We start from the raw sequence: 53,794 nt of genomic DNA on the forward strand, positions 1-53,794 counted from the left end.
AAAAGGTCACCCACCGCGCTCTGGGACCGCCTGACACCCCGCTGCCAACCCCCGAAACCGGAAAAGGCAGCGTACCCGTTAAGGCCAGGGCCAGAGGCGCAAAAAAAACAGAAAAGGGGACCACAACATTGACCGCGTCATAAACAAAGACGCATAACTGAAGGTGGGTCAAATCCCGGTGAAAATACCGGGTCAGTTCTCAGTGACATTCAACAGTCTACTCTCCGCAAGAGTGCTGGAACAACTTCAAGGTTGCCGGGTGCGTCTCAGGTTAAGGGCGGGACTGAATGGCAGGACATCCAAGCCGCCTTGAAGCTCTGAAAGCCGCTCCGCCAAAGTCACGGATCCTGGACCTTGGTGAACCGTCCAAACGGCGCGGGGCGCCCATCGCTGAAGCTGGCCAGGGGGTTTTGCGGGCCAACGGGTCCGTCCGCTGGCCGTTCGTGGATTGATTGCTGTAGGGCGGGATTTATCCCGCCTCCCGCTCAAGCAACACGCGCCAGCCCGCGACATCTCGGGCAATGGCTTACCGCGTCAGCTCGCGCATGCCTTTTTCCAAACCGGCCAATGTCATCGGCACCATGCGATTCTCGAAGATCTCCTGGATCATCCCGATCGAATGGGTATAGCCCCAGTACTTCTCTGGCACCGGATTGATCCACAGGGTCGACGACCATTGCTCGCGTGCGCGTGCGAGCCAGACCTGACCGGCCTCCTGGTTCCAGTGCTCATTGGCGCCGCCGGGATAGGCGATCTCATAGGGTGACATCGATGCATCGCCCACAAAGATGCACTTGTAATCCGGCCCATAGGTGCGCAGCACCTCGTGGGTCGGCGTCTGGGCGTCCCAGCGACGGCGGTTGTCGCGCCATACGCCCTCATAGAGGCAATTGTGGAAGTAATAGTATTCCAGGTGCTTGAACTCTGTCCGCGCCGCGGAAAACAGCTCTTCGACCACTTTGATATGCGGATCCATCGATCCGCCCACATCCAGAAACAAAAGCACCTTGACCGCGTTGTGGCGCTCGGGGCGCGTCTTGACGTCGAGATAGCCATGCTCGGCGGTGGCACGGATCGTCCCATCGAGGTCCAGTTCCTCCTGTGCGCCTTCACGGGCCCAGCGGCGCAGGCGTTTGAGCGCCACCTTGATGTTGCGTGTGCCCAGCTCGACCGTGTCGTCGAGGTTGCGGAACTCCCGCTTGTCCCAAACCTTGGTCGCGCGCTGGTGGCGGCTTTCCTTTTGACCGATGCGCACCCCTTCGGGGTTATAGCCATAGGCGCCAAAGGGCGAGGTTCCGGCCGTGCCGATCCATTTGTTGCCGCCCTGATGGCGGCCTTGTTGTTCCTTGAGCCGCTCGCGCAGGGTCTCCATCAGCTTGTCGAACCCCCCAAGCGCCTCGATCTCGGCCTTTTCTTCCGCGCTCAGATGCTTTTCGGCCATCTTCTCCAGCCAGTCGCCGGGGATGTCCACGGCCTCCATCACCTGCTCGAAACTGATGTTTTCAAGCCCCTTGAAGGCCGTGGCAAAGGCGCGGTCGAACTTATCGATATTGCGCTCGTCCTTCACCATCGCGGTGCGCGCCAGGTAATAGAACGCCTCCACATCGTAGGTGGCCAGCCCGCGTTTCATCCCTTCCAGAAAGGTCAGGTATTCTCGGAGGGACACCGGAACACCCCCGTTTCGCAGAGCCTCGAAGAAGGGCAGGAACATAGCGGATCAGACCAATGTGCGATGAATGACGATCGTGATGATAAGGCCAATCAGGGCAAAGGCAATCGCGGTTGCCGTGGCATGCTGCGCCATATCCAGACGCGAGCCGCCCCGGCGCTTTGCGTTATACACTCCAAGGAGGGCGCCCAGAATGGCCCCGGCCAAGACTATCATTCACCGCTCCCTCAGCTGCGTGGGGCAGGGGTCAGGCCAGAGATTTCACGCATCTTGGCCCGCACCGCCCAGTCAGAGCCGAAGCCGTATCGCGCCCACCCCAGACTGTCCAGTCTGACGGCGCGTGCGGTCTCATGCTGGCCGGTCAGGGTATAGGCTTCGGCCTGGAGCAGCATAAGCGTTGCCAACAGGGCGGCATTCTCGGCATTGCGCGCGACGGGCAAGGCGGGAGCGATCTTGCGCAGGGCCGTGTCGCCGTCGCCGCGGGTGATCGCATAGGCTGCGGTTTGCGCGGCAAGATAGGCCTGATGCAGCTCAGTGCCCGGGGTTTCGTCGAAATAGCGCTGCGCGATTGCAAAGTGGCGCTGTGCCAGATCGGGATCATAACCCTGGATCAGACGCCCGACGATATAGTGACTAAAGGCGCGGCGATGATCGGACCAGTTCAGGTCTTGCGCGATCCGCATCGCGTCGGTTGCGGCGCTGCGGCGTTGGGCGACTCCGGTGCCCGGGTCCAGCGCGGCTTGAACGGCCGTGATCCAGTTGCGCGGCGTGACGGCTTGGGGACGCTCGCCCAAACCGTCACCGCCGGGGTTCAGCGTCGAGAGGATGCGGGGCAGGCGGGCGGCCACCTCTTCGCGGGTCATTCCGGATCTGAGGGACGGCGCATAGGTCGCGCGCAGGATCAGCATGTCGAAGCCGGTCAGCACATTATGGACATTGTCGTCGTTAAAGACCGATTCGCGCAGCCGGTAGAGATCGTTGAGCGGCCCAAGCGCCTGGGCCAGCTCTTCATGCAGGCAATCGCGCACTTCCTGCGGGCTGGCATCATAGGGCAGGAATATCGCCATTTGCTGGCGTTCGGTCAGTCTTGCCCAGTTGATGCGGTCCGATCTGCGAAAGCGGCGATACTCGGCCAGGCTGGTGACGTTGGGCACCACGAAACAGGCCGCTTGCGGCAGGGCCTGGCGGATATCGGTGCGGCTCACGGCTTCGATGACGATATTGGCCTCTGGGGCATCGGGTCCAACCTGGCGGATATCGACCTGCGCTTCGCTGCGCAGCCGCGACAGCAGCCGCGCCAGATCGGGGCCGAGGCTGTCGGGCGGCTGGCCCGTGACACCGACGGTCACAGGCCCCTCGAACCGGGTAAAGACAGGCAGTGTGCGCCCGCTTTCCAACTGAAAATGCAGCGATAGGAAATCGGCCGCGATATTGCCGTTGGACATCTGCGGGGTCACCGGGCGGGGCGCGCTGAACACCTTCATCGGCGGCAGGGCGCTGTCGGCGACCATTGCGCGGGTGGCGGGTGCATTGGCGACCGGTGCCGCCGCGCAGGCGGCAAGCGCCAGCATGGAAAGCAGGGCGAAATAGTTCATGCGGGTCTTTGATATTTGATAAAGGGGGTCAGAACGCCAATCCGATCATAAAGCAAACGGGCCTGCGTGTTAAAGTCCTGTGTCAGCCAATAGACCGACGGCGCGCCATGGGCATCGGCCGCGTCATAGACCGCCTGGATCAAGCTGCGACCCACGCCGGTGCCCCGCACCGAGGGATCTGCATAGAGGTCCTGAAGATAACAGGTCTCCTCGATCTTCCACGCATGCCGGTGAAACAGGTAATGCACCAACCCCACCGGCGTTCCGTTGCGTACCGCCAAAAGGGCGTTGAAATCGCGCGGATCGTCCCCCAGGAGCCGCATAAAGGTCGTGTCGTAAACTTCTGATTCAACGGATGTTTCATAGAATGCAAGATAGGCTTGCCAAAGCGCCGCCCAGGCGTCGCGGTCAGAGCGGGCGAGCGGGCGGATAACAAGGCTGGGATCTGCTGACATGACGACCTGGGAAACAATGCGTTGGCGCGGATCTGGCCAAGATAATCTGGCAAACAGACGTTGGAAATAGGGCAAAATTGTGGCCAATAGGATGCCGCATTGGAAACAACCTGTTTCGGGCTCGCCGATCAAGGGTCGCTGAGCGTCCGCGGGCGGTTGTCCGCCGATTGTGCATCAGCGCGACGGCGCCCATCCATCCAGCCTCCTTACCCCTTTTTTGACCAACGAAGGAAGAGTCCGGTTCACCATTTTTTAAACAGTGTCGGACACTTTACCGAGTGGGTTTCACTGAGGAGAGCTGGGCCAATGCATCTATCATTTGCGCTCTACCGGAGCGAGGCGCGATCCAAGCTGGATGAAGAGTTGATCCTCGATATCCTAACCGAAAGTGTTCACAGCAATGCACGCGAAGGCATCACGGGGTTTTTGCATGTGGACCGCAACATCTTTCTGCAATATCTTGAAGGGCCACATGGGCCGCTGATGCGTAAGCTGGCGCGAATACGAAAAGACCGGCGGCACAGGAAATTCCTGATCCTTGCGGATGGCACCATTGACGAGCGGTTTTTCCCGGGATGGGATATGGGGCACCTGTCGTCAGATCTGTTGCCGACCGATGGTCTTTTGGGCCGAAAGACGTGGCTGGGCCAGCCGGTCGATATCGATCCGCTGCCCTTGATCCAGGCCTTTGCAAAGCATGCCGGTCAACTGGATAGAACCGATATCACCTCGGTGGCCTGACGGTCCCTTCGAAATCACCGGGGAAGGGTGCCGCCCATCGAACCGCGCCGAGGGGCGCGCCTCTCCCGGATCGGTTCAAGGCGCTGCCTGACCGTGTGGAGCCGATATGGCCCTAGGCTGGGTTCGATCTGTCGCGCGGCTCAGGCCGCCGACAGCGATGCGCCAAATGGCCCTGACGCGCGGGTCCCTTACCGTCCGGACCGCGCCATGAAGGCCAGCCGTTCAAACAGATGCACATCCTGTTCGTTTTTCAGCAAGGCGCCATGCAGTTTCGGCAGCGCATTGGCGCCGTCACGCTTGAGATCGTCGGCAGTCAGATCCTCCGCCAGGAGCAGTTTGAGCCAGTCCAGCACCTCGGAGGTCGATGGCTTTTTCTTGAGCCCGGCTGTCTCGCGCAGTTCATAGAACTGAGTGAGCGCCGTGGTCAGCAACCCTTCCTTGATGCCGGGATGGTGCACCTCGACGATGCGGCGCATGGTGGCCTCGTCGGGAAAGCGGATATAATGAAAGAAACAGCGCCGCAGGAACGCGTCGGGCAGCTCTTTTTCGTTGTTTGATGTGATGATCACGATGGGGCGGGTGGCGGCGCGGATCGTTTCTCCGGTCTCGTAGACGAAGAATTCCATCCGGTCGAGTTCCTGGAGGAGGTCGTTGGGAAATTCGATATCGGCCTTGTCGATCTCATCGATCAGCAGAACGACTTTTTCGTCGGCCTCGAACGCCTCCCAAAGTTTACCTTTCTTTATGTAATTGCCCACATCATGCACGCGTTCCTCGCCCAGTTGGCTGTCGCGCAGTCGGCTGACGGCGTCATACTCGTAAAGGCCTTGCTGCGCGCGTGTGGTCGATTTGATGTTCCATTCGATCATCCGCAGACCCAGGGCACCCGCGACCTGCCGCGCCAGTTCGGTCTTGCCGGTTCCGGGTTCGCCCTTGACCAGCAACGGCCGCTCAAGCGTGACCGCGGCATTGACCGCGACGGTCAGGTCTTCGGTGGCCACATAATCCTTGGTGCCCTCAAATTTCATGTGTTTCCAACCCTTTGCTTTTAATCCACCCCATCATATGGGGTCGCCGCGGTTTTAGACCAAACCTGCCTCTATTGTGTAGTGACAATCCGGATTTCATCCGTTACACGCTGCGTCATTAGGGGGAGCCGATGAGGTGTCAGGCGTAAAATGACAAGCGTTGGCCAAGCCAGGGGAGCCGAAATGAAGCAGGAAACATTTCTGCCGGATGACTACCGCCCGGCTGAAGATGAACCGTTTATGAACGACCGCCAGCTGGAATATTTCCGCCGCAAGCTCTTGAACTGGAGAGCGGACCTGCTGGCAGACAGCCGCGATACAATCGAAGGGTTGCAAGACAGCACACGTAACATTCCCGACGTGGCCGATCGCGCCAGCGAAGAGACGGATCGCGCGCTTGAATTGCGCACTCGCGACCGTCAGCGCAAGCTGGTTTCCAAGATCGACGGCGCGCTGCGCCGCATCGAGGAAGGCGAATATGGGTATTGTTCGGTCACCGGCGAGCCGATTTCGCTGAAACGGCTGGATGCGCGGCCCATCGCCACGATGAGCCTGGAGGCGCAGGAGCGGCATGAGCGGCGTGAAAAGGTCCATCGCGACGATTGAGCGACAGGTTCGATCTGCGCAGAGGATGTGAAAGGCGTCGGGAGGAACCCTGGCGCCTTTGCTGCGTTCTGAGGGGATAACGATGGAATTGAGCGGGCTTTCGGTGGCCGTGATCGGCGGCGGGATCGGTGGCATGGCTGCGGCGGCGGCGCTGGCGCAACGCGGCGCCCAGGTCCGCCTTTACGAGCAAGCCCCAGAGCTGAGCGAGGTTGGCGCCGGCCTCCAGATCAGCGCGAATGGCCAGGTCGTCTTGCGTGCCCTTCAGGCAGTCGGGCAGGACATCCCGACCCAGGCGACCCTGTCGCCCGGAACGCACATGCGCGCGGGTCGCTCAGGGCGCAAAGTGGCGTTTGTACCGCCACCTTCGTCAGGCGCCACCTGGTACATGCACCGCGCCGATCTGCTGACCCTATTGATCAAGTCCGCCGAGCGCGCCGGGGTCGAGATCACCCTGGGCCGTCCGGTGACCCCGGGCACGGTGCGGGCCGATCTGATCGTGGCCGCCGACGGTGGGCAAAGCACCTGGCGCAGCGTGGTGGATGGGCCCGTCGCCCCGGCCTTTACCGGTCAGGTGGCGTGGCGCGCGCTGGTGCCCTGCGATCCGCCCGTCGCCGCCGATCAGCCCGCCACGCTGGCGATGGGAAGCCGGGCGCATGTGGTCAGCTATCCATTGCGCAGCGGTCGGTCGATGAACATCGTGGCCGTCGAAGAGCGCAGCGGCTGGACCCAGGAAGGTTGGCGGCAGTCGGGCGATCCGGCAGACTTTCGGGCCCGATTTGCCGATTTCGGCGGTGCCACGGGCGCGCTGATCGCACGCGCCGAAGCGGTGCATCTCTGGGCGCTGCATCTGCGCCCGGTCGCGCGGCGTTGGGCGGATGGACGTGTGGCGTTATTGGGCGATGCGGCCCATCCAACGGTTCCCTTCATGGCGCAAGGCGCCTGTCTGGCATTGGAGGATGCCTGGGTCTTGTCCAGCGCACTTGCGCATGCGGGTGGGGTTGAGGCCGGGCTTGTCGCCTATCAGCACGCGCGCCGGGCGCGCGCCGAGGCGGTGGTCGCGCTGGCACGTGGCAATGCCTGGCGATTTCATCTGACCCCGCCTTGGTCCTGGGGGGCCCGGGCGGTCCTGGCTTTTGGGGCAGGGGCCTTGGCGCGGCGGCTGGATTGGGTCTATGGCTATGATGCGACAAAGGTTTTCACCTGACCCACGCCTCCTCGCAAGGCGGACGCAGATGGTCGCCGGGATGCGTTCAGGCGCACTCAGGCAAATGTTCAGAGATCAAGCTCAACCCAAACAGGGACGTGGTCTGAAGGTTTGTCATGGCCGCGGATCTCGGCGTCGATGCCGCAATCGGTCATCAGATCCGCAGCCTGGGGGCTGAGCAACAGGTGGTCGATGCGTATGCCATCATTGCGGTTCCAGGCACCGGCCTGATAGTCCCAGAAGCTATAATGCCCGGCAGCCTGGTTGCGGGCGCGGAACGCATCGGTGAAACCGAGGTTCACGATCCTGCGGAAGGCGGCGCGGGTTTCGGGAAGGGCCAGCGCATCCTGCCTCCAGGCGTCGGGGCGTTTGGCGTCCTCGTCTTGGGGGATCACGTTGTAATCGCCTGCCATCATCGCGGGCATCTCATCGGCAAGCAGGTCCCGCGCGCGGCTGTGCAGCCGCTCCATCCAGGCCAGCTTATAGTCGTATTTCGGTCCCGGCGCGGGATTGCCATTGGGCAGGTAAAGCCCGCAGAGCCGCAACGCGGTCTTGCCCACCACGGTCGCTTCGATCCAGCGGGCCTGTTCGTCGCTGTCGTCGCCGGGCAGCCCGCGTGTGACATCCTCCAGCGGGTGTTTTGACAGGATCGCCACGCCGTTGAAGCCTTTCTGACCATGCGTTTCCACCTGGTATCCGCGCTCTTCCAGGATGTCGCGGGGAAAGGCCTCATCGACGGATTTGATCTCCTGCAAAAGCACGATTTCCGGCGTCGCGCTGTCAAGCCAGGCGGGCAGCGCCGCACTGCGCGCTTTGATCCCATTGATGTTGAACGTCGCGATTTTCATGCCCGAACCTTTGCGCTTGGAGAGACCGTATCGATCTATCGCCTATCGGGGCGGCGGGGACAAGGGACGCCACGGCGGGCCCGGTCGCGCGGCTCGGCTGGGCGGCTCCGAGGCGAGTCGGTGCGATGCGATTCGCCGCGCATTTTGTCTGTTTCATGCGAACAATGAGACAAAACACCTTGGAACCCCTTGGATTCACGCAGTGTGGATAAAGTTTTTTTGATCGGTGTGCATCTTTGGGATTGAGCGCGTCGGCAATTTCTTGGGTCTTTCGACTGATGTGGATAAGCTGTGGGTAACTCTCGTGGCAGTAGAAAAAGGTTTCCAAAAATAATCTCCTGGATGCAACCGTGAAAGGGTGACGACCCTCAAACCACGGAGCATTTCCATGACAGCACAACGCAAATTCCAAGAGACCCCAGCCCAGGATACATCGGCCGGTCAAAGCCTGTTTGATGGCGATCAAACGGCCCTTTTTTCCACCTCCATGACGCCCGTTGGGCAGGCCGATGCGATGGTGGGTGAGGCCACCGCCCTTTTTTCCACCTCAATGGGCCCCGAGCTTTCGGCCGATACCGTTGCGGGGGATGGCACTGCGCTTTTCTCGACCTCGATGGCGCCCACGGCGCGGGCCGATGTGGTCAGCGGCGAGGGCACCGCGCTCTATTCGACCTCGATGGCCGCTGAAAGCACAGCAGAGGTGATTTCGGGCGACGGCACGGCCCTTTTTTCGACCTCCATGGCCCCCGAGGGCAAGGCAGATGGGATTGCGGGCGAGGGAACAGCGCTCTTTTCAACGTCGATGGCACCTCAAGGCAAGGCCGAGGTGATCTCAGGCGAGGGCAACGCGCTCTTCTCGACGTCGATGGCGCCGACAGTCGGCTAGGGCCAACGCCCCCTGGATGGGCACATTCTGCGTCTTGATCTGACCTTCTTTCAAAGGACCTCTCATCCCATGTCGAATGTCATTCAGTTGAATGTGCCCGTGTCCCGTCAACCGCTTGCGCGGCGGTTGGCGGGCCTCATCCAGTGTTTCGCCGCCGAGCGACGCTTTGGAGAGGATGTGTTTTGGCTCAAGGAAAATGCCGAGCTCTTGAGCATTTTGGAGTGTACCGGCCAGACGTTGGATGACGCCGCGATTGAGCCATTGCAGGGGTTTTATGCGCAGGTTCTGGAACGAATGACGTTTTTTCCACAATATTACCGGTTCTTGCTGTCGATCACGCTGGATCTGGAAGATCTGGGTCTGCCCGGATCAAAAGGCGAGGCCTTGGTCGATTGGGCCACGCGGGCAGGATTGGCGGAGGCGGAGCTGTCGGATCTTCAGCGGGCCGAAGCGCGTCGGTTGATGCTCCGGCGCGGCTGCGATCCGCTGGCGGCGGATACAGGTCTGGACGATCGGTTGCGCCGGTTCGCGGGCCGGGCGGATACATTTGCGCTGCCCAACAAAAAGGCGGCGTATGAGTTGACGCATATCGTCTTTTACCTCAGCGAATACGGGCGATGTGATCCAGGCCTGGACGCGGCCATTTTGCGCAGTCTCGATTACGCCGGCACGCTGGCCTATCTGGATCAAAATGCCGACCTGTTGGCCGAAATCTGTGTGGCGCTGCGCTATGCCGGGCAGATGCCGCCGGTACTCTGGGAGGAGTGGATCGCGCGGGAGGCGCGCCGGTTCTCGTTGATCGAGGGGGCGCAGGCGCGGGTGCAAGACCACTACCACGACTATTTCGTCTGTAACTGGCTGATGGCGCTGAAAGGCGAGGATGTTTTTGTGGCCGCCCCACAGTTCTGTCGCGTTGAATTCAGCCGCGAAATGCCCTTGCCCGGGCCGTTGCGGACACTTTCTGAGCGGCTGTTCGCCCTGGGCGCGGATCGCCGGGGCGATTGGGCGGCGATGCGCGATGGGTTGCTGGATGCGCTCGATACGCGTGGCCAGGACATCGTGCAGGAGGCCGAAGCCAACTGCACCGACTTCGACGCGTTTTTTCGGATCTTTGCCCGCGCGGATGGGCCACGCACCGACATGCGCCGCGTGGTGGCTCTGTGATCGCGCTGCGCACCGGATTGGTCGGGGCGGGTCTGGTTGTGGCCTATACCGCGCTGATCTCGGGGGCGGACGGAATAACCAAGCTGATCGCAGGCAGCTTCGCGGCACCCCAGCTTTATGCGATATCGGGCTGCATCGTGGTTCTGCTCAGCCTGTTGGCCGACCGCCATCCCCGCCAGCGGCGCGGCCTGCGCACCAGTTGTCCGCGGGCGATGGCGCTGCGGGCCGGGGCGACGGTATTGGCGGTGCTGGGGTTTTTCCACGCGTTCCGCCTGTTGCCCTTCGCGGATGTGTTCCTGTTTGTCGGGCTGATCCCGATCCTTGCCGCGCTGATGTCAGGCCCGATCCTGAAAGAGCGCGTGCGCCCCGCCGCCTGGGTCGCGCTTATGGCTGCATTCATAGGTGTTTTGTGTCTTTTTCCCCAAGGTTGGCACGGAATCGGGGCGGGTCATGCCTGGGCCTTGATGGCGGTGCTGCTGGGCACGTTCTCGATGGTTCTGGCGCGCTTTATCGGGCGCTATGAACAAAATGCCCTGGCGCAGGTGTTTTACCCAAATCTCGCGATAGCGGTGGTGATGGGGGCGGCGCTGCCGTTTGTCTGGCGGGACATGGGGTTGGCCGATCTGGGCTGGATACTGGGGTATGCGGCGCTGCTCTTTGTCGCGCGCTGGTTGCTGGTGGTGGCGTTGCGAATGCTGCCTGCCTATACGGTGACGCCGCTGATGAACCTGCAGTTTGCCTGGATGGTGATCATCGGTGCGGTGTTTTTTGGCGAATTTCCGGGGGCTGGCACCTATCTGGGCGTCGCGATCGTGATCGGATCGGGGATGTTCTTGCTCTGGGATCAGTTGGCCCCTGCGACCAAGCCAGCGCCGACCCGGTTCAGAACCGATCCCTGATCACATCGAAAAGGAGGTTCCGCACCCGCATGAGCTGGTTGCGTTGGGGTTTTTGATCACAAAGCGCGCGCCGATCAGCTCTTCGGAGAAATCGATCACGGCGTTTTCCAGAAACGGCAGGGAGACCGCGTCGACCACGACCTTTTCGCCATGGCCTTCGAGAACCAGATCGTCTTCTTTGGGGTCATCGAGTGCGATCTCGTATTGAAAGCCGGAGCATCCGCCCCCTTCGACCGCCACGCGCAGGGCCTGGCCCTGACCGGCGGCGCCGATTTCGGCGAGGCGTTCAAAGGCACGCGGGGTGACTGTGGGCGGCAGGTTCATGAGCGGTTCATCCGGTTTTCATATCGCACTGACTGCAATATAGAGGGGCTCGGGACCCAACTCAAGGTGAGGATCGCGGATGCGCGCGCCCTATGCTTCGGACCCCGCGCGTGCCCGGGGACGGCGCGTCGGGGAAGAGGAGAGCAGCTTTCGGTCGTGTTTTCAGCGCGACCGCGACCGGATCATTCATTCCAGCGCCTTCCGGCGGCTCAAGCACAAGACCCAGGTCTTTGTCGAGCATGAGGGTGACTATTTCCGCACCCGGCTGACCCATTCGATCGAGGTGGCGCAGGTGGCCCGCACCATTGCCGGGGCGTTGGGGCTGAACGGGGAGCTGACCGAAGCCGTTGCGCTTGCCCATGATCTGGGCCACACGCCCTTTGGGCACACCGGAGAGGACGCGCTGCACACGCTGATGGCGCCCTATGGCGGGTTCGATCACAATGCCCAGGCAATCAAGATCGTGACCCGGCTGGAGCGGCACTATGCTCGTTTCGATGGGTTGAACCTCACCTGGGAAACCCTTGAAGGGATTGCAAAACACAATGGGCCCGTGACAGGCGATCTGCCCTATGCGCTGGCCGAGTACAACGCCGAGGACGATCTGGATCTGGCCAGCCATGCCAGTGCCGAGGCGCAGGTGGCGGCGCTGGCCGACGACATCGCCTATAACAATCACGATCTGCATGACGGGCTGCGCGCGGGGCTCTTCACGGATGCCGCGATCAGCGATCTGCCGATTGTGGGCGCGGCTTACGCGGAGGTCGATGCGCTTTATCCCGGGCTTGATGCGCGGCGGCGCAGGCACGAAGCACTGCGCCGGGTCTTTGGCGTGATGGTGGCGGATGTGATCGAAACCTCGCATGCGCGGCTCACGGCCTCTGGTGCGCAATCGGTCGAGGAGATCCGCCATCTGGGCGCGCCTGTCATCGCCTTCTCGGACGCGGTGTGGGCCGACCTCAGGGAAATCCGCGCATTCCTTTTTACCCGGATGTACCGGGCGCCTTCGGTCATGGCCAAACGGGCCGAGGTCACGCGCGTGGTCGAGGAGCTCTTTCCGCTGTTTCTAGGCCGGCCCGATTTGATGCCCGAGCGATGGCAAGACGATGTGGCAGCGGCCCGGGATCAGACGGCGCTCGCGCGGATCGTCTCGGACTACATCGCCGGAATGACCGATCGGTTCGCGCTTTTGGAGCATGGGCGGGTCATCGGCGCGCATCCCCGTTGACGCAGGCCGCGTGGCTGTTACACCCGGCGCGACCGAGATCAGGACATGAGAGCGATGAACCTTTTTGCCGATATCCGCGCGCTGGTGCTGGACGCGCTGGCCGAAATGACCGCCGAAGGCACACTGCCGGAAGGGCTGAGCCGAGACAATGTGACGGTCGAACCGCCGCGCGATGCCGCCCATGGCGATATGGCGACCAATGCAGCGATGGTGCTGGCCAAGCCTGCGGGTCGGAAACCGCGCGACATAGCCGAGGCGCTGGCCGCCAAGCTGGCCGCCGATCCGCGTGTCGACAGTGCCGATGTGGCGGGGCCGGGGTTCTTGAACCTGCGATTGGCCCCCCGATGCTGGCACGGGGTGCTGGACGCGGTTCTGAGTGAGGGCACGGGTTATGGCCGCTCCATCATGGGGACGGGCAAGAAGGTGAATGTCGAATACGTCTCGGCCAACCCCACGGGGCCGTTGCATGTGGGCCACACGCGTGGCGCCGTGTTTGGCGACGCGTTGGCGAGCCTTCTCGACTATGCCGGTTACGCTGTCACCCGGGAGTACTACATCAATGACGGCGGCGGTCAGGTCGATGTTCTGGCCCGGTCGGTCTATCTGCGCTATCTCGAAGCGCTGGGGCAGGAGGTGGCGTTTGAGGATGGCACCTATCCCGGGGACTATCTGATCCCGGTCGGCGCAGCACTGGCCAAGGAGAAGGGCGGCATCTGGGTGGATCAGCCCGAAGAGGTCTGGCTGGCCGAACTGCGCGACTATGCCACCGAGGCGATGATGGATCTGATCCGCGCGGATCTGGCAGCGCTCGGCGTGACGATGGACCAGTTTTTCTCCGAAAAATCACTTTACGGCACGGGCCGGATCGAGGCCGCGCTGGCCGATCTCGACGCCAAGGGTCTGATATATGAAGGTGTGCTGGAGCCACCCAAGGGCAAGACGCCCGAGGATTGGGAGCCGCGCGAGCAGACGCTGTTCAAATCGACCGAACATGGCGATGACGTGGATCGCCCGGTCAAGAAATCCGATGGATCCTGGACCTATTTCGCGCCCGATATTGCCTATCATTTCGATAAGGTTTCCAGAGGGTTCGATGTTCTTATTGATGTGTTTGGCGCCGATCACGGGGGCTATGTCAAGCGGATGAAGGCGGCCGTCTCGGCGCTTTCGGACGGGCAGGTTCCGCTGGACATCAAGCTCACGCAGCTGGTCCGGCTGTTCAAGAACGGCCAGCCCTTCAAGATGTCCAAACGCGCGGGTACCTTTGTGACGCTGCGCGATGTTGTCGATCAGGTTGGCCCGGATGTGACGCGCTTTGTGATGCTGACGCGCAAAAACGACGCGCCGCTCGATTTCGATTTCGACAAAGTGCTGGAGCAGAGCCGTGAGAACCCGGTGTTTTATGTGCAATACGCCCATGCACGGGTGATGAGCGTTCTGCGCAAGGCCGACGAGGCGGGGATAGCCGCCGATGACGGCACGCTGCGCGCCGCTGACCTGAGCGGTCTGACCCATGAGGCGGAACTGGGCGTGGCGCGGAAACTCGCCGAATGGCCCCGCCTGATTGAGATCGCCGCGCGCACCAATGAACCGCACCGCGTTGCCTTTTATCTTTATGAACTCGCTGGGGATTTTCACGGCCTGTGGAACCGGGGCAATGACGTGCCTCAGCTGCGCTTTCTGCAAGAGGGCGATACAGCCACCAGCCAGTCGAAAATCGCGCTGGCCCAGGCCGTTTCGATTGTGATTTCCGCAGGCCTTGGTATTCTTGGCGTGAAACCGGCTCAGGAGATGCGCTAGGCGCACGCAGGACACGCCGGTCCGAGGCAGAAGCGAAATCGCGGGCGCGCATGAAAGGCGCGCACCGGGCAGTGAGGCAGACATGGCGGAACGTGAGGTCACCCAAGGTGAGATCCGACCCGCTGCGGGCAAGCCCGCAGGCGGCGGCGGTCTGGCGCGTCTTATCAGTCTGACCGGGGCGGTCGTGTCGTTGGGGTTGCTCGTCGGTGTCGGCATCTGGGGCTATAAGCTGGTGGTGCGGGACGTCTCGGGCATCCCGGTTGTGCGCGCCGTCGAGGGGCCGATGCGGGTGCAACCGGAAAATCCCGGCGGACGGCCTGCCGATCATCAGGGCCTGGCGGTGAATGCCGTGGCGGCGGATGGCTCGGCCGCGCCTCCGGCCGATACGCTGGTGCTGGCGCCCAGGCCGGTATCGCTGGCCGATGAGGACGCCCCCCAATCGCAGATCACCCGTCCTGCCATTCGGCACGAAGCCGAGCCCGACACCCCCGAAGATACGGTGGCCGCGTCCCTCCGGTCAGGCGATATCGATGCGCTGGTGGCGCAGATCACCGATGGGGTGGCGCCGCTTTCGGAGGCAGAGCCTGAGACCGGAACCGCCCCCGTCACGGCCCGCATCGTCGCACCCGAACCGCTGATGCTGGACACCGAGGCCGAGACCCCGCAGGCAGCCGAGGTGCCCGAACCCGCCGTCGCGCTGGACGTTCCCGGTGTGACGCGATCCCTGCGTCCGCGGATCCGGCCTGCGGGCGGACCACCCATCGTCGCGCCAACGCCGGTCGTGGCTGACGCGACGGGCGGGCTGGATATCGCCGCAGCGGATGTGCCCGCAGGCACCCGTGTGGTCCAGCTGGGCGCCTTTGAGAGCGCCGATCAGGCGCGCAGCGAATGGGACCGGCTGGCCGCCCAGTTCGCCGATTACCTGTTGGACAAGCGCCGGATCGTGCAGGAGGCCTCCAGCGGCGGGCGCACCTTCTTCCGGCTGCGCGCGATGGGGTTTGAAGACCTCAGCGACGCGCGTCGCTTTTGTTCGGCGCTGGTCTCGGAAGGGGCCGATTGCATCCCCGTGGTCACCCGATGATCGTCAGAGATTGCGCCAGATGAACCGGTTCGGCGCCACGATCCTGGATGCGGACGGCCTGCGGTTGAGCGTGGAGGAGGCGGCGTTCTTCCGCGATGTGAACCCCTTTGGGTTTATCCTCTTTGCCCGAAACCTGGAGACGCCGGATCAGATCCGTGCGCTGTGTGGGGATCTGCGCGAGGCCGTCGGGCGGGCGGCCCCGATCACCATCGATCAGGAAGGCGGACGGGTACAACGCCTCAGACCCCCCCTGGCCCGCGAATGGCGGCCGCCGCTGGATCACATCGCCCTGGCCGGAGCAGAAGCGGAGCGCGCGATCTACCTGCGCTATCGTCTGATCGCGGAGGAGCTGCGCGCGCTTGGCATCGACAGCAACTGCGCGCCGATGGCCGATCTGGCCTTTGCCGACACTCACCCGTTCTTGCGCAACCGTTGTTTTGGAGATGCCCCCGAAACCGTTGCCGTCTTGGCGCGCGCCGCAGCACAGGCGCATCTGGAGGGCGGCGTGCTGCCGGTGCTCAAACACATCCCCGGCCATGGCCGCGCAGTCACCGACAGCCATCATGATCTGCCCCGTGTCGATGCCCCGCTCGACGCGCTCGCGGCCAGCGATTTCGCGCCGTTCCACGCGCTCAGCGATCTGCCCTTGGGTATGACGGCGCATGTCGTTTATGCGGCGCTTGATGCCGCGCCCGCCACGCTGTCGAAACCGGTGCTGGATCATATCCGGAACGTGATCGGTTTTGACGGGCTGATCATGACCGATGACATCTCAATGAAGGCGCTTTCGGGGGCGCTCGGGGATCTCAGCCGTGCGTCGCTGGCGGCGGGGTGCGATGTGATCTTGCATTGCAACGGCACCCTGGCCGAACGGGCAGAGGTGGCCGAAGCCGCCGGCGAGATGACCCAGATCGCGCAAACCCGGGCCGAGGCCGCGCTGGCGGCCAGACGCGCGCCCACGGATATTGACATTTCCGCCTGTGAGGCCGAGCTTTCCGCACTTATGGGCGGACAGGTTTATGGCGGATAACGGCTTTCAGGAAGACACGGTCTCTGTCGCGGAGCGGATGGCGGCGGAACAGCTCGTGGTCGATGTCGACGGGTTCGAGGGGCCGCTTGACGTGCTGCTCACGTTGTCGCGCACGCAAAAGGTCGATCTGCGCAGGATCTCAGTTCTGGCGCTGGCCAAACAATATCTGAGCTTTGTCGAGCGGGCCAAGGCGCTCAGGATCGAATTGGCTGCGGATTATCTGGTGATGGCGGCCTGGCTGGCATTTCTAAAGTCGCGCCTGCTTTTGCCCCCCGATCCCACCGAGGAGGGCCCCTCGGGCGAAGAGCTTGCAGCACATCTGGCGTTCCAGCTCGAACGGTTGCAGGCGATGCGCGATGCCGCCGCGCGGTTGATGGCACGGGACCGGCTGGGCCGGGATGTTTTTGCGCGCGGCCTGCCGGAGAATGTGACACGCGTCAAGAAAGTGACCTATACCGCCACGCTGCTTGATCTGATGCAGGGCTATGCGCGGATCCGCACCCGAGATGAGTTTCGCCCCTTTGTCATGGATCGCGACGCGATCTTTACCATGGAACAGGCGTTGGAGCGGATGCGCGGGCTGATCGGCTATGCGCCCAGCTGGACCGATCTGGCCGCATACCTCCCCGAAGGCTGGGACGCCGATCCGATGCGGCGCCGTTCGGCCACGGCCTCGACCTTTGCAGCCACGCTGGAACTGGTCAAGGAGGGGCGGCTGGAGATCCGTCAGACGGAAACGTTCGCACCTATCGAGCTGCGCGGCAAGGACCGGACACAGTGACCGAGGAGGCCGGCAAACCCAGAGAGGAGAGCCTTTTCGAAGCGCCGCCCATGGGCGAGCAGGAGCGCATGGTCGAGGCCATCCTCTTTGCCACCGCCGAACCTGTGACCGTGCGCGAGCTGGAGGCGCGGATGCCCCATGGCTGTGACGCAGCCGAGGCGCTTGTGCATCTGCGCAAGCGCTATGAGGGGCGCGGCGTGCATGTGGTCAAGGTGGGCGATGCCTGGGCGATGCGCACCGCCGCCGATCTGGGGTTCTTGATGCAAAAGGAAACGGTCGAGACGCGCAAGCTCAGCCGCGCCGCGATCGAGACCTTGGCCATCATCGCCTATCACCAGCCCGTCACACGGGCCGAGATCGAGGAGATCCGCGGTGTCTCGGTCAGCCGGGGCACGGTCGATCAGCTTTTGGAGATGGAGTGGATCCGCTTCGGTCGCCGTAAGATGACGCCGGGCCGCCCGGTCACCTTTGTGGTCACGCAAGGGTTTCTGGATCACTTCGGTCTGGAAAACGCGCGCGATCTGCCGGGGCTCAAAGAGCTGCGCGCGGCGGGTCTGCTGGAGAACCGACCGCCACCTGGTGCGCTCGGCCTGGGCGACGAGGACGACGAAGACGAGGGCATTGACGTCGATCAGTCCGAGCTCTTTGAAGAATGAGACCGGTTTCGCCCTGAAAATTCCTTGGTTTCGTGCTATATACACCTTGAGAGCAGGATGAAGGGGTGTTGCGATGAACGCGAACCGGATTATCAATATGATCATGCGCCAGGTGATGCGCCGTGTGGTCAGCAAAGGCGTGGATATGGGCATCAACGGCGCCTCGAACCTTGCCAACAAGCGCAAGGGCAAGGCAGGCGGCAGCCCCGATGGCAGCACAATCGACGATCACGGCAACGTGGTCGAGCGCGGCCAGCCCACTGCCCAGCAGCAAAAGCAGGTGCGAAAGTCCCAGCGCAGCGCCAAACAGGCGATCCGCGCGGCGCGCCGACTGGGCCGGATGTAAGCACGAAGACCCAGCCACATGTGGACGCGGTGGCAGAGCGGACTGGCGCCTGCCTTCACCGTGTCGGATTAACGCTCAGGAATGACCTGTCGACAGGCGGCTGCGCACCTTGATCCTGATAGGCCTGACGGAACCGGTCGATGATCGGCGTGATCTCTCGCCGAGTTCGGGTCGCGGTCAGACCGGCGACAAGGCCCGGCTCGGATCAGGGCCGCAGCGTCGAGATGTCGGGTTGCGCAAAGCACCCTGCGTCGCGATGCTCATCGGGGAAGGCGGCCTCGACCGGGCGGCGGGTGTGCAGGGTGCCGATCTCCTCCAGCCGCAGACCCGACTGATGGACCGGACCTGCTTCATCTTCGCTCAGTGTGCCATCCTCAATCCGCACGCGCCAATGTCGGGCACAGCTGTCGAACATCGACACAGCCCCTCTATGGCCGAGATAACGCCCCGTTTCGTCAACACCGATATTGTGAAGAACCAGCCCCTCGCCCCGGGGCAGGTGCGCGTGCGCTCTGGCAGGAATGCCGCCCAATCCCTGGCGTCTTGGACCTGAAACCGGGACCGGACAACGGCCCGACCAGAGCGCGACACGATCCATCCGGCGACCAGATCGGGCCTGGTTTGGTTGCGCGGGGATGAGAAAGGACTGGCCCAGCGGTTGGAGCAAGGTGGCGCCGCCCCCCGGATTCTTGCTTGCAGACACAATCCATGGCAGAGTGGGCGCCATTTTATACAAGTTTTTTGGGGGAACATCCAATGGCCAAGGGGTCCGAGACATTTACGATTGGCCAGCGCACTGGCAACATTTCGGTCGGTGCTTTGCTGATCCTGCTTTACGCGATCTGCGTCACCCTGTTGGTTGTCGGCTTTTCGGCCTATGTGATCCGCACCGACTGGAACGGGGCGCTGGCCAATAACGGGGCCGAGCTGAGAGATCTCGACACGCTCCGGTTCCTGGTCAAGCGCGACGAAGAGCTTGAAGCGCTGATTGCGGCCGCACAGGACGACATTGCCAGGGCGGACGACTCGATCCTGATCACCGTGCAGGCCGAAAACACCACCTCGGTTCAGTACGACCGGGCCCAGACCAGTCTTCGCGAAACCGTCATGCTGGCCCATGCCCATCTGAGCGAGGCGACCGCGCATCTGGCCGAGGGCGACAATGCCAGGTTGTACCGGCTGATCGCAACCCAAGAGGACAAGCCAATGCTTGCGGCGGTGAATGCCGGGTTCTTCCAGCTTCCGCTGATGAGCTTCCGCGACACCATCGAGCCGCAGAAGCGCCAACAGATCCTGAGCGATGCCAGCGATCTGTCGGCGCGGCTGACCGAACTCTCGGATCAGATATCCAGCCTGACGCTCGCGGTACAAAATGCCGAAAGCAACACCCAGCGCGCGCATGAGGAGCGCTCGTTTCACCTGAAGCGGCAAAACAGCCATCAGGCGGCGCTGGACGAGCTGCGCAAATCGGTCCCGATCTATTCCGAGCATCGCACCCGCTGGATTTCGCTGGCCGATGCCGGTTGGTGGAACCCGTTGCCGCAACTGGTGTCGACGCCCACCATCCTGTTGACATTGATGGTGACCATCGCCGCCGGTGCGTTGGGAACCCTGGTGGCCTATTCGCGCTCGACCTTTCTGGAGCAACGGGTGCCCAGTGGGTCGCGGCTGTTGATCATTCTGGGCGAGGGGATCGCGGCGGCGATCGGCGTGTTCCTGTTCGCAGGGGCCGGGATGCTGGTTCTGTCTCAGGGCGGTGGGCCGGACGGGCGGCTGGAACTGAGCCCCTTCACGGTGGCGTTTCTGGCCTTCCTGTCGGGCTTCATGGCCGAAAGCGCGTTCAACAAGATCAGCAATTTCGGCACGGATTTCTTTGGCAAAGGCACTGACACAAACGCGGATGCCGCCGACGGGGACGCCGCGGCCAAGCCACACCCGGTGGCGCCACCGGACCCGGTCGGCGCCGACGACGCTCCCAAGCCAGCAACCTAGCGGTCCCGCTCAGCCCGGCGCCCGGAAATGCTTGGAGAGCTTCAGCCCCTGGCCCTGATAATTCGACGCGATTTCGCGGCCATAGAGCTGGGTCGGCACCTCGGCCATGCGCTCATAGACCAGCCGACCCACAACCTGACCGTGTTCCAGAACGAACGGTGCCTCGTGACAGCGCACCTCCAGCACCCCGCGCGATCCCGCGCCGCCCGCCGCGTCATGTCCGAACCCGGGGTCGAAGAAGCCCGCGTAATGCACCCGGAACTCGCCAACCATGGCCAGATAGGGGGCCATTTCCGCCGCGTATTCGGGCGGGATGTGAACCGCCTCCCGGCTCACCAGAATATAAAATGCGCCGGGATCGAGGATAATGCGCCCCTCAGAGCTATGGACCTCCTCCCAATACTCGGCCGGATCATACTGGCCGATCCGATCCAGGTCGATTACCCCGGTATGCGGTTTGGCGCGGTATCCCACCAGCGTATCGCCCGGCAGCGCCAGATCCACCGAAAAGCCCAGACCCTGCTCGATCACCGCCGCGCCGTCCACCAGACGGCTTCGCACATGCAGCGCCCGTAGATCCTCGTCGCTCAGTACCGATTGGCCTTGCCGGAACCGGATCTGGTTCAGGCGCATGCCCGGACGGACCAAGACCGAAAACGAGCGTGGACAGATCTCGGCATAAAGCGGACCTGCATAGCCTTCGGGAATGCGGTCGAACTCGGTCCCGCCGTCGATGATCGTGCGGGTCAGCAGATCGAGCCTGCCGGTAGAGCTTTTGGCATTGGCGACGGCTGTCATGCCCGGCGGCAGCGCCAAACGCTCCATCAGCGGCACCAGATAGACACAGCCCTTTTCCAGGACCGCGCCTTGGGAGAGGTCGATGCGGTGCATCTCGAACTCGCGCAGGCGATCGGTGACGCTTTGCCCGTCGCCCGCCAGGAACGACGCGCGGACCCGATAGGCGACATCGCCCAGCCGCAGATCGAGGCTGGCAGGCTGGATTTGAGCGGACTCGACCACAGGATCGGCAGTGATCTGGCCGCGGTCAATCATCGCTTCGATCTGTTGATTGGGGCAGACACCGGTCATCTCAGAGATCCCGCTTGTTGCATGGCAGGCGTGCAAAATTTGACTGGGGCAGGTGTATTGGTCGGGCTAGCAGGACTCGAACCTGCGACCTTCCGTCCCCCAGACGGACGCGCTACCAGGCTGCGCCATAGCCCGACTTGAAGGCGTTCATACCGGTTTTGGCACCGGGGACAAGGGGGAATCATGCCAAATCCGACAACTCTGGCATCGCTCAGCCGCGCGGATCCGCCATACGGTCGCGCAGGACCGCCAGACGCCCTAGCAACGGCGCCAGCGCCCGGGATTGTTCGGCGTCAAGGCTGTGGGACACGCCCAGATGGCTGAGCGCACCGGCCCGGGTCGCAATCTGCGCTTCGGGCGGAGGATCGGGTGCATCGACGACGCGTGCGCGGGGCGGTTCCGCGCCGGGTGCGGCGCCCATCGGCTGGGTCAGAAAGGAGGGCAGGGGCGAGGCGTCGGGCTCTGCGGGCGCGGGCTGGCTGTCCGGTGCGTCAGGCTCTGCGGCGGCGGCCTCCTGCCTGGTCGGTTCGGGCGGTGCGGGGGGGGCCGCGACCGGGGTCTGCTCCACCGCTTCTTCCGGGGTCTTGTCGTTAGCCTCGGCAGGTGCATCCTCGGCCTTGGGCGTGGCCTGTGCCGGGCCCGCCTCCTGCCCGGGATCGGGCACCGGATCGGCTGCTCCGGTTTCGGCGCCCGCACGGTCTTCGGGGCGCGCCTTGAACCGCAGGACATTTTGCGCGGCCGGCAGCGCGTCATGATCGGATATCGCCGATGTACCGGAGATTTCCGCATCCGTATCAAGAGGTTGCGAAAAGGTGCTCACATGTGCCACGCCCTCTTCACGCAAGAGTTTCTGCACCCCCTTGATGGTCATTCCCTCGTCATGCAAAAGCGCCTTGATCCCACCCAAAAGCGCCATGTCGGCGGGGCGGTAATAGCGTCGGCCGCCTGCACGTTTCACCGGTTTGACCTGGCTGAACTTGCTCTCCCAAAACCGCAGCACATGGGTCTGCACGCCCAGCCATTCAGCCACCTCACTGATGGTGCGGAAGGCATCGGGCGACTTGTCCATGGATCAGGTCCCTTCCGTCAGCTTTTGTTGCCCGACGCGACGCGATCTTTCATCAGATGCGAGGGCCGGAACGTCAGCACGCGGCGGGGCTGAATGGGAACCTCTTCTCCGGTCTTGGGATTGCGTCCGACACGCGCGGATTTATCGCGCACGCTGAAGGTCCCAAAGGAGGAAATCTTGACCTGTTCGCCACGCACCAGCGCGTCGGACATGTGATTGAGCATCGATTCAACCAACTGTGCGCTTTCGTTGCGGGACAAACCCACTTCGCGAAAGACCGCTTCGCTGAGATCCATGCGTGTTATTGTTTTTTCGCCCATACCAGTCCCCGTTTTTCAGCGACGATAGGGGGATTGAAGTTTGCCTGTCAATAACGCTGTCCCGCAAGGGCTTGAATTTGCGGGGTTTCGCGCTTTACCAGCGCAAGACCACCGCGCCCCAGGCCAGACCGCCGCCAATTGCCTCGGTTACCAGCAGGTCTCCGGGCTTGATCTGGCCGCGTTCCTTGCCGACCGACAGGGCGAGGGGAATCGATGCCGCCGAGGTGTTGCCGTGATCCTGCACCGTCACGACGACCTTTTCCATCGGCAGGCCCATCTTTTTGGCGGTGCCCGAGATGATGCGGATATTGGCCTGATGCGGCACGATCCAATCCACGTCATCCGCCGTCAGCCCGGCTTTTTCCAGCGCGGCATGGGCGGTCGAGGCGAGCTTTTCCACCGCGTGGCGAAAGACCTGGTTGCCTTGCATGCGCACATAGCCGGTTGTTTTGGTGGACACGCCGCCATCGGCATAAAGCAGATCTTTGTAGCGCCCGTCGGAGTTGAGATCGGTCGACAGGATCCCACGGTCGTCGGACGTTCCCTGGCCTTCCTGCCCCTCCAGCACCAGCGCGCCGGCCCCGTCGCCAAAAAGGACACAAGTCGCGCGATCGGTCCAGTCCATGATCCGGCTGAAGGTCTCGGCGCCGATGACCAGAACCCGGTTGGCCTGTCCCGACAGGATCAGGGCATTGGCATTGGCCAGCGCATAGGCAAAGCCCGCGCAGACCGCCTGAACATCAAAGGCAAAGCCGCTGGTCATGCCCAGCTCGGCCTGCACCATGGTCGCGGCCGAGGGAAAGGTCAGATCGGCGGTCGATGTGGCCAGGATGATCGCGTCGATGTCGCCGGGCGCCAGTTCGGCATCGGCGAGGGCCGCTTTCGCCGCATCGGTGGCCATGTTCGAAGTGGTCTCACCTTCGGCGGCGAAATGGCGCCGTTCGATGCCCGACCGGGCGCGAATCCATTCATCGCTGGTGTCCAGCGTCTTTTCAAACTCGGAATTGGGAACAATCCGTTCCGGAAGGTAGTGGCCTACGCCCACCACGACGGCACGTCGCGTCATCAGGATGCCTGCCCTTTATGCATCTGTCTGTTTGGGGCCGTCGGTGTCCCCGTCCTTGGGCCCATTCGGCGTATCCTGAGCAAGTGCTGCGGCAGATGCAACCCGTGCGGCGAGCTTTTCCGAAAAACCCGATTGCGCCAGTTGGAAGGCCAGCTTGACCGCGGCCGACACGCCGGTGGCATCCGCGCTGCCGTGGGATTTCACCACCGTGCCGTTCAGTCCCAGAAACACCCCGCCATTGACGCGGCGCGGGTCGATGCGCTTTCTCAGCCGCCGCAAAGAGGTCAGCGCCAAAAGCGAGGCCAGCCGCGAAAGCGGTGTGTACCGAAACGCCTCACGCAGCAGATCGCCGATCAGGCTGGCGGTGCCTTCGCCGGTTTTCAGCGCCACATTGCCGGTAAACCCATCCGTGACAATCACATCGCAGACATCGCCGGGGATATCACCGCCTTCGACAAAGCCCACGAAATCGAAACTCGCGCGATCCGCGAAGCCGCCGATCAGCTCGAAGCCTTCGCGCAGTTCGGGACGGCCCTTGTGCTCTTCCGTGCCGACATTCAGAAGGCCAATCCGGGGGCGGGGCAGGTCAAGCCCGTTGCGCGCATAAGAGGCGCCCATCAGCGCATATTGCAGCAGATCTTGCGCGTCGGCCCGGACATCGGCCCCCACATCCAGCATCACGTTGAAGCCTTGCGGGTTGCGCGACGGCCAGAGAATCGCGATTGCGGGCCGGATAATGCCGGGCAGGCGGCGCAGGCGGATCGTGCTCAGCGCCATGAGCGCCCCGGTATTTCCGCACGAGACGGCCACGGTCGCATGTCCCTCGCGCACCGATTCCAGCGCTGACCACATCGAGGTCCCCTTGCCGTGACGCATCACATGGCTGGGTTTGTCCTGCATGGTGACGACATCGGGCGCATCGCAATAGGTGACGCGGTCCTCCAGACCGCGCTTGCGCGCCACTTGGGCGCGCAGCATGTCCTCGGGACCGTGCAGGATAAAACCGATATCGGGGTTTTTCTGGGCGGACCTGGCAATGCCAGCGACAACAGCGGCAGGCCCGGCGTCTCCGCCCATGGCATCGACCGAGATAATGATGCGCCCAGATTGCGCTGTCGTGTTATGCTCGGCCGTGGCTGACATGCGTGGGCCCGCGAGAGGCGTCTTAGGCCGCGTCTTCGTCCAGGTCGATCTCGTCGGTCATCGGGACGACTTCCATGTCGCCGTAATGGCCGCAGGCCGCGCAGACGTGATGCGGGCGCTTGAGTTCGCCGCAATTGGGGCATTCGTTGGGATTCGCGGCCACCAGCGCATCATGCGCACGACGGTTGTTGCGACGCGATTTGGATACTTTGTTCTGTTGGACGGCCATGTCTCAACCTTCATTCTGTTCGGGCCTGCACGGGTCCCGGTGGACCGGAGCGGCGGGATTTCTATAGCTTTGCCGATGTGGCGTGACGAGCGTTTAGGCCTGAGCCTGCGCCTTGTCCAACCCTAAATGCGTGAAGGCGCGAAAATACGCAGTTTCCCGGTTTCCGCAAGACGTTTTTTTGGGCATCTCCACGCGGGCGGGGAAAGGTCGTTCATGGCCCGTCACCAAATCGACGCGCGATTCAAGGGGCTATGGTGCCAGGAAACAGGGGCGCCAGGCCGTCGCGCCTGCACCCCAGCCATCCTGCCGGTTTGGCGCCTGGGCAGGCACCATGCGTTGAGCAGAGCGAAAGAGGTGTTTGGCCGGCATATCATATCGCCCAGCGAAGGGGGGGGGCGGCGCCATCCGACGGACAGGCGCTGACGCGGCTGGACCCTGATTGAGGTTTGGGTCGCATGGCGGTCTCACTCCTTGCCTTCCAGCTTGTCGCGGAGCTCGGCAAGACCCGCAAAGGGGCGCACATCGTCATCGGTCAGCGGGGCCTTGCCGGGTTCGGTAAAGACGGCCTGGACCGTTTCGGCGCTGTCTTTTCTGGGATAGGCGGGAATGCTGAGCGCCAGGGCTTCTGCCATGACGGCGGTCAGGTCGATCTGATGGGGCAGCGGTTCGACCGTGTCGTCTTCGGGCATTTCGACCTCTGCGGCGTCCGGCTCGACATGATCCGCCACATAGTGGCGTGTGACGGATGTCTCGATCCGGGTCGTTACCGGTTCCAGCGACACCACGCAGGGCTGCACCACCGTGGCGCCCAATCTGGCGTCGATCCGCCAATCGGTTTCGCCGGTCGCGCGGATCTCACCGGCGAAACGCAGTTTGCGCAGGGCATTCAGCTCAAGCTCCTCTGCCAGGGCGCGCATATCCTGCGCATCCGGGCTCAGATCAAAGCGCGTCGGCTTGCCCTGCGGCAGGTCGGAAAGCCTGTAGATCGGGCGTTTGGGATCAAAGGCAGAGGATTGCGCTGACATGGGCGGACACTTTCGTTTCTTGAACCGGGGGCGTTCCTTCTGTAATTGGGATAAAAGCCATGGCGAGACGAGGCAAGGGGCACCGATGAAACGATCCGCACACGCGCTGCGACAGATGACCCGCTGGGGTCTGGCGGGCGTGCTGGCCCTGACACTGGCCGGTTGCGCCTCGACCTATCGCAATCACGGCTATGTGCCCTCAGAAGAGGATCTTGCCGAGATTGTCGTTGGTATCGACACCCGCGACAGTGTCGCGGAAACGGTGGGCACGCCGTCCTCGGCCGGTGTTCTGAACGAGGGTGGGTATTACTATGTCCGCTCCCGGGTGCGTCATCAGGGTCTGCGCGAACCCCGCGTGGTCGAGCGCGAGCTGGTTGCAATCAGCTTTACCCAGAGCGGCGTCGTCGAGAATATCGAACGCTTTGGGCTGCAAGACGGCCGCACCGTGCGCCTGACCCGCCGTGTCACCGAAAGCTCGGTCTCGAACCAAAGCTTCCTGCGGCAGCTCTTGGGGAATCTCGGCCGTTTCAACCCAAGCCAGTTTATTGACTAAGCCTTGCGGTCTGTCACGGCTGTGTCATCGCTTGTGCGGTAGCAGGCAGGTCAGTTAGGTTTTTCCCAAGGACAGGCCGGGAACGATCATGCCAAGAGACATCCCCTTGCTGCGCCGGGGCCGCTTTGCCGCAAGGCTGGCCGAAACCCCGCAAGACCGGGAGGCCGCGATGGCGCTGCGGACGCTGGCATTCCGCACGGCACAAACGGATGGCGATGCCTTTGACGCAGCGTGCGCGCATATCCTGATCGACGAGGTCGCCACCGGCACGCTGGTGTGCTGTTTTCGGATGCTGATGCTGGAGGGCGGCTCCGAGCTGGCCCAGAGCTATGCGTCGCAGTTTTATGACCTCTCGGCGTTGCAGGACTTCGAGGGCCGGATGGTCGAGCTGGGTCGGTTCTGCATCCATCCCGACTGGCACGACCCCGACATCCTGCGGGTGGCCTGGGGCGCGATGACGGGGTTTGTCGATGACAATGGGGTTGAGATGCTTTTTGGCTGCTCGTCCTTTGCCGGAACCGAGACGGCGGCCTATCTCGATGCTTTTGCGATGCTCAAGGCACGCCATCTCGCGCCCAAACGCTGGCTGCCCCGGGTCAAGGCGCCCGATGTGTTCCGCTTTGCCGCGCGGCTGCGGCGCAAGCCGGACGTCAAAAAGGCGATGCTGGGCATGCCGCCCTTGCTCAGGACCTATCTGCTCATGGGCGGCTGGGTCAGCGATCATGCGGTCGTCGACCGGCAGATGAACACGCTGCATGTGTTCACAGGGCTCGAGATCGGGGCGATTCCCGATGCCCGCAAGCGGCTTTTGCGTGCCGTGGCGGGTTAGCCTTGGCGCACCGGCACCGACAGGTGTCGCGCGCCACATAGGAGCGGAAAGACACGCGGTTTCTTGACCTTCCCGCCTGCCGGGCTTAGCTGCGGGCCATGGCACGTATCCCCCTTTTGCAAGTCAACGATCTCTCTCTCACCTTTGGCGGAGAGCCGGTCTTTGACGGTTTGTCGGCAGTGATCCAGCCCGGAGATCGCGTGGCGCTTGTGGGGCGCAACGGATCGGGCAAATCAACACTGATGAAGGTGATGGCGGGTCTGGTCGAGCCGGACCGGGGCGAGGTGATCGTGCCGCCCGGACATTCGGTCGGCTATATGGAGCAGGATCCGGACATGAGCGGGTTCGACACGCTGGGGGCGTTTGCCGCCCACGGATTGGAACCTGGTGAACTTTATAAGGTGGAACGCGCAGGCGAGGGGCTGAAATTCGATCCCGATCGGCCGGTGGCCACTGCCAGCGGTGGGGAACGTCGACGCGCGGCTCTGGCCGGGCTGATGGCGCGGGCACCGGATCTGATGCTGCTCGATGAGCCGACCAACCATCTGGATATCGAAGCGATTGGCTGGCTTGAGGCCGAACTGCGCGCGACCCGTACGGGCTTTGTTCTGATCAGCCACGACCGTGCGTTCCTGCGGGCGCTGACGCGCGCAACACTGTGGATCGACCGGGGTGTCGTGCGGCGGCAGGAAAAAGGATTTTCCGACTTCGAGGCCTGGCGCGACCGGGTTTGGGAGGAAGAAGACCTCCAGCGTCACAAGCTCGACCGCAAGATCAAGGCCGAGGCGCGATGGGCCGTCGAAGGAATTTCGGCCCGGCGCAAGCGCAACCAGGGCCGCGTGCGCGCCCTGCAGGGCCTCAGGGCCGAGCGGGCGGCCCAGATTACCCGGGCCGGAACGGCCGGCATGGCGTTTGATGCGGGGCCAAAATCCGGCCGCAAGGTGATCGAAGCGGATGCTATTTCAAAGGCGTATGGCGAAAAGATCATTTTGAAGCCATTCTCGGTCACGGTGATGCGCGGCGACCGCGTGGCCTTTGTCGGGCCAAACGGTGTGGGCAAGACGACGCTTCTCAAAATGCTCTTGGGTGAGGTGGCGCCGGATACCGGCACCGTAAAGCTGGGCACCGGGCTGGAGAGTGCGGTTTTCGATCAGGCGCGCGCGCAGCTCGACCCCGATCAGAGCCTTTGGGACAGCCTGACCGGCGATCCTGGGATGCGCGTGTCGGGAAAGGCCGATCAGGTGATGGTGCGCGGTCAGCCCAAACATGTGGTGGGCTATCTCAAGGAGTTTCTCTTTGACGAACGCCAGGCGCGCGCGCCGGTTCGGTCGCTGTCGGGGGGGGAAAAGGCCCGGCTGCTGCTGGCGCGGCTCATGGCGCGGCCCTCGAACCTGCTTGTCCTTGACGAGCCGACCAATGATCTGGATGTGGAGACACTGGATCTCTTGCAGGATCTTCTGGGGGAGTATGACGGCACGGTTCTTCTGGTCAGTCACGACCGGGATTTTCTGGACCGGGTTGCGGCGACGACGGTTGCGATGGAGGGGGACGGAAGCGCCACCATCTATGCCGGGGGGTGGAGCGATTATCAGGCGCAGAAAGGCACCGTGGCCGTGCGCGAGGCCGCGGATGCGAAATCGGCGAGATCCAAGGTCGAGAAGCCTCGCCGCGAAACCGCGACTGGTCTGAGTTTCACCGAAAAGCACCGGCTGGAGGCGTTGCCTGCCCAGATCGAGCGGCTGGAGGCTGAGATCGGCAAGCTGGAACAGCTTTTGGCCGACCCGGAGCTTTACACCCGCGAGCCGGTCAAGTTCAAAAAGGCGACAGAGGCACTGGTGGAACGCCAGCAAAAGCTGTCGGCTGCGGAAGAAGACTGGCTCATGCTGGAAGACAAGGCCGGTGGCTGAGTTCGGGAAACCGCCCAAAGGGGGATGGGCCCCTCTTGTGCCAGAGCTCTATGTGGGCCGCCCCGAGGACAGTCTGGGATTTTGGTGTGATCTGCTGGGCTTTGCCATCGCCTATCGGCGCCCCGAAGAGGGCTTTGCCTACCTTGAACGCCATGACGGGCCACAGATCATGCTGTGCGCGCGGCATGCCGATTGGGAGGTGGCACGGATGCAGCGCCCGTTTGGCCGTGGCGCGGTGTTTCAGATCTTCATCACGGATTTGGACACAGTGATCGCACGGTTGAAAGGGGCCGACTGGCCCTTGTTCGAGGGCCCGCGTGACGTGTGGCGGCGCTGGGGCGATATCACCGGCGGCAAGCGCGAGGTCATGGTGCAGGATCCCGATGGCTATCTGGTTCTGCTGGCGCAAGACATCGGAACCCGCCCGGTCGACGCGTAACCGGCTGCTCTCAGAGCGCGCGCGCCGGGTTGCCGATGACGCGGGCGCCCGCCGCCACGTCGCGGGTGACCACGGCTCCGGCCCCCACGATGGCGCCGTCGCCGATGGTCACGCCCGGAAGGATGATCGCCCCACCGCCAATCCAGACATCGGTGCCGATGGTGACGGGAGAGGCGATCTCAAGCCCGGCGGCGCGTTTGACCGGATCCAGATGGTGCTGCGCGCAGTAGATCTGGACGGCAGGCCCCAGCATGGTGCCCGACCCAAGCCGCACCGGTGCGGTATCCAGGATCGCGCATTGCGCATTGATATAGACCGCATTCCCCAAGCTGAGGTTAAAGCCATAGGCCAGATGCACCGGCGCCTCGATAAAGCAGTCTTTCCCAACCGAGTTCAGGAGCGCGCGCAGGGCCGGGGCCATGGGTCCGCGCTGATCCGGGGGCAGCGTATTGTGCTGATGCACAGCAAGACGGGCGTCATCGCGCAGCTGCTCAAGCTCCGTGTCCAGGCAGCAATACCATGCGCCCGCCTGCATTTTTTCCCGCATCGACGGCATTATCGCACCCTTACGGTGTTGCAGGCGCGCAGTACCCGACCATTGGGTAAAACGGCTGTGGCGCAATAGCCTGTCTCCGCGCCGCATAAGGTCCCATGGCCAGACGGGAAAGCGTTGGGGATCACAAAGGCGATCTGTCTGTGTTTCATTCTACCCCGTCTGCGCGCGGCGCTAGCCTTGCAACTGCACCAATGCATGACGCTTCTTGCCCGCGCTCAGCTTGATTGGGGATGAAAGCGCTCCGGCGTCCAGCATCAGCCCCGCATCGGTAAGCGGAGTATCGTCCATCCGCGCGCCATTCTCAGTGATCAGGCGTTTGGCCTCCTTACCTGACTTGGCCAGCCCGGCACGCACGATCACCTGCACGATAGAGAGCGGCAGATCGTCTCCGGTCAGCTCCAGCGTGGGCAGATCCTCTCCGACGCCGCCTTTCTCAAAGACATCGCGCGCGGTGGCTTCGGCGGTTTCGGCCGCCTCCGGCCCATGGCAGAGCGAGGTGACCGCATTGGCCAGGATGATCTTGGCTTCGTTCACCTCGGATCCCGCAAGCGCGCCCAGGCGGTTGCAGTCGTCGATCGGTATTTCTGTGAACATCTTGAGGAACTTTCCCACATCGGCATCCGGCACGTTGCGCCACCATTGCCAGAATTCATAAGGTGCCATCATCTCCTGGTTCAGCCAGACGGCGCCATCGGCGGATTTGCCCATCTTCTTGCCATCCGCGCGTGTGACCAGCGGTGTGGTCAGCCCGAACGCATTGCCCCCGTCAACCCGCCGGATCAGGTCAGCGCCCGAGACGATATTGCCCCATTGATCCGATCCACCCATTTGCAGGATACAGCCATAGCGGCGGTAAAGCTCAAGGTAATCATAGGCTTGCAACAGCATATAGTTGAACTCGATGAAGGACAGCGCCTGTTCGCGGTCAAGCCGGGATTTCACGCTTTCGAATGCCAACAGCCGGTTGATCGTGAAATGTTTTCCGATATCGCGCAGAAAATCGATATAGCCGAGCTTATCGAGCCATTCGGCATTGTTCACCAGCGGCGAATCCGTGGGCCCGTCACCATAGGAGATGTACCGCGAAAACACTTTGCGGATCCCGTTCGCGTTCTCTTCGATCTGGTCAACCGAGAGCATCTTGCGCATCTCGTCCTTGCCCGATGGATCGCCGACCTTTGTCGTGCCGCCCCCCATCAGGGTGATCGGCCGGTGTCCGGTCCGTTGCATCCAGCGCAACAGCATGATTTGCACCAGGTTACCGATATGCAGGCTGGTCGCGGTCAGATCGAACCCGATATATCCGGTGACCACGCCGCTTGCGAACCGCTCGTCCAGACCTTGCAGATCGGTGCAATCGGCCATGAACCCCCGCTGCGTGATCTCGTGGATAAAGTCCGATTTGGGGTGATAGGTCATGACTTGCCTCGGGTTGCGGTTGCGGGGCACTCTATAGGCGGGCAACGGGCAAAGGAAAAGGCCATGAATAAGGCCAGCGCGGCAAAGACCGGCCCAGGCGCGATGATGCGCGTTCTGGGCGCGATGAGCGGGACCTCCCTCGACGGGGTCGATGCGGCCGTGATCGAGACGGATGGACACCGGATCATGGGGTTTGGGCCCAGCCGATACAGACCCTATTCGGATGAGGAGCGCGCGGTGCTGCGCGCGGGGCTGGGTCACTGGATGGGAGATCCGGTCGACTACGCAGCCGCCGTCGTGACCGCAGCGCATGAAGAGGCGCTGGCAGGCTTTGACGGTATCGATCTGGTGGGGTTTCACGGCCAGACGCTGGCCCATGATCCGCGCGGGCGCGGCACTTTGCAGGTCGGCCATGGGGCGGCTCTGGCGCAGGCTCTGGGGCTGCCGGTCGTCTGGGATTTCCGCAGCGACGATGTGAGGTTGGGGGGCGAGGGCGCGCCGCTGGCATCGTTTTACCACTTCGCCTGTGCCAAATGGAGTGGTGCGACCGAACCGGTTTGTTTTCTCAATCTGGGTGGGGTCGGCAACATCACCTATGTCGATCCGGCCTTTGATGCGCCCGAGGAGGCGGGCGCGCTTCTGGCCTTTGACACCGGGCCCGCCAATGCGCCGGTCAATGATTTCATGCTGGCGCGGTGCGGGCTTGCGATGGATCAGGATGGTGCCCTGGCCCGGACCGGCACCGTCGAGACCGGAGCGCTGGAGCTGTTTCTGGCCGAGCCGTACTTTGCGCGTATCCCGCCTAAGTCGCTCGACCGAAATGATTTTCCCGAGATGATCGGCCTGGTGTCCGAGCTGTCTGATGCCGATGCGGTGGCCACCCTGACGGCCATGTGCGCGGCCAGCGTGGCACAGGGCATCGAGCATTTGCCAAAGCCACCGACCCGGGTTCTGGTCACCGGGGGCGGGCGTCAGAACCCGGTTCTGATGGAGATGCTGCGCGTCTCCACCGGCTGTCCCGTGGACCCGGTCGAGGCGATCGGGCTCGATGGCGACATGCTGGAGGCGCAGGCCTTCGCCTTCCTCGCGGTCCGGGTGCTGCGCGGCCTGCCTACGTCCTGCCCCTCGACAACGGGGGTTCGCGCGGCGGTGGGGGGTGGTGTGATCAGCCGACCCTAGCGGGCGGTGAGATCGCCCAGATAGTCGCGGGTGAATTCCGTGTATCCGTTCGATGTGGATTTCAGATGTGCTGCCAGATCGGCATGCAGGTCTGGCAGGTGGTGAAACGGCACATTCGGAAAGGCGTGATGTTCGGCATGATACGGCATGTTCCACGCCACCGCGCGCACCAGCCTGTTGGTAAAGGTGGTGCGTGAATTCTCTAGCATATCCGCCACTGGCGGGCAGCGCCCATGTTCGGCCAGCAGATAGAGCCGCAGAACCGGCTGGCCGACCAGCGCCGGTAGGACCCACAGCCAGAATACAGCAGGAGACACCGTGAGGCTGGCCAGCGCCAGCGCATAAAGCGCCAGGATCATCCGCGCCTCACGCCGCATCCGGGGGATCTGGCGCGCGGGCAGATATCCTGGCAGCGGCGCGCCCCGTGCCAGCCGCCACAAGACAAGCGCAGTGCCCGACCAATATCCCCAGCCCGAAAGATAGATCAGATAGGCCTGCCAGCTCTGCGGTCGCGGGCCGTCGGCCAATTCCGGGTCATGCTCGGGATCGTTGGTGTGTTTGTGATGCGCCAGGTGGAAATATCGAAACCACGTAAAGCTCATTCCCACGGCAGCACTGCTGACATGACCTGCGACCTCGTTGATCCATCGGGTCTGAAACGGTGTCTGATGGGTGCATTCATGGGCCAATGTGAACAAAAAACACAGCAAGACACCATGAAACAGCACAAGAAGCGGCCATCCCGGAACGCCCAGCACGATGCCCATGCCGCACAGGCCAAGCGCGCCCAGATGCAGGGCAAGATGGCGCAGACCGGCTGTGTCCGAGCGTTCCGTCAGCGCCGCTTTTCGGGCGGGCGGTATCGTCTTGAGGAACGTCACATGATCCATGCCGGGCAGAATGCCCTAGCTGCGCGGAATGTCAAAGCCGGGTGGCGCCAATGTGAAGCCGTCGAACTGAAATCCCGGACTGACCGTGCAGCTGACCAGCGTATAGGCGCCTGTGGTGGCTGCGGCCTGCCAATGGCCAGTGGGCACAATGATCTGCGGGCTGCCCTTGATCAGATCCGGGCTCAGGAGATGATCCTGCGCCGGGCCTTCATCCGTCGCACTCAACGACAACACCAGCGGCGCACCGGAATGGTAAAGCCAGATTTCGGTGGCATCGACCCTGTGCCAGTGGCTCCGTTCGCCGTTCTTGAGCAGGAAGTAGATCGCAGTGCCCGACGGTCGTCCCGGACCGTCCGCGACCCAGGTTTGGCGATAATGCCCGCCTTCCGGATGGGGGGCGAGGTTCAGGTGCTTGATGATGTCATCGGCTGTCATGATCGCAACCTGCGCCCACCGCGCGACCCTTGCAAGGGTATGCAGGGCACGCCGGTGTCGTTCTGGCCAGAAAGCGGATGGATACCGCTTTGCAGATCGCCGCATCGCGCACCGATCACGCCTTCTGTCTCGCCCAGTGTATCATCTTGAACGCCCGCCCGTCGCAGGGGCTCAGCTTCGCAGGATCGACCGTCCCGCATATTCAGCGGTCTCGGCCAACTGCTCTTCGATGCGGATGAGCTGGTTGTACTTGGCGAGCCGATCGGAGCGGGCCAGCGATCCTGTCTTGATCTGACCGCAATTGGTGGCCACGGCCAGATCGGCAATGGTGGCATCCTCGGTCTCGCCCGAGCGGTGCGACATCACATTGGTATAGCGGGCGCGGTGGGCCATATCGACAGCTTTAAGAGTTTCCGACAAAGTTCCGATTTGATTGACTTTTACCAGCATGGAATTGGCACAGCCACGGGCGATTCCGTCGGCCAGGCGCTCTGGGTTCGTTACGAACAGATCGTCCCCGACAAGTTGGACCCTGTCGCCGATGGCGTCGGTCAGGGCCTTCCAGCCATCCCAGTCGTCCTCTCCCATCCCGTCTTCGATGGAGATGATCGGATAGTCATTCACCAGAGCTTCCAGATAGGCGACATTCTCATCGCTGCTGAGGGTTTTGCCCTCACCGGACAGAACATAATGTCCATCCTTGTAATACTCGGTCGCCGCGCAATCGAGGGCGAGGTGAATATCCTCGCCGGGAGCATATCCCGCCTTTTCAATGGATTTCAAAACGAAATCAAGCGCTTCTCGGGTGGAGGCGATGTTGGGCGCAAAGCCGCCCTCGTCCCCGATCCCGGTGGAAAGACCAGCCGCCGACAGCTCTTTTTTGAGGGTGTGAAACACCTCTGCCCCCATGCGCACCGCGTCGCGGATCGTCTCCGCGCGGACCGGCATGATCATGAATTCCTGAATGTCGATGGGGTTGTCGGCATGTTCGCCACCATTGATGATGTTCATCATCGGCACGGGCAGGATGCGCGCGGCCGTCCCGCCCACATAGCGGTAGAGCGGTTGCGCGGTGGCGTCGGCCGCGGCTTTGGCGGTGGCCAGCGACACGCCCAGAATGGCGTTGGCGCCCAGGCGTGCCTTGTTGTCGGTGCCGTCCAGCTCGATCATGGTGGCGTCGATGGCCTGCTGTTCGGTGGCGTCGAACCCGACGAGCGCCTCGGCAATCTCTCCGTTCACCGATGCGACCGCCTCCTGCACGCCTTTGCCGAGATAGCGCGCGGCATCGCCGTCACGCTTTTCCACCGCCTCATAAGCGCCGGTCGAGGCACCGGAGGGCACGGCAGCGCGGCCCTGCGTGCCGTCTTCAAGCGTGACGTCAACCTCGACCGTTGGGTTGCCCCGGCTGTCGAGGATCTCGCGGGCGAAAATGTCGATGATGGTTGTCATGGGGGAGCCTATATGGAAATGCGCTTTGGGCGCCTCTTACCGGGCGAAACTCCCAAGGAAAAGGGGAGGTTACGCCGCAGAGCGATGTTTGCGCTCACGCCAGAGGGTGAAGAGGCCAGAGCTTACGACAAAGGCCGCGCCGATCAGCATCAGGGCATCGGGGCGCTCGCCAAAGACCGCCATCCCGATGATCAGGGCGAAAAGGATGCGCGAATAGCGAAACGGTGTGACAAAGGAAATCTCGCCCACGCGCATGGCCGTGACAATGGCATAATAGGCCAAGACGCCAAAACTGATGGTGCAGCCGATCAGCGCCCAATGCAGCCCTTGAGGCTGCACGGCGGGCGCGCCGGTGGCCCAGGCCAGGCCAAAGGCGGCAGGGACCAAAGTCAGGAAGGCAAGAAAGCTGAGCTGAATGGAACTGACCGTTGCCGGGATCCGGCGGGTGGCCAGGTCGCGGAGCGCCAGCCCGATGACCGCCAGCACGGCAAAGAGCGACCGGATGTCAAACCCCTCCAGGCCGGGCCGGATGATCAGCAAGACACCTGCAAAGCCCACGAGGATCGCCGTCCAGCGGCGCCAGCCGACCGCTTCGCCCAGAAAAAGGGCGGCCCCAAGGGTGACAACGAGCGGTGTCGCTTGGAGGATCGCGGAGGCGGAGCTGAGCGGGATCAGCGCAATCGCGGTGACAAAGGCCAAAGATCCGACCAATTCGCCTGTGTTGCGCACAAGAACCGCCGCAGAGAGCGCCGCGGCCGGAAAAAGAGCCTGACCCTGCCATTTCGCGGCCAGGCCAAAGACAGATGCTCCGCCTGCGCCGATGATCGCGATGATCTGCCAGGTGGGCAATGCCTCGGACAGCAGTTTGATGAACATATCCTCGATGGCGAAGACCAGCATGGCCAGCGTCATCCAGGCGGCGCCGCGCAAATTCTCCATCTGTGGTCCTTTTCGCGACGCTTGTCTGGCTCTTGCGCCGTCCTTGCCCGAACCCGGCGGGCGGGGCAAGCGGGCGTGATCGGCATCGGATGTCCCGTGCCTGACCGGAGGGGATGCCCTTGATCCGCCGGTGTTTGAAGGAGACCCCTGCGGGGTCGTTGTTGTCGTCTCGTCCCTGCGCCTGCGGCTGCGGTCCTCGGGCAGGTGCGGGTGGCGGAGCGAGGGCATCACATGCTAGAGGCAGTGGCATGAAGGTAAACGGAATTCTCGATAGCTGGCGGGCCACGGCGGGGACTGCCTTCGTGGCGGCGGCAGGTGCCGGGATCGGCACGCTGGTCGGATTGCCTGCGGCGCTCCTTACGGGTTCGGCGCTGGCGGTTTGTCTCGCGGGGCTGGGCGGTTTGCGGATGGATATCCATCCCCGGCTGCGCGATCTGGCGTTTCTGGTGATCGGTGTCGGGATTGGCAGCACGGTCACGCCTGAGACCACGGCGGCGATGGTCCGGTGGCCGTTGGCATTCGTGGCGCTCGGCGTCCTGGTCGTGGTGATGATGGTGAGCTGTCAGGCCCTGTTGCAGCGCGGGTTCGGGTTCGATGCGCGCACTGCCGTGCTGGCAGCGGCGCCGGGACATCTGAGTTTTGTGATGGGCCTGAGCCTGGAGGGCGGGGTCGATGCGTTGCGCGTCACGGTCGTGCAGGCGGTCCGGCTGTTGGCGATCACGTTGATCGTGCCGCTTGTCGCGCGGGTGCTGGGGGTCGAGATCACCGGCAACCCGTTGACGGGCAGTGTGACCCTGTCGCCGCTGATCTTTGGTGTGCTGATGGCGGTGTCGCTGCTGCTGGGACTTGTGCTGATCTGGTTGCGGCTGCCCGCGGCCCTGCTGATCGGGGCGATGCTGGTCTCGGGGGTGAGCCATGGTGCGGGATGGGTTACGGGCGGCATCGATCCGGTGCTGGGCACGGCCGCCTTCGTGACCATCGGCGCGCTGATCGGCACCCGGTTTTCGGGTCTTGGCATGGCGGCCTTGCGCGCGGGGCTCGGGGCCGGATTGGCGGTGACGGCACTGGCTTCGGGGATTGCGGCGCTGGTTGCGGTGCCGGTGGCCTATGGGCTGGGCCTGGGGCAGGTGACCGTGCTTGCGGCCTTTGCTCCGGGCGGGTTCGAGACAATGATTGCGCTGGGGGCCGTTCTGGGAGCGAACCCCGGTTTTGTGGCCGCGGCCCATGTGGCGCGGCTGATGTTTCTGACCGGGCTCATTCCGCTGATGCTGTCGCGGGCACGGCGCGGCTCGGCGGTATAGCGTGGCGCCGATTTGGGGGCTTTGCCCCCGCGCTGCGCGCTCCCCCCGTATTTGACGCGAGAAGAAGCGGGCTGGGTTCGGGCCTGGTCGGGTTGCCGGAGATCAGCCCTTTTTCAGCGGCACGCCGTAAAGCTCCAGCCGGTGGCCGCGCAGCTCATAGCCGAGTTTGCGGGCGATCTTCTCCTGAAGCTCTTCGATTTCCGCATCGACGAACTCGATCACCTGACCGGAGTTCATGTCGATGAGATGGTCGTGATGATCCCGCTCGGCGTCTTCGTAGCGCGCGCGGCCATCGCCGAATTCCAGCTTTTCGACGATCCCGGCCTCTTCAAACAGCTTTACGGTGCGGTAGACGGTGGCGATGGAGATCTTGGGATCGACCGCGCTGGCACGGGCGTATAGTTCCTCCACATCGGGGTGGTCGTCGCTCTCTTCGAGGACTTGCGCGATGGTGCGTCGTTGCCCTGTGATGCGCAGGCCTTTGGCCACACTGCGCGACAGAATCGTGTCCGGCATGAAACCCCTCTGAGTACCGCTTTGGTCGGTTGGGCCTGTGATGTAGCCGAGCCGGGCGGGCATGGCCAGCCCGACTGCGAAGCGCGGCTCAGGAATAGAGCGGGCGCACACCCATCTGCATGTGCACCATGTTGACAGTTTGCTGATCCAGACCCAGCGCAGCGGCCAGCGTATCGAGATAGTCGGCCTCGGCCTGGGCATCGAGGCGGATGGTCATCAGCGACATCGCGTAGACTTGCGTCTTTTGCGCCTCGGGGGTTTGGGCGGCCAGCGCATTCACATCCATGGGGGCTGCGAGTTCGCTGCGGATAAAGGCCATATCCTCGGCATCGGCCTCGCCCAGGGTTTCAAGGATCTTGGCCTGTTCATCAGCGTCGATCCCGCCATCGGATTTGGCCGCCTGGATCATCGCGCGCAACAGGAGCGCGGCTGTCTCTTCCATCTGGGGTACGGTCTCACGCGGGTTGATGGCATCGGCCATCTGTGCCGCCCCCTGACCGGTCATCGCGGCTGCCCCGCCCAGGGCGCCGAGCAGACCGGCGATGCCCGCGCCGCCGCCCGCACCGGCCGCGGCACTGAGCAGACCGCCCTTGCCTCCGTCGCTGCCGCCACCCATCATCGCGGCAAGATCGAAGCCGCCCGGTTTGCTGAGGCCCGCCATCATCTCGGACAGGTTGCCCATGGCCCCGGCGCCCATCTGCCCCATCCTCTGTTGTATCTCGGCAAAGCCGGGAGGCTGGCCCGCCTGTGCCGTATCGCCGGGTACCTGGGCGCCACCAAAAAGCGCGGCCAGCCCGCCGCCGCCTGACATCTTGTCGATACCGCGCGCGGCGGCATAGCCGATCGCCACCTTTGTCAGAGTTCCCATCAAGCTCATTCCGTCTCTCCGTCGTATTGCTGCATATCTGCGGTTCAGAGTGTCAGAGACGGTCGAGAGACAAAGCGAAAACCCGGCAACCGCGCGGATTTGCGTCAGGCGCGGGTCAGGTCGGCCCAGATTGGCAGATGATCCGAGGCGATGCGCGCGGGCCGGGCCGTGTGGACGCCATGAGCGCTGACATGCAGGCCCGAAGAGACCGCGATGCGGTCGAGCGGGGCCACCGGGGCAGGCGCCGGAAAGCTGGGATCGGGGGGCAGGAAATGCATCGCCGGTGCGGCGCGATCCAGCAACGGGCCGCGATCCCAATCGTTGAAGTCGCCAGCCCAGATGGTGGGCACCGGATCGCGCGGTGCGCTGAGCCGCATCAGCGCATGCAGCTGCCGCCTGCGCCACTGCGCCACCAGCCCCAAATGCAGGCCGATCACGCGCAGGCGCCCCAGCGGTGTCTCAAACTCGGCCAGGACCGCGCCGCGCGGCTCCAGCCCCGGCAGGATCAGCCGATCGGCACGCATCAGTTCGGGTCCGCCCCGATAGAGGATCGCGTTGCCATGCCAGCCCAGCGATCCCGCCCCACCCAAAGGCACGATCTGCCAGCCTTCGTCCCTGAGCGCAAAGGCGGGCAGGGCGGCCGGGCGTGGCGGCAGCCGTTTGTCGGCCTCTTGCAGGGTGACGATCTGGGCGCCCAGGGCGCGCAGCACGCGCAGGATACGGGTGGGCTTGCGTCTGAGATCGGTACCAATACATTTCTGTATGTTATAGCTGGCGACGCGGATCGCGCGCGAAGGGAGCTGGGTCATGCGGTTTACCGATCACGCCATTCTGACATGGTGTATCTGGACGGCCTGTCTGATGGCCTCAATGGCCGCCCTTGTGAGCGGAAATTGGGAAATAGCCTTTGTCGCATTGATCACGCTCGTGGTCTCCATCATGCCGGTTCTGGTTGCGGGCTATGCGGGTCTGGTGGTGCCGCGCACCTTTATCACGGCGATTGTGCTTTTCGTCTTTGCGACCCTATTCTTGGGCGAGGTTCTGGATTTCTACAACCGGTTCTGGTGGTGGGACATCGCGCTGCATGGCGGCTCGGCGGTTGGGTTCGGTCTGATCGGGTTTGTCGCGGTGTTCATGATGTTTCAGGGCGATCGATTTGCTGCCCCCCATATCGCTTTGTGTTTTTTCAGCATGTGCTTTGCGATCTTCATCGGCACGGTCTGGGAAGTGTTCGAGTTCGCGATGGATCAGGGCTTTGGCCTGAATATGCAGAAATCCGGGTTGAACGATACGATGGGAGATCTGATCGTCAATCTTGTGGGTGCATTGCTGGCCGCAGCGGTGGGGTATCTTTACCTGATCGGGCGCGAACGGGCCTTCCTGGCCTCGTTGATTGCAGAATTTGTCGAAAGAAATCCGCGCTTTTTCGGAAAGGCGCAACCAAAGCGACGCACCGACAGATACTGAGCGCGCTTGACACTGATCGCGCCGCGCTCTCCACATGGCGCCATGGAAAGAAAAGCGCATGTCGATGCCGCGGGCGCGGTGATGCTCATCGGGTTCGCCGCTCTGATGGCGTTCAATCAGGTGGTGATCAAGGTCTCGGGAGGCGGGTTCGGCCCGATCTTCATGGCCGGTTTGCGGTCGCTGGGCGCAATTGCCGTGATGTTGATCTGGATGCGGTTGCGGGGCATCGCACTGACCACGCCCAAATCGGCGCATCTGGGTGGTGTGATCGTTGGCGTGCTTTTTGCGGTGGAGTTCATGGCGATCTATACCGCGCTTGATATCACCACCGTCGCGCGCGCCTCGATCATGCTTTATTCGATGCCCGTCTGGCTGGCGATTGCCGGGCATTTTTTGTTGCCGGGCGAGGCGCTGACCGGCAAACGCGTGGTCGGCCTCAGCATTGCGATGGCCGGTGTGACGCTGGCGCTCTTGGACCGGGGGGGCGGTTCGGCCAGTCTCAAGGGCGATCTCTTGGGCGTCTTTGCCGCGATGTGCTGGGCCGGGATCGCATTGACCGTGCGCCTGACGCCGCTGTCGCAGGTCAGGCCGGAAATCCAGCTTTTCTGGCAGATTGCGATCTCGGCACCGATTCTGTTGCTGGTCGCCCCGGTAACGGGCGACCTGTTTCGCGAGGTGGAGGCGATCCACCTGTGGGGTCTTGCGTTTCAGATCCTGTGCATCGCCAGCTTTGGGTTCTTGTTCTGGTTTTGGTTGCTGGCGCGCTATCCTGCGTCGGGGGTGGCCTCGTTCAGTTTCCTGTCACCGGTTCTGGCGGTGTTTATGGGGTGGGCGCTTTTGGGCGAGCGGGTGGCGTTGAGCACATGGTTCGCCTTGGGCCTGGTGACCCTTGGATTGGTCTTGATCAACCGCAAGTGAGCGGTCAGACCACCGGCATTTCCTCAAAGAGCGTGGTGACCGAACAGGTCTCGCTCATGCCCATTTCTTGGCGCAGCCGGGCCCGGGCCCGGGCGAGACGGGACATCACCGTGCCTGCCCGCACCCCGGTGCGCTTGGCCAGGATCCGCGGGCTGGTCTCACCGGTCATCACAAGGCGCAGCAGGATGGCCTGATCCTCGGGCAGGCGGTCGATGGCCTCGCGCAGTTCGGCACAGGCGATCAGCCGGGGCGCGTCTGGGGGCGCTGTCACCATATCCTCGGCCAACTCGTCGGTTTCGCGGTGCGCGCGCCAGGCGGCGCGGGCGAGGTTGCGCAGTGTCGTCATGGCATAGGCGCGCGGATCGGCGATTTCGCCGCCGCTCTGGTAGCGTTGCCAAACCTTGAGCGCGGCCTCCTGCGCAAGATCGGCCGCATCGGTCGGATTATCGCAGAGGTTTCGCGCCCTATGGTTGAGCAGGGGCAGGATCTGGGTCAGCTCGTCTGGCAGAGTGATGATATGTGGCAGCGACATCGTAGCCTCCTTGATCTGGACATAATTCCCATCTGTCCCCTTCAGTCTGGTCAGGAATGCGGCGCTGAAAAGACGCTGTTTTCCGCCGATTGCCTCAATTGTCCTTAAATTGGGGCTTTTTCGGCGGGGCTCCGCGCAAGGCCAGAGAAAAGGTCGGCAGACAATGGCGTGCGGCACGGAATGGTTGAAATGAGGTGGGACGCAAAGTGCCCAAATCCCGTCATATTCGGTGAAGGCACGAGCAACCGCCTTCATAACAAAAACCAGGAGGACACCATGAAGAAGACCGTACTGACCCTGATCGCTGCCTTTGGTCTGGCACTGCCCGCGACAGCATTTGCCGCGACAGAGCTTGATGCGAATGGGGATGGCGTTCTGACCATCGACGAGGTGCAGGCCGTCTATCCCGATATCACCGCCGAAGCGTTCATCGCGATGGATGTGAACGCGGACGGGGCGCTCGACGATGATGAGGTCGTCGCCGCACAAGAGGCAGGAATGATGCCCCCGTCGGAGGGCTGACACTCACGGCTCACTGCGCGCCCGGCGGCATGACCGGGCGCGCAACCGGTCTGACCCCCACGCGGCCACGCCACAGCGAACACAGGCTGGTCGGGAGGGCCCAGGACCAAAGCGCGGCGTCCGGCAGCCCCCAGTGCCGGACGCCGCATTCATCCCCCCCGGGGCTCGGCCGCCGCCGCAGATACAGGCGCGGGCACCGCGCTCAGGCGACCAGGTGTATGTTGAACCGGCTCCGGATCAGGGCATCCGTATCGGGATCCAGCCGCGCCGAGGCCCGGTCGGCCAGAATAGCCTCCTTGCGGGCACGGGCCTGCGCGATCAGGTCGGGCTTGCCGATCTCGGCCCATTCCTTGGGCGAGGTGCGATCCGCCACCGCCGGATAGACATATTCGGTCTGCATCAGTTGCAACGTCTGTACAGAGCCAAGATAGTGCCCCGGTCCGTCCAGGCAGACCGACCGTATCGTTTCAAGGCTCACCGCATCTTCGGTCACTTCGATCCCGCGCACACAGCGCAGCGCCTGACCGATCAGGTCATCGCCCAGGATCAGGCTTTCATGGCAAAATCCCAGCAGGGAGGCATGCATGCCCGCCGCCTCATAGACCATGTTCAGCCCCGAAAGCCCCGCCATGACATTGGACGTGGCCTGCTCCCAGCCGGCCTGCATGTCGGGCAGCTTGGCATCCGCGATGCCCGCCGCCGATCCGCCGGGCAGGCCGTAGAATTTATGCATCTGAGAGCAACCGGCGGTCAAAAGCGCCTGTTCCCCCGATCCGCCGGACATCGCCCCGGTGCGCAGATCGCTGACAAAGGGCCAGGTGCCGAAAATTGCCGGGTGCCCCGGTTTGACGGCGTTGACGTAGACCAGACCGGCCAGGCATTCCGCGACGGCCTGCACGATGGCGCCCGCGATCGGGGCGGGGGCGGTCGCTCCGGCCTGTCCCGCACTCAGCAGAAGGATGGGCATGCCGCCTTCTATACAGGCCTCCATCACCTGACAGCTCTCGGTGGCGAACTTCATCGGCGGGACGACGAAACAGTTGCTGTTGGACACGAAGGGGCGGGCGCGCCAGGCCTCTTCACTGCCTGCCATCAGATGCAGCAGCTCCAGCGCATGGGGCACGAAAGACGGTTCTGTGAACGATGTGCCGACATGTTTCGTGGTCCCCGAACAGCAGGCATAGATCGTGTTGAGGTCCATCTCCAGATTGTCGAGCACGTCGCGCGCCACCATCGGGCGTTGCAGGAAATGGATGTTGTCCAGGCGATCGGCGATGCGCGCGGCATCGTGCAAGTCCTGCAAAGTCGATTCGCGATAGGTGCGTCCGTCGACATCCACCATATGCACGGCAGCCCCGGCGGTGCCGTAATGCACCCGCGTGCCGCTCAGATCGAGATCATGCGCGCCGTCGCGGCTCATCAGTGTGATCTGCCGGTTGGCCGCGGCAATCGTGTCCTCGACCAGAGCGTGCGGAAAGCGCAGGCGCCCGTCATCGCCCAGAACGGCACCTGCTTGGGTAAGATAGGCGATGCCGCTCTGGGGGGCATCGGCAAGGCCAATCTCGGCCAGGGCGTCCAGTGCGGCGCGGTGAATACGCTCCACGCCTTCCGCGCTCAGAGGGGCGTAGGTGCCGCCTGACATGCCGGGGCGGATCGGGCGCAGATGATCGGCCAGAGGGGCGGCGCGCGCGGCGCGCCGGGCAGCGCGCCCCCCGCTGCGGATGGAGGTCGGGGTGTTGGAATGGTCTGTCATTGGTCGTGTCCTGCTTAATCTGAAGAATCCAAAGGGGTTCAGGCAGGATCGGGTCGCCCGCGCGCGGCACGGCCTCGGTCCGCACCGATGGTGCGGATCACCAGGCAGATGATGCATATCTCGTGCTGCATGTGGCCTCCGTTTGACGCAGGATGCGACTACGGATTCGGACCCGCTCGCCTGTTTGCGACCCATGTCGTTTTTGGTCCATCGGCGGGTTTTGGCCCGTCTGACCCGCACCGGTCGGCGGCTGTTGACCGATCACGATCTCCTCAAACCCTTGTGTGTTGAATCCGCAGCCTGCGCCGCCATCTATCGCACAACGTCAAGGTTTAGCAGGCAGCGCCGATGTGGCGCTTGAACACGAAGGAGACGGATAATGAAGAAGATCATTCTTGCGGCCGTTGCAGCGGGCACACTGAGCGCCGGACCGGCCCTGGCGAATGGCGACTGGACGGGGTTCTATGCGGGTATTCAGGCTGGAAACCTGGACGTCGATACCAATATCGGCGCAAGTGGCGATGACACGTCCTATGGTGTGCATGCCGGGTATCGCTGGGATTTCGGCCAATGGGTCGCGGGCGGCGAGTTCGAATATGACAGCACCGATGTGACCCTTGGTGCCGGAGCGGCGACCGTGGATGAGGTGATGCGGCTCAAAGGCACGATCGGCTTTGATATCGGCAGGACCCTGATCTATGCGGCGGCCGGCTGGGCGGAAGTCGACACCTCCCTGGGCAGCGATGATGGCGCCTTTGTCGGTCTGGGCCTTGCATATCAGGTGACCCCGAACACTGTGCTGGGCCTTGAAGTGCTTGAGCATGATTTCAACAACATCAACGGCTCTGCCGTCGATGCGGATGCCACCAGCGTGTCCGTGCGTGCGTCGTTCCGGTTCTAAGCCCCCAGACAGAATCGGACGACAAAAGTCCCGGTGGGCGGCTCTCGTATTACAGAGGGCTTGCCCACCGGCGATATGCATACCCGATGCATGGTGTGACAGCCGCTATCAACCCCAAGGCCGGACACTCCGTCCCCTGCGATCCGACCTGAAACAGACCCCAGGCAAAGCGCTATGCCCGGGTTCCCTGCCTGTCTTGTTGCGCGCGGTCAGACCTGCTCGGCCGCGAATGCGCAGAGCGTTCTGAGCGCGTCAGCAAAGCGCATATCCTCGATTGTCATAGCCACGCGCAGATGACCGGCGGCCGCCGCGCCAAAACTCTCGCCCGGCATCACAGCGATATGATGCGCGTCCAGCAACCGATTGGCGAAGTCCTCGCCACTCAGCCCCGTGGCCCGAATATCCAGCATCAGATACATCGCGCCCTGAGACGGGATCGGCACCACCGTATTCTGGCTGGCCAGCACCGTTTGCGCCAGCGCGCGGCGGCGCCGGAACGGGGCCGCGACCTTCTCTTCCAGTGCTGTGCCCTGGTCCAGCGCAAAGACCGCCGCATCCTGGATGAACCCGGCCACACCATAGGTCGTGTGGGTGGCCAGCGTTATCAGGTGATCGACCGCCGTCTCGGGCCCCACGATCCAGCCGACCCGGCTGCCGGTCATGGCATGGCTTTTCGACATCGAGCCGACGACCAATGTGCGCTCGGCCATGCCGGGCAGGGCGCGGGGCGACAGATGCGTCCCCTCCCAGACCTGGGTGTCATAGACCTCGTCGGAGATCAGCCAGAGGTCATGGCCGGCGCAGACCGCCGCGACGCCTTCGAGTGTTGCGCGATCATAGACCACGCCGGTGGGATTGTTGGGGGAGTTGATCAGCAGGCTGGCGGCGCCGGGCGCTGCGGCCTCCAGCGCATCGCGTTGCGGCTGGAACGCCTCGCGGGAGCGGGTGCGAATGGCCTTGGGCACCGCGCCCACACCCCGGATGGTTCCGGGATAGGTGGCATAATAGGGATCGATGTAAAGGGCCGTGTCGCCCTCGTCGCAGACCGCATGATGCGCGGCAAAAAGCGCCGATTGCCCGCCCGGCGTGATCATCACGTTCTCAGGCCGCGTCGGCACCCCGGTCCGTTCGGTCAGCCGCGCCGCCACCCGTTCGCGCAAAGGCCGCACCCCGGGGATCGAGGCATAGCCCGTATGCCCGCCGCGGGCCGCCGCATCCATCGCCGCCAGAATCGTGGGATCGGTGCGGATGTCATGCTCGCCAATGGTCAGTTCGGTCACATCCACCCCCGCCGCAATCATCGCACGGGCGCGGTTGAACACGTCCCAGCCGTCCGAACCGCCGCCGGTGAGATTTGAGATACGGGTCGAGAGCTGCATGGAATCCTCCCTCTGGCTGCTCGGGGGAGAGGGTCAGAGCATGTGCGCCTTGTCAATCCGGCTTGGGATATGCGCGCTCGGGGTGTCGTCGGCAGATCCGTGCGGTTGCAGGCAGGGTGGACGCACGCAGCCGCCCTGCGCGGTCAGAGTTTACCTCAGAAACCCTGCAATCGGATCCGGCTCGGTGCGCACGCAGCCGATCTGCCAGGCACCCGGCCGATATGCCGGAGACGACCGCCACCCGCTCGATTGCGGGCCCCGCGACCTCGAAATACTGCCAAGCGGCGGCTCAAAGCAATTGCAAGCGGGCCCAAGCTGCGGCACATAAATGATTTTGCCGCCCTCCCTCAGTACCGTTCAGCCGGGCCGGGATCAAAGGAGAACCCGATGCGCACGAAGGACCTTGTCTATGTCGCCCTGTTTGCGGCTGTCACCGCGGCTCTGGGATTGTTTCCACCAATTGCCGTGCCTGTTCTTGCGGTGCCGATCACCGCGCAATCGCTGGGGCCGATGTTGGCCGGTGCCATTCTGGGGGCCAAACGGGGCGCCTTGGCGATTGCGCTGCTGCTGATTCTGGTGGCGATCGGCCTTCCGCTCCTGTCTGGCGGCCGCGGTGGGTTTGGAGTGTTCCTGGGGCCCAGCGGCGGGTTTCTGGTGGGCTGGGTGCTCGCGGCTTTTGTAACGGGCTGGCTGTTTGAGCGGTCGTGGTCGACGCTGACCTATTGGACCGGTGCGATATACACGTTTCTGGGCGGGGTGGTCGCGCTCTATACGCTGGGGATCGGCTGGCTGGCGGTAGCGGCGAACCTGTCCCTGTTTCAGGCGGCGGCGGGATCGGTGGCCTTCATTCCCGGAGATATCGTCAAGGTCTTGATCGCCACGACAGTGGCGCTGGCCGTGAAGCGGTCTTATCCGATCATCGAAGAGCGGTCGGACGGCTAGGACTGGAACGGCGCGGGGTCGCGCTGGCCGCGCCCCGGCAGAGGCGGATGGGTGTTGGCGGATACGCCGACCGGAGGCGGAAGGCAGACAGGCCTTGCAGATCTTGGTGCCCAAGACGTATCGACGCCGCATAAGGCCAGATCGCGCTTGCGCGGCTGGCTCGCAATGAGGTGGCGGAGACAGGCCGACGCGGCGGAGTGCGCGAAGAGATGATCGAATTGCAGGATGTCACCCATCGCTTTGGTGACTTGACCGTGCTGAAGGGGGTCACCCTTGAGCTGTCCGAAAGGCGCATCGGCGTCATCGGCAGCAACGGATCGGGCAAAAGCACCTTTGCGCGGCTTTTGAACGGTTTGCAGATCCCCACCTCGGGTCATGTGCTTGTGGATGGCCAGAACACGCGGCACCAGGCCCGGGCGATCCGGCGCAAGGTTGGCTTCGTGTTTCAAAACCCGGAGAACCAGATCGTCTTTCCGATTGTCGAAGAAGATCTGGCCTTTGGCATGAAGAACCTCAAACTTGACCAGAGCGTGATCTCCCAGCGGATAGACGCGGTTCTGGAACGCTACGATTTGACCGCGTTCAAACAGCATCCCGCCCACCTTCTGAGCGGTGGCCAGAAACAGCTATTGGCGATTTCCGGCGTTCTGGTCATGGACCCGAAATACATCGTGTTCGACGAGCCGACGACGCTTCTGGATTTGCGCAACAAGCGCCGCATCTCACAGGCGATTGCCGAACTGAGCCAGTCGGTGGTCATGGTCACACATGATCTCGATCTGCTGGGCGATTTTGACCGGGTCATCGTCTTTCACGACGGCCGGGTCGCGGCGGATGATGTGCCAAGGGTCGCGATCAACAGATACAAGGCGCTGCTGTGCCCATGATGTCGCTTTACAGTCCCGGAGAGACCGCTCTTCATCGCCTGCCGGCGGGTACCAAGCTGCTGGGTCTGGTGCTGGCGGGTACGTCGCTTTTCTTTGTGGCCGATATCGTGGTGCTGAGCGGTGCGCTGATATTGGTGTGCGGGGCCTATCTGGTCGCGAATATGACGGTGAAAACCCTGTTTGCTCAGCTCAGGCCGATCTTGTGGATCGTGCTCATCCTCTTTGTCGCACAGGCCTTTATCAATGGTTGGCAGGCCGGGCTGGTCGTTGTCTTGCGGTTGATGAACCTGATCCTGCTGGCCGCGCTGATCACGTTGACGACGCGCGTGTCCGAGATGACCGATACTCTGGAATGGGCCATTCAGCCCTTGGGCTGGGTTGGCGTCGATCCTCGGAAAATCAGCCTCGTGATCTCGATGGCGATCCGGTTCATCCCGCTGATTTCGCAGATCACCGCCGAGGTCAGGGAGGCGCAAAGGGCCCGGGGGATCGAGAAAAGCATTGTTGCCCTGGCGATCCCGGTTGTCATAAGGACGCTCAAGATGGCCGATGACATCGCCGACGCGATGGAGGCGAGGGGGTTCGACGCCGATCCCAGGTGATATCGGAGGGGTCAGTCGAAATAGACATCCGTCATGCCCGCGGTCAGGATGCAGGCGCCGGTTTGTGCTTGGGTCACGCGGCACGCGGATTTGACCGTCACGAAGGCAGAGGATTTGACCGCGGACCGGATGGCGACAGTGGCCCGGATACTGGATCCGGTGGGCAGGGGATGTCTGAACCGCACCTGACGATACTCGGCAGTGACGGCCTTGCTGAACCGCTCGACCCGGTAGGCGTGCTGCACCAGGCGCGGCAGGAGCGCCACAAGCAATCCACCGGGGACGATTGTCGCCCCATCGGCAAGCTCTCGTGCGGCGCGCCGGGTGTCGGTGTGGATCCATTGCCGATCCCCCGAGACGGCGACAAACCGGTCCACCATCTCTTGTGTCACGGCCAGGTCAAGGGCGGACGTGAGGGTAAGACCTTCGAGATCGCAAAGCGCCCCGGGGGTGCGGACAATGCGGATCATGTGGCTTCGACCACCAGGCCCGTGCCCAGCCCGCCGGCCGCGGCAATCAGGGCCAAACCAAGGCTGCCCGGCGGTTCTGCCTGCATCTCGTGCCAGAGGCGGGTGGCCAAGACGGCCCCCGATGCACCGATCGGGTGACCGCGGGCCAGCGCGCCGCCGGATCGGTTCACGATCTCAGGATCCAGTCCGATACCTTGGACACAGGCCATGGCCTGCACCGCAAACGCCTCCATCACCTCGGCAACCGCCAGATCCGCTGCCGCGATGTCCAGTTTTTGCAACAGGGTCTGTGTCACCTTGATGGGCGCCAATGCGGGTCGCGTCGGGTCGTCACCGCCTGACAATCCCATGCGGATCCGGACCGGTCTGTGCGCCGACCGAATCCTATCCAGAGCTACTTGGGAGGTTACGATGACGGCGGCGGCGGCATCCGCCTCGACCGCAACGGTTGCGGAGGTCACGCCAAAGCGGCGATCCCCGGCAATCACGGGAAGCCGGTCACACAGGCTCATCGACAGGCGTCGTCCAAATGGATCCGCGGTCACGCCGTTGATCGCAAGGCATTCCGTTTCGGGCAGGGCGGCCGTCAGGGCCTTGCCATGGCTCGCAATCGCATATTCTGCCTGCGCGGTCCGGTCGATACCCAGCTCCCGTGCGACCGCCGCCGCCGAGGCGAGCATATCGGGATCGCGATCCGGCCACGGGGTGAAGGGCGGGCGCAGATAGGTCTGCGGGCGCTCATCGGGTTGTCGCGGGCGGGTCTGCCGGATGGGTGCCCGGCTATAGCTTTCGAGCCCTCCCGCCACCATCAGATCGCAGTGACCGGACCCGACCGCCGTGGCCGCAAGCCAGATCGCGTCAAGCCCTGAACAGCATTGCGTATCGAGTGTCATCGCCGGGACCCGCTGAGCCAGACCCGCCGCAAGGGCGGCGACCCGCGCCGGGTTTCCGCCGCCATAAAGGGCATTGCCCATGACGACCCCCTCCACCTGATCGGGGTCGCACCCTGCCTCGGCCAAAAGGGCTCGTATCGTCATCCCGGCAAGCGTGGTCACATCGATATCGCTCAGCGCGCCATTGCGAGCTGCCACCGGGGTGCGCTTTACCGCGGCAAGATAAACCGGCCTCATGTCAGCAATCTGTAGGCGCGCGACGACCAGAGGCGTTCGATGGCCCGCAGATCCGTCTTTCCAGACCGGGTCAGCGGCCAGTCCGAGAGCGCGGCCACCTGACGGGGCATTTTGTAAGGGGCGAGGCGTTTGCGCATGAACGGTCCAAGCTCCGCCCAGGTTGGGGCGTCGTCGTGAACACAGGATACAAGCGCAATCACGCTTTGGCCACGGCCCCGATCTGTCACACCGATCACCGCTGACATATCGATGGCGGGATGGGCATTCAGGACGGCCTCGACCTCTTCTGGATACACGTTCCGGCCCGAGGTGACGAGCATCCTGTCTGCCCGACCGACGAGATACAGAAAACGCCGCGCATCCAGATAGCCGATATCGCCTACGGATATCGCATCCTCCGACCGCAGGGTCGCCCCCTCGGCGCCGCAGGCATAGCCCTTAAACACCAGATCGCTTTTGACAAAAATCAGACCGGGCTCATACGGCGGGGCGGGCTGGCCGTCCTGCCTGTGAATCGCGATCTCCACCCCTTCAAACGCCCGCCCGACAGAGTGTTCGGGCACGTTTTCCGAGCTTTTAGCGAGTGTTACGAAGCTTAACTCTGATGCGCCGTAAAACTCACCAAGCTCGGCATTGGGAAACATTGTGTGGAGCTGCGATTTGTCCGCCCCGGTCCATGTCGCCCCCGAGCACAAGACCCACCGCACGGCGGGGATTGTGCCGGTGTTCTGGCGCTTTGCGGCGGCCAGCAGCAGTCGGTAATGGGTTGGCACGCCGTAGATCACCGTGACTGCCGCGCGGCGGATCAACCGGATTGCCGCACCGCTCTGGAACGTGTGGCACATCACGACCGTCGCACCCGCATTCAGCCCTCGGATCAGCGCATACAGAAACAGCGAATGGGTCAGCGGACCGAGGGCCAGCACGACATCGCCGGAGGTTATGCCGAACTCGATCCTGTCCGCCTCAAAGCTCTTCAGCCAGGATGCGTGCGTTCGCCGGTACCCTTTGGGAACGCCGGTTGAACCGGAGGTGAACCCCACATAAAATGCCGTGTCGGATGACGGCTCGTTCAACCTGTCGCCATTGGCGCGGCGGGGAGGTGCACAGGCCAAGGCGTCAAACCCCTGCCGTGGATCGACAACCCAGGTTGGCGTGCCCTCCAGATCCAGCTCTTTGGCCCCATAGCACAGGCCGGGGGCGACGGCGCGGAGGGTCTGCACCAGCATCTCGCGGGGCCATTGCGGATCAAGAACCTGCGCTTCGCGACCCGACCGGGCCACGGCCAGCACCAAGATGACCTGAGCGGGGCAATTGGGCAGGCAGATCGCGACGCCTTGATCCTTGGCAACATGGGCGTCGATGTCCTGTGCGAACCGCTCTACCAGGATATCAAGGTCACGCCACGTCAGCGCGTCGCGCTCAAAGCGGATCGCGGTCCGGTCGGGCTGCGTCGTGGCGAAACGGTGCAGGGCCGCGGTGACGCTCATGCGGTCCGCCCGATCAGCGGCCGCGCCTTCGGATGCTGCGGAACAGCGTTCGGTGCGGACCCATGGCCGTGAGAGGGGCGCGCGCCGGGCGGGGTTGCTGTGGTGGCGCAAGGCCCGTCCGAACCCGTGCCGGTTCTCAACGCCCGATCCGCGCCGGGGCGACATCGGCGTGCGGTCAAACCGCCCATAGGCGGCTGCGCGCGCCCATGCGGGCCAGGTTCCTGGCGCCATCGCAAAGGATTGTTTCGCAGCCTGATCACAGGACACTCCCTTCTGCCGGTGCTCTGAGAATCGCGCGCAGCCATGACCGGCTGTTGTCTATCCCAAACCGGACGGGAGCGCCAAGCGTCGGGGCAGGCCCCTCCTTGCATTGCCGTTTTGTTGTCACCGGGCCCTGGCCGCCCCCTCAGACCTTGCGTATCTGCGTTGCCAGGACCCGCCTGCACGACGCGCATGGTGTGCGTCCAGGCCGGTTTGGCCCGCGCGCAGATCCCGCTCGCCTTTGTCGGTCTTTCCTGATCTATATCTGCACATCCGGGTCGTCCGTGAGCATCCTTTAGCGGCTTTATGGGCGTTTGGGGTCCAGGCAGCGCCGAACGGGCCCCGGGTCAATGGGACGTGATGCATGTTCATTTGTACTTGCCGGATTTATGCTAACTCATTGAGATGAACTTCTGGAGCCTTTCGATGCGCCCGCTTGCCTACGCCTTGGGTCTTGCCCTGACCGCCGTGACCCTGTCGTCCGCCGCCGCCGTGGCGCAGGGCGGTGCGACCGCCGTTGGGGTCAAGCAAGTCGAGCTGCGCGTGCTTGCCGAGACCGTGCCGGTCTTTGCCGAGGTGACAACCGCGCGGGACGGGGCGGTCGCCAGCCGCGTGGCGGGCAATGTGCAGGAAGTGCATGTGCTGGCAGGCATGCGCGTCGCCGAAGGCGATCTGCTGGTCGAGCTGAACCGAGGTCTGCTTGAGATCCTCGTGGCCCAGGCCGAAGCGCAGATGGCCGAGGCGGATGCCAGCATCGCCACCGCCCGGGTTCAGGTGGATCGCACCAATACCAGCTTGGCACGGATCGAGGCGCTGCGCGGCTCAAGCTCGTTCAGCGAAAGCCGGTTCGACGATGCGCAATCGGATATGCTGGAGGCCCGGTCGCAGCTTGCCGAGGCGCGCGCACGGCTCCAAAGCAGCGACGCGCGGCTGGCCGAGGCCCGCTATCAGCTGGAGCGGAGCCTGATCACCGCGCCGTTTTCCGG

The 53,794-nt window shown here is 63.4% G+C and carries 58 protein-coding genes and 1 tRNA gene (1 of these 59 cut by a window edge); 28 read left to right on the plus strand and 31 right to left on the minus strand.

Annotated features, from left to right (window positions below):
• Window positions 1-526: 526 nt before the first annotated feature.
• From HEP69_RS20035 to HEP69_RS20050, 4 genes are read right to left on the minus strand one after another with little or no spacing between them, the layout of a single operon-like run.
• Window positions 527-1,711, minus strand: a complete 1,185-nt coding sequence (locus HEP69_RS20035; RefSeq protein ID WP_290560285.1) for a VWA domain-containing protein — start codon at window positions 1,709-1,711, stop codon at window positions 527-529.
• 6 nt (window positions 1,712-1,717) lie between these two features.
• The gene (locus HEP69_RS20040; protein ID WP_290560286.1) at window positions 1,718-1,885 is read right to left on the minus strand and encodes a hypothetical protein; all 168 of its coding nucleotides are present in this window, start codon (window positions 1,883-1,885) and stop codon (window positions 1,718-1,720) included.
• Between the two features lie 11 nt (window positions 1,886-1,896).
• On the minus strand, window positions 1,897-3,264 hold the full coding sequence (locus HEP69_RS20045) for a DUF2927 domain-containing protein (protein WP_290560287.1): 1,368 nt from the start codon (window positions 3,262-3,264) through the stop codon (window positions 1,897-1,899).
• Window positions 3,261-3,719, minus strand: coding sequence for a GNAT family N-acetyltransferase (locus HEP69_RS20050; protein ID WP_290560288.1), 459 nt, complete (start codon window positions 3,717-3,719; stop codon window positions 3,261-3,263). The genes HEP69_RS20045 and HEP69_RS20050 overlap by 4 nt, the downstream gene beginning before the upstream one ends.
• Before the next feature lie 306 nt (window positions 3,720-4,025).
• On the opposite strand from HEP69_RS20050, the gene HEP69_RS20055 reads away from it, so the two are divergent.
• On the plus strand, window positions 4,026-4,460 hold the full coding sequence (locus HEP69_RS20055; protein WP_290560289.1) for a BLUF domain-containing protein: 435 nt from the start codon (window positions 4,026-4,028) through the stop codon (window positions 4,458-4,460).
• A gap of 188 nt (window positions 4,461-4,648) precedes the next feature.
• On the opposite strand, the gene HEP69_RS20060 is transcribed toward HEP69_RS20055, so the two are convergent.
• Entirely contained in the window at window positions 4,649-5,488 is an 840-nt protein-coding gene (locus tag HEP69_RS20060; RefSeq protein WP_290560290.1) for a MoxR family ATPase, read from the minus strand.
• A 183-nt stretch (window positions 5,489-5,671) separates the two neighbouring features.
• Between HEP69_RS20060 and dksA the strand changes: the two genes are divergently transcribed.
• Both dksA and HEP69_RS20070 read left to right on the plus strand, forming a co-directional pair.
• Window positions 5,672-6,094, plus strand: a complete 423-nt coding sequence (gene dksA / locus HEP69_RS20065) for an RNA polymerase-binding protein DksA (protein WP_290560291.1) — start codon at window positions 5,672-5,674, stop codon at window positions 6,092-6,094.
• An 82-nt stretch (window positions 6,095-6,176) separates the two neighbouring features.
• Entirely contained in the window at window positions 6,177-7,298 is a 1,122-nt protein-coding gene (locus tag HEP69_RS20070) for an FAD-dependent monooxygenase (protein WP_290560292.1), read from the plus strand.
• Between the two features lie 68 nt (window positions 7,299-7,366).
• Here the strand turns inward: HEP69_RS20070 and xth are convergent, their stop codons facing one another.
• On the minus strand, window positions 7,367-8,146 hold the full coding sequence (gene xth / locus HEP69_RS20075; protein WP_290560293.1) for an exodeoxyribonuclease III: 780 nt from the start codon (window positions 8,144-8,146) through the stop codon (window positions 7,367-7,369).
• Between the two features lie 388 nt (window positions 8,147-8,534).
• Between xth and HEP69_RS20080 the strand changes: the two genes are divergently transcribed.
• The 3 genes from HEP69_RS20080 (at window position 8,535) to HEP69_RS20090 (ending at window position 11,095) form a co-directional block, all read left to right on the plus strand.
• Window positions 8,535-9,032: a DUF6749 domain-containing protein gene (locus HEP69_RS20080; RefSeq protein ID WP_290560294.1), complete on the plus strand. Its 498-nt coding sequence runs from the start codon at window positions 8,535-8,537 to the stop codon at window positions 9,030-9,032.
• A gap of 69 nt (window positions 9,033-9,101) precedes the next feature.
• Window positions 9,102-10,196 (plus strand): hypothetical protein, encoded by a 1,095-nt coding sequence (locus HEP69_RS20085; protein WP_290560295.1) that lies wholly within the window; start codon window positions 9,102-9,104, stop codon window positions 10,194-10,196.
• Window positions 10,193-11,095, plus strand: coding sequence for a DMT family transporter (locus tag HEP69_RS20090; RefSeq protein ID WP_290560296.1), 903 nt, complete (start codon window positions 10,193-10,195; stop codon window positions 11,093-11,095). Before HEP69_RS20085 ends, HEP69_RS20090 begins: the two co-directional genes overlap by 4 nt.
• Here HEP69_RS20090 and HEP69_RS20095 read toward each other — a convergent pair whose 3' ends face one another.
• Window positions 11,096-11,419 (minus strand): iron-sulfur cluster assembly accessory protein, encoded by a 324-nt coding sequence (locus HEP69_RS20095; RefSeq protein WP_290560297.1) that lies wholly within the window; start codon window positions 11,417-11,419, stop codon window positions 11,096-11,098.
• Between the two features lie 79 nt (window positions 11,420-11,498).
• Here HEP69_RS20095 and HEP69_RS20100 point away from each other — a divergent pair, with 79 nt between their 5' ends.
• From HEP69_RS20100 to HEP69_RS20130, 7 genes are all read left to right on the plus strand, one after another.
• Window positions 11,499-12,647: a deoxyguanosinetriphosphate triphosphohydrolase gene (locus HEP69_RS20100; RefSeq protein WP_290560298.1), complete on the plus strand. Its 1,149-nt coding sequence runs from the start codon at window positions 11,499-11,501 to the stop codon at window positions 12,645-12,647.
• 54 nt (window positions 12,648-12,701) lie between these two features.
• Window positions 12,702-14,447, plus strand: a complete 1,746-nt coding sequence (gene argS, locus HEP69_RS20105) for an arginine--tRNA ligase (protein ID WP_290560382.1) — start codon at window positions 12,702-12,704, stop codon at window positions 14,445-14,447.
• An 82-nt stretch (window positions 14,448-14,529) separates the two neighbouring features.
• Window positions 14,530-15,528, plus strand: coding sequence for an SPOR domain-containing protein (locus HEP69_RS20110; RefSeq protein WP_290560299.1), 999 nt, complete (start codon window positions 14,530-14,532; stop codon window positions 15,526-15,528).
• 19 nt (window positions 15,529-15,547) lie between these two features.
• On the plus strand, window positions 15,548-16,558 hold the full coding sequence (locus tag HEP69_RS20115; RefSeq protein ID WP_290560300.1) for a glycoside hydrolase family 3 N-terminal domain-containing protein: 1,011 nt from the start codon (window positions 15,548-15,550) through the stop codon (window positions 16,556-16,558).
• The gene (locus HEP69_RS20120; RefSeq protein ID WP_290560301.1) at window positions 16,548-17,339 is read left to right on the plus strand and encodes a ScpA family protein; all 792 of its coding nucleotides are present in this window, start codon (window positions 16,548-16,550) and stop codon (window positions 17,337-17,339) included. Before HEP69_RS20115 ends, HEP69_RS20120 begins: the two co-directional genes overlap by 11 nt.
• Before the next feature lie 50 nt (window positions 17,340-17,389).
• Window positions 17,390-17,995, plus strand: a complete 606-nt coding sequence (gene scpB, locus HEP69_RS20125) for an SMC-Scp complex subunit ScpB (protein ID WP_290560383.1) — start codon at window positions 17,390-17,392, stop codon at window positions 17,993-17,995.
• Between the two features lie 73 nt (window positions 17,996-18,068).
• Complete coding sequence (locus tag HEP69_RS20130) at window positions 18,069-18,341, plus strand: hypothetical protein (protein WP_290560302.1); 273 nt, start codon at window positions 18,069-18,071, stop codon at window positions 18,339-18,341.
• A gap of 205 nt (window positions 18,342-18,546) precedes the next feature.
• Here HEP69_RS20130 and HEP69_RS20135 read toward each other — a convergent pair whose 3' ends face one another.
• Window positions 18,547-18,756, minus strand: a complete 210-nt coding sequence (locus HEP69_RS20135; protein WP_290560303.1) for a hypothetical protein — start codon at window positions 18,754-18,756, stop codon at window positions 18,547-18,549.
• A 341-nt stretch (window positions 18,757-19,097) separates the two neighbouring features.
• On the opposite strand from HEP69_RS20135, the gene HEP69_RS20140 reads away from it, so the two are divergent.
• On the plus strand, window positions 19,098-20,333 hold the full coding sequence (locus HEP69_RS20140) for a hypothetical protein (RefSeq protein ID WP_290560304.1): 1,236 nt from the start codon (window positions 19,098-19,100) through the stop codon (window positions 20,331-20,333).
• Window positions 20,334-20,342: 9 nt separating this feature from the next.
• Here HEP69_RS20140 and HEP69_RS20145 read toward each other — a convergent pair whose 3' ends face one another.
• The 8 genes from HEP69_RS20145 to HEP69_RS20180 all read right to left on the minus strand — a co-directional run bounded on the left by HEP69_RS20145 (window position 20,343) and on the right by HEP69_RS20180 (window position 26,274).
• Complete coding sequence (locus tag HEP69_RS20145; protein ID WP_290560305.1) at window positions 20,343-21,422, minus strand: 2'-deoxycytidine 5'-triphosphate deaminase; 1,080 nt, start codon at window positions 21,420-21,422, stop codon at window positions 20,343-20,345.
• Between the two features lie 58 nt (window positions 21,423-21,480).
• Window positions 21,481-21,557: transfer RNA gene (locus HEP69_RS20150), tRNA-Pro, on the minus strand.
• Window positions 21,558-21,633: 76 nt separating this feature from the next.
• Window positions 21,634-22,491, minus strand: a complete 858-nt coding sequence (locus tag HEP69_RS20155; RefSeq protein WP_290560306.1) for a MerR family transcriptional regulator — start codon at window positions 22,489-22,491, stop codon at window positions 21,634-21,636.
• A gap of 17 nt (window positions 22,492-22,508) precedes the next feature.
• Window positions 22,509-22,811: an integration host factor subunit alpha gene (ihfA, locus tag HEP69_RS20160; RefSeq protein ID WP_290560307.1), complete on the minus strand. Its 303-nt coding sequence runs from the start codon at window positions 22,809-22,811 to the stop codon at window positions 22,509-22,511.
• A gap of 94 nt (window positions 22,812-22,905) precedes the next feature.
• Complete coding sequence (locus HEP69_RS20165; RefSeq protein WP_290560308.1) at window positions 22,906-23,877, minus strand: beta-ketoacyl-ACP synthase III; 972 nt, start codon at window positions 23,875-23,877, stop codon at window positions 22,906-22,908.
• Window positions 23,878-23,892: 15 nt separating this feature from the next.
• Window positions 23,893-25,020 carry a phosphate acyltransferase PlsX gene (plsX, locus tag HEP69_RS20170; RefSeq protein ID WP_290560309.1) on the minus strand — a complete coding sequence of 376 codons (1,128 nt, stop codon included), beginning with the start codon at window positions 25,018-25,020 and terminating at the stop codon, window positions 23,893-23,895.
• A 22-nt stretch (window positions 25,021-25,042) separates the two neighbouring features.
• On the minus strand, window positions 25,043-25,249 hold the full coding sequence (gene rpmF / locus HEP69_RS20175) for a 50S ribosomal protein L32 (RefSeq protein WP_290560310.1): 207 nt from the start codon (window positions 25,247-25,249) through the stop codon (window positions 25,043-25,045).
• A 464-nt stretch (window positions 25,250-25,713) separates the two neighbouring features.
• On the minus strand, window positions 25,714-26,274 hold the full coding sequence (locus tag HEP69_RS20180; RefSeq protein ID WP_290560311.1) for a DUF177 domain-containing protein: 561 nt from the start codon (window positions 26,272-26,274) through the stop codon (window positions 25,714-25,716).
• A gap of 85 nt (window positions 26,275-26,359) precedes the next feature.
• Here HEP69_RS20180 and bamE point away from each other — a divergent pair, with 85 nt between their 5' ends.
• The 4 genes from bamE to HEP69_RS20200 all read left to right on the plus strand — a co-directional run bounded on the left by bamE (window position 26,360) and on the right by HEP69_RS20200 (window position 30,002).
• Window positions 26,360-26,827 carry an outer membrane protein assembly factor BamE gene (gene bamE, locus HEP69_RS20185; protein WP_290560312.1) on the plus strand — a complete coding sequence of 156 codons (468 nt, stop codon included), beginning with the start codon at window positions 26,360-26,362 and terminating at the stop codon, window positions 26,825-26,827.
• A gap of 88 nt (window positions 26,828-26,915) precedes the next feature.
• Window positions 26,916-27,656: a GNAT family N-acyltransferase gene (locus HEP69_RS20190; RefSeq protein WP_290560313.1), complete on the plus strand. Its 741-nt coding sequence runs from the start codon at window positions 26,916-26,918 to the stop codon at window positions 27,654-27,656.
• 98 nt (window positions 27,657-27,754) lie between these two features.
• Window positions 27,755-29,563, plus strand: coding sequence for an ATP-binding cassette domain-containing protein (locus HEP69_RS20195; RefSeq protein ID WP_290560314.1), 1,809 nt, complete (start codon window positions 27,755-27,757; stop codon window positions 29,561-29,563).
• Between the two features lie 37 nt (window positions 29,564-29,600).
• Window positions 29,601-30,002, plus strand: coding sequence for a VOC family protein (locus HEP69_RS20200; protein WP_290560315.1), 402 nt, complete (start codon window positions 29,601-29,603; stop codon window positions 30,000-30,002).
• A gap of 10 nt (window positions 30,003-30,012) precedes the next feature.
• On the opposite strand, the gene HEP69_RS20205 is transcribed toward HEP69_RS20200, so the two are convergent.
• Entirely contained in the window at window positions 30,013-30,561 is a 549-nt protein-coding gene (locus tag HEP69_RS20205; RefSeq protein WP_290560384.1) for a sugar O-acetyltransferase, read from the minus strand.
• 168 nt (window positions 30,562-30,729) lie between these two features.
• On the minus strand, window positions 30,730-31,977 hold the full coding sequence (gene tyrS / locus HEP69_RS20210) for a tyrosine--tRNA ligase (RefSeq protein ID WP_290560316.1): 1,248 nt from the start codon (window positions 31,975-31,977) through the stop codon (window positions 30,730-30,732).
• A 63-nt stretch (window positions 31,978-32,040) separates the two neighbouring features.
• On the opposite strand from tyrS, the gene HEP69_RS20215 reads away from it, so the two are divergent.
• Window positions 32,041-33,156 carry an anhydro-N-acetylmuramic acid kinase gene (locus tag HEP69_RS20215; protein ID WP_290560317.1) on the plus strand — a complete coding sequence of 372 codons (1,116 nt, stop codon included), beginning with the start codon at window positions 32,041-32,043 and terminating at the stop codon, window positions 33,154-33,156.
• Here HEP69_RS20215 and HEP69_RS20220 read toward each other — a convergent pair.
• From HEP69_RS20220 to HEP69_RS20235, 4 genes are all read right to left on the minus strand, one after another.
• Window positions 33,153-34,046 carry a fatty acid desaturase gene (locus HEP69_RS20220; RefSeq protein ID WP_290560318.1) on the minus strand — a complete coding sequence of 298 codons (894 nt, stop codon included), beginning with the start codon at window positions 34,044-34,046 and terminating at the stop codon, window positions 33,153-33,155. The two genes, HEP69_RS20215 and HEP69_RS20220, sit on opposite strands and share 4 nt — an antisense overlap.
• Window positions 34,047-34,061: 15 nt before the next feature.
• Window positions 34,062-34,481: a cupin domain-containing protein gene (locus tag HEP69_RS20225; RefSeq protein WP_290560319.1), complete on the minus strand. Its 420-nt coding sequence runs from the start codon at window positions 34,479-34,481 to the stop codon at window positions 34,062-34,064.
• 171 nt (window positions 34,482-34,652) lie between these two features.
• The gene (eno, locus tag HEP69_RS20230) at window positions 34,653-35,930 is read right to left on the minus strand and encodes a phosphopyruvate hydratase (protein WP_290560320.1); all 1,278 of its coding nucleotides are present in this window, start codon (window positions 35,928-35,930) and stop codon (window positions 34,653-34,655) included.
• Window positions 35,931-35,999: 69 nt separating this feature from the next.
• Window positions 36,000-36,869 (minus strand): DMT family transporter, encoded by an 870-nt coding sequence (locus tag HEP69_RS20235; protein WP_290560321.1) that lies wholly within the window; start codon window positions 36,867-36,869, stop codon window positions 36,000-36,002.
• A gap of 248 nt (window positions 36,870-37,117) precedes the next feature.
• Between HEP69_RS20235 and HEP69_RS20240 the strand changes: the two genes are divergently transcribed.
• Window positions 37,118-38,170, plus strand: coding sequence for an AbrB family transcriptional regulator (locus HEP69_RS20240; protein ID WP_290560322.1), 1,053 nt, complete (start codon window positions 37,118-37,120; stop codon window positions 38,168-38,170).
• 102 nt (window positions 38,171-38,272) lie between these two features.
• Here the strand turns inward: HEP69_RS20240 and HEP69_RS20245 are convergent, their stop codons facing one another.
• The 3 genes from HEP69_RS20245 to HEP69_RS20255 form a co-directional block, all read right to left on the minus strand.
• Window positions 38,273-38,686: a Fur family transcriptional regulator gene (locus HEP69_RS20245; RefSeq protein ID WP_290560323.1), complete on the minus strand. Its 414-nt coding sequence runs from the start codon at window positions 38,684-38,686 to the stop codon at window positions 38,273-38,275.
• 88 nt (window positions 38,687-38,774) lie between these two features.
• A complete protein-coding gene (locus HEP69_RS20250) occupies window positions 38,775-39,563 on the minus strand; it encodes a DUF533 domain-containing protein (RefSeq protein WP_290560324.1) in 789 nt (262 codons plus the stop codon).
• Window positions 39,564-39,658: 95 nt separating this feature from the next.
• Window positions 39,659-40,363 carry an endonuclease/exonuclease/phosphatase family protein gene (locus HEP69_RS20255; protein ID WP_290560325.1) on the minus strand — a complete coding sequence of 235 codons (705 nt, stop codon included), beginning with the start codon at window positions 40,361-40,363 and terminating at the stop codon, window positions 39,659-39,661.
• On the opposite strand from HEP69_RS20255, the gene HEP69_RS20260 reads away from it, so the two are divergent.
• Entirely contained in the window at window positions 40,362-41,021 is a 660-nt protein-coding gene (locus HEP69_RS20260) for a hypothetical protein (RefSeq protein ID WP_290560326.1), read from the plus strand. The genes HEP69_RS20255 and HEP69_RS20260 overlap by 2 nt on opposite strands.
• 42 nt (window positions 41,022-41,063) lie before the next feature.
• Window positions 41,064-41,939: a DMT family transporter gene (locus tag HEP69_RS20265; RefSeq protein ID WP_290560385.1), complete on the plus strand. Its 876-nt coding sequence runs from the start codon at window positions 41,064-41,066 to the stop codon at window positions 41,937-41,939.
• A gap of 4 nt (window positions 41,940-41,943) precedes the next feature.
• Here the strand turns inward: HEP69_RS20265 and HEP69_RS20270 are convergent, their stop codons facing one another.
• A complete protein-coding gene (locus tag HEP69_RS20270) occupies window positions 41,944-42,471 on the minus strand; it encodes a sigma-70 family RNA polymerase sigma factor (protein ID WP_290560327.1) in 528 nt (175 codons plus the stop codon).
• A gap of 276 nt (window positions 42,472-42,747) precedes the next feature.
• On the opposite strand from HEP69_RS20270, the gene HEP69_RS20275 reads away from it, so the two are divergent.
• Window positions 42,748-42,993 (plus strand): hypothetical protein, encoded by a 246-nt coding sequence (locus HEP69_RS20275; RefSeq protein WP_290560328.1) that lies wholly within the window; start codon window positions 42,748-42,750, stop codon window positions 42,991-42,993.
• A gap of 202 nt (window positions 42,994-43,195) precedes the next feature.
• On the opposite strand, the gene HEP69_RS20280 is transcribed toward HEP69_RS20275, so the two are convergent.
• Complete coding sequence (locus HEP69_RS20280) at window positions 43,196-44,746, minus strand: trimethylamine methyltransferase family protein (RefSeq protein WP_290560329.1); 1,551 nt, start codon at window positions 44,744-44,746, stop codon at window positions 43,196-43,198.
• Between the two features lie 379 nt (window positions 44,747-45,125).
• Here HEP69_RS20280 and HEP69_RS20285 point away from each other — a divergent pair, with 379 nt between their 5' ends.
• Entirely contained in the window at window positions 45,126-45,647 is a 522-nt protein-coding gene (locus HEP69_RS20285; RefSeq protein WP_290560330.1) for an outer membrane beta-barrel protein, read from the plus strand.
• Window positions 45,648-45,856: 209 nt separating this feature from the next.
• Here the strand turns inward: HEP69_RS20285 and HEP69_RS20290 are convergent, their stop codons facing one another.
• The gene (locus HEP69_RS20290; RefSeq protein ID WP_290560331.1) at window positions 45,857-47,026 is read right to left on the minus strand and encodes a pyridoxal phosphate-dependent aminotransferase; all 1,170 of its coding nucleotides are present in this window, start codon (window positions 47,024-47,026) and stop codon (window positions 45,857-45,859) included.
• Between the two features lie 387 nt (window positions 47,027-47,413).
• Between HEP69_RS20290 and HEP69_RS20295 the strand changes: the two genes are divergently transcribed.
• The 3 genes from HEP69_RS20295 to HEP69_RS20305 all read left to right on the plus strand — a co-directional run bounded on the left by HEP69_RS20295 (window position 47,414) and on the right by HEP69_RS20305 (window position 49,457).
• On the plus strand, window positions 47,414-47,968 hold the full coding sequence (locus tag HEP69_RS20295) for a biotin transporter BioY (protein ID WP_290560332.1): 555 nt from the start codon (window positions 47,414-47,416) through the stop codon (window positions 47,966-47,968).
• Between the two features lie 209 nt (window positions 47,969-48,177).
• Window positions 48,178-48,855, plus strand: coding sequence for an ABC transporter ATP-binding protein (locus tag HEP69_RS20300; RefSeq protein ID WP_290560333.1), 678 nt, complete (start codon window positions 48,178-48,180; stop codon window positions 48,853-48,855).
• On the plus strand, window positions 48,852-49,457 hold the full coding sequence (locus HEP69_RS20305) for an energy-coupling factor transporter transmembrane protein EcfT (RefSeq protein ID WP_290560334.1): 606 nt from the start codon (window positions 48,852-48,854) through the stop codon (window positions 49,455-49,457). Before HEP69_RS20300 ends, HEP69_RS20305 begins: the two co-directional genes overlap by 4 nt.
• A gap of 11 nt (window positions 49,458-49,468) precedes the next feature.
• On the opposite strand, the gene HEP69_RS20310 is transcribed toward HEP69_RS20305, so the two are convergent.
• Genes HEP69_RS20310 through HEP69_RS20320 form a run of 3 tightly spaced genes read right to left on the minus strand, consistent with a single transcriptional unit; the run spans window position 49,469 to window position 52,814 of the window.
• Window positions 49,469-49,927: a MaoC/PaaZ C-terminal domain-containing protein gene (locus tag HEP69_RS20310; protein WP_290560335.1), complete on the minus strand. Its 459-nt coding sequence runs from the start codon at window positions 49,925-49,927 to the stop codon at window positions 49,469-49,471.
• Window positions 49,924-51,057, minus strand: a complete 1,134-nt coding sequence (locus HEP69_RS20315) for a thiolase family protein (RefSeq protein ID WP_290560336.1) — start codon at window positions 51,055-51,057, stop codon at window positions 49,924-49,926. The genes HEP69_RS20310 and HEP69_RS20315 overlap by 4 nt, the downstream gene beginning before the upstream one ends.
• The gene (locus HEP69_RS20320; protein WP_290560337.1) at window positions 51,054-52,814 is read right to left on the minus strand and encodes an AMP-binding protein; all 1,761 of its coding nucleotides are present in this window, start codon (window positions 52,812-52,814) and stop codon (window positions 51,054-51,056) included. Before HEP69_RS20320 ends, HEP69_RS20315 begins: the two co-directional genes overlap by 4 nt.
• A gap of 420 nt (window positions 52,815-53,234) precedes the next feature.
• Here HEP69_RS20320 and HEP69_RS20325 point away from each other — a divergent pair, with 420 nt between their 5' ends.
• Window positions 53,235-53,794, plus strand: the 5' portion of a protein-coding gene (locus HEP69_RS20325; RefSeq protein WP_290560338.1) for an efflux RND transporter periplasmic adaptor subunit. 553 nt of this gene lie beyond the right edge of the window; only the first 560 of its 1,113 coding nucleotides appear in the window; it begins with the start codon at window positions 53,235-53,237; its stop codon lies off the right edge, out of view.

Source organism: Aestuariivita sp. (assembly GCF_021404545.1).
Lineage (GTDB): Bacteria > Pseudomonadota > Alphaproteobacteria > Rhodobacterales > Rhodobacteraceae > Aestuariivita.

Bases quoted from the DNA above. Each gene is read 5' to 3' on its own strand.
- HEP69_RS20035 (WP_290560285.1), bottom strand. From the start codon at position 1,711: ATGTTCCTGCCCTTCTTCGAGGCTCTGCGAAACGGGGGTGTTCCGGTG.
- HEP69_RS20040 (WP_290560286.1), bottom strand. From the start codon at position 1,885: ATGATAGTCTTGGCCGGGGCCATTCTGGGCGCCCTCCTTGGAGTGTAT.
- HEP69_RS20045 (WP_290560287.1), bottom strand. From the start codon at position 3,264: ATGAACTATTTCGCCCTGCTTTCCATGCTGGCGCTTGCCGCCTGCGCG.
- HEP69_RS20050 (WP_290560288.1), bottom strand. From the start codon at position 3,719: ATGTCAGCAGATCCCAGCCTTGTTATCCGCCCGCTCGCCCGCTCTGAC.
- HEP69_RS20055 (WP_290560289.1), top strand. From the start codon at position 4,026: ATGCATCTATCATTTGCGCTCTACCGGAGCGAGGCGCGATCCAAGCTG.
- HEP69_RS20060 (WP_290560290.1), bottom strand. From the start codon at position 5,488: ATGAAATTTGAGGGCACCAAGGATTATGTGGCCACCGAAGACCTGACC.
- dksA (WP_290560291.1), top strand. From the start codon at position 5,672: ATGAAGCAGGAAACATTTCTGCCGGATGACTACCGCCCGGCTGAAGAT.
- HEP69_RS20070 (WP_290560292.1), top strand. From the start codon at position 6,177: ATGGAATTGAGCGGGCTTTCGGTGGCCGTGATCGGCGGCGGGATCGGT.
- xth (WP_290560293.1), bottom strand. From the start codon at position 8,146: ATGAAAATCGCGACGTTCAACATCAATGGGATCAAAGCGCGCAGTGCG.
- HEP69_RS20080 (WP_290560294.1), top strand. From the start codon at position 8,535: ATGACAGCACAACGCAAATTCCAAGAGACCCCAGCCCAGGATACATCG.
- HEP69_RS20085 (WP_290560295.1), top strand. From the start codon at position 9,102: ATGTCGAATGTCATTCAGTTGAATGTGCCCGTGTCCCGTCAACCGCTT.
- HEP69_RS20095 (WP_290560297.1), bottom strand. From the start codon at position 11,419: ATGAACCTGCCGCCCACAGTCACCCCGCGTGCCTTTGAACGCCTCGCC.
- HEP69_RS20100 (WP_290560298.1), top strand. From the start codon at position 11,499: ATGCGCGCGCCCTATGCTTCGGACCCCGCGCGTGCCCGGGGACGGCGC.
- argS (WP_290560382.1), top strand. From the start codon at position 12,702: ATGAACCTTTTTGCCGATATCCGCGCGCTGGTGCTGGACGCGCTGGCC.
- HEP69_RS20110 (WP_290560299.1), top strand. From the start codon at position 14,530: ATGGCGGAACGTGAGGTCACCCAAGGTGAGATCCGACCCGCTGCGGGC.
- HEP69_RS20115 (WP_290560300.1), top strand. From the start codon at position 15,548: ATGAACCGGTTCGGCGCCACGATCCTGGATGCGGACGGCCTGCGGTTG.
- HEP69_RS20120 (WP_290560301.1), top strand. From the start codon at position 16,548: ATGGCGGATAACGGCTTTCAGGAAGACACGGTCTCTGTCGCGGAGCGG.
- scpB (WP_290560383.1), top strand. From the start codon at position 17,390: ATGGGCGAGCAGGAGCGCATGGTCGAGGCCATCCTCTTTGCCACCGCC.
- HEP69_RS20130 (WP_290560302.1), top strand. From the start codon at position 18,069: ATGAACGCGAACCGGATTATCAATATGATCATGCGCCAGGTGATGCGC.
- HEP69_RS20135 (WP_290560303.1), bottom strand. From the start codon at position 18,756: ATGTTCGACAGCTGTGCCCGACATTGGCGCGTGCGGATTGAGGATGGC.
- HEP69_RS20140 (WP_290560304.1), top strand. From the start codon at position 19,098: ATGGCCAAGGGGTCCGAGACATTTACGATTGGCCAGCGCACTGGCAAC.
- HEP69_RS20145 (WP_290560305.1), bottom strand. From the start codon at position 21,422: ATGACCGGTGTCTGCCCCAATCAACAGATCGAAGCGATGATTGACCGC.
- HEP69_RS20155 (WP_290560306.1), bottom strand. From the start codon at position 22,491: ATGGACAAGTCGCCCGATGCCTTCCGCACCATCAGTGAGGTGGCTGAA.
- ihfA (WP_290560307.1), bottom strand. From the start codon at position 22,811: ATGGGCGAAAAAACAATAACACGCATGGATCTCAGCGAAGCGGTCTTT.
- HEP69_RS20165 (WP_290560308.1), bottom strand. From the start codon at position 23,877: ATGACGCGACGTGCCGTCGTGGTGGGCGTAGGCCACTACCTTCCGGAA.
- plsX (WP_290560309.1), bottom strand. From the start codon at position 25,020: ATGTCAGCCACGGCCGAGCATAACACGACAGCGCAATCTGGGCGCATC.
- rpmF (WP_290560310.1), bottom strand. From the start codon at position 25,249: ATGGCCGTCCAACAGAACAAAGTATCCAAATCGCGTCGCAACAACCGT.
- HEP69_RS20180 (WP_290560311.1), bottom strand. From the start codon at position 26,274: ATGTCAGCGCAATCCTCTGCCTTTGATCCCAAACGCCCGATCTACAGG.
- bamE (WP_290560312.1), top strand. From the start codon at position 26,360: ATGAAACGATCCGCACACGCGCTGCGACAGATGACCCGCTGGGGTCTG.
- HEP69_RS20190 (WP_290560313.1), top strand. From the start codon at position 26,916: ATGCCAAGAGACATCCCCTTGCTGCGCCGGGGCCGCTTTGCCGCAAGG.
- HEP69_RS20195 (WP_290560314.1), top strand. From the start codon at position 27,755: ATGGCACGTATCCCCCTTTTGCAAGTCAACGATCTCTCTCTCACCTTT.
- tyrS (WP_290560316.1), bottom strand. From the start codon at position 31,977: ATGACCTATCACCCCAAATCGGACTTTATCCACGAGATCACGCAGCGG.
- HEP69_RS20215 (WP_290560317.1), top strand. From the start codon at position 32,041: ATGAATAAGGCCAGCGCGGCAAAGACCGGCCCAGGCGCGATGATGCGC.
- HEP69_RS20220 (WP_290560318.1), bottom strand. From the start codon at position 34,046: ATGGATCATGTGACGTTCCTCAAGACGATACCGCCCGCCCGAAAAGCG.
- HEP69_RS20225 (WP_290560319.1), bottom strand. From the start codon at position 34,481: ATGACAGCCGATGACATCATCAAGCACCTGAACCTCGCCCCCCATCCG.
- eno (WP_290560320.1), bottom strand. From the start codon at position 35,930: ATGACAACCATCATCGACATTTTCGCCCGCGAGATCCTCGACAGCCGG.
- HEP69_RS20235 (WP_290560321.1), bottom strand. From the start codon at position 36,869: ATGGAGAATTTGCGCGGCGCCGCCTGGATGACGCTGGCCATGCTGGTC.
- HEP69_RS20240 (WP_290560322.1), top strand. From the start codon at position 37,118: ATGAAGGTAAACGGAATTCTCGATAGCTGGCGGGCCACGGCGGGGACT.
- HEP69_RS20245 (WP_290560323.1), bottom strand. From the start codon at position 38,686: ATGCCGGACACGATTCTGTCGCGCAGTGTGGCCAAAGGCCTGCGCATC.
- HEP69_RS20250 (WP_290560324.1), bottom strand. From the start codon at position 39,563: ATGAGCTTGATGGGAACTCTGACAAAGGTGGCGATCGGCTATGCCGCC.
- HEP69_RS20260 (WP_290560326.1), top strand. From the start codon at position 40,362: ATGCGGTTTACCGATCACGCCATTCTGACATGGTGTATCTGGACGGCC.
- HEP69_RS20255 (WP_290560325.1), bottom strand. From the start codon at position 40,363: ATGACCCAGCTCCCTTCGCGCGCGATCCGCGTCGCCAGCTATAACATA.
- HEP69_RS20265 (WP_290560385.1), top strand. From the start codon at position 41,064: ATGGAAAGAAAAGCGCATGTCGATGCCGCGGGCGCGGTGATGCTCATC.
- HEP69_RS20270 (WP_290560327.1), bottom strand. From the start codon at position 42,471: ATGTCGCTGCCACATATCATCACTCTGCCAGACGAGCTGACCCAGATC.
- HEP69_RS20275 (WP_290560328.1), top strand. From the start codon at position 42,748: ATGAAGAAGACCGTACTGACCCTGATCGCTGCCTTTGGTCTGGCACTG.
- HEP69_RS20280 (WP_290560329.1), bottom strand. From the start codon at position 44,746: ATGACAGACCATTCCAACACCCCGACCTCCATCCGCAGCGGGGGGCGC.
- HEP69_RS20285 (WP_290560330.1), top strand. From the start codon at position 45,126: ATGAAGAAGATCATTCTTGCGGCCGTTGCAGCGGGCACACTGAGCGCC.
- HEP69_RS20290 (WP_290560331.1), bottom strand. From the start codon at position 47,026: ATGCAGCTCTCGACCCGTATCTCAAATCTCACCGGCGGCGGTTCGGAC.
- HEP69_RS20295 (WP_290560332.1), top strand. From the start codon at position 47,414: ATGCGCACGAAGGACCTTGTCTATGTCGCCCTGTTTGCGGCTGTCACC.
- HEP69_RS20300 (WP_290560333.1), top strand. From the start codon at position 48,178: ATGATCGAATTGCAGGATGTCACCCATCGCTTTGGTGACTTGACCGTG.
- HEP69_RS20305 (WP_290560334.1), top strand. From the start codon at position 48,852: ATGATGTCGCTTTACAGTCCCGGAGAGACCGCTCTTCATCGCCTGCCG.
- HEP69_RS20310 (WP_290560335.1), bottom strand. From the start codon at position 49,927: ATGATCCGCATTGTCCGCACCCCCGGGGCGCTTTGCGATCTCGAAGGT.
- HEP69_RS20315 (WP_290560336.1), bottom strand. From the start codon at position 51,057: ATGAGGCCGGTTTATCTTGCCGCGGTAAAGCGCACCCCGGTGGCAGCT.